Origin of the sequence: Paraburkholderia sp. SIMBA_027, assembly GCF_046535315.1 — a bacterium.
Lineage (GTDB): Bacteria > Pseudomonadota > Gammaproteobacteria > Burkholderiales > Burkholderiaceae > Paraburkholderia > Paraburkholderia tropica.
The window spans coordinates 1-57,671 of the sequence record NZ_JAWRWY010000005.1 but is presented as its reverse complement, the minus strand read 5'-3'; the positions used below and the strand labels follow the sequence as shown (position 1 = coordinate 57,671).

48 protein-coding genes, 1 tRNA gene and 2 pseudogenes (1 of these 51 running past the window's edge) are annotated in these 57,671 nt (G+C 65.2%); 16 read left to right on the top strand and 35 right to left on the bottom strand.

Features of this window, described 5'->3' with window-relative positions; translation table 11 throughout:
• The 4 genes from SB764_RS10645 to SB764_RS10630 form a co-directional block, all read right to left on the bottom strand.
• Positions 1-2,442, bottom strand: the 5' portion of a protein-coding gene (locus SB764_RS10645; protein ID WP_110329529.1) for a ribonucleoside-diphosphate reductase subunit alpha. It extends 555 nt beyond the left edge of the window; only the first 2,442 of its 2,997 coding nucleotides appear in the window; its start codon is at positions 2,440-2,442; its stop codon lies off the left edge, out of view.
• 575 nt (positions 2,443-3,017) lie between these two features.
• The gene (ampD, locus tag SB764_RS10640) at positions 3,018-3,632 is read right to left on the bottom strand and encodes a 1,6-anhydro-N-acetylmuramyl-L-alanine amidase AmpD (protein ID WP_176081915.1); all 615 of its coding nucleotides are present in this window, start codon (positions 3,630-3,632) and stop codon (positions 3,018-3,020) included.
• A complete protein-coding gene (locus tag SB764_RS10635) occupies positions 3,629-3,991 on the bottom strand; it encodes a PP0621 family protein (RefSeq protein ID WP_110329528.1) in 363 nt (120 codons plus the stop codon). The genes ampD and SB764_RS10635 overlap by 4 nt, the downstream gene beginning before the upstream one ends.
• A gap of 118 nt (positions 3,992-4,109) precedes the next feature.
• Positions 4,110-5,048, bottom strand: coding sequence for an inner membrane protein YpjD (locus SB764_RS10630; RefSeq protein WP_065060401.1), 939 nt, complete (start codon positions 5,046-5,048; stop codon positions 4,110-4,112).
• Between the two features lie 126 nt (positions 5,049-5,174).
• Between SB764_RS10630 and ffh the strand changes: the two genes are divergently transcribed.
• Both ffh and SB764_RS10620 read left to right on the top strand, forming a co-directional pair.
• A complete protein-coding gene (gene ffh / locus SB764_RS10625) occupies positions 5,175-6,542 on the top strand; it encodes a signal recognition particle protein (RefSeq protein ID WP_065060402.1) in 1,368 nt (455 codons plus the stop codon).
• A gap of 157 nt (positions 6,543-6,699) precedes the next feature.
• A complete protein-coding gene (locus tag SB764_RS10620; protein ID WP_065060403.1) occupies positions 6,700-7,251 on the top strand; it encodes a hypoxanthine-guanine phosphoribosyltransferase in 552 nt (183 codons plus the stop codon).
• A gap of 76 nt (positions 7,252-7,327) precedes the next feature.
• Here the strand turns inward: SB764_RS10620 and SB764_RS10615 are convergent, their stop codons facing one another.
• Together SB764_RS10615 and SB764_RS10610 are read right to left on the bottom strand one after the other, a co-directional pair.
• Positions 7,328-7,927 carry a MarC family protein gene (locus SB764_RS10615; protein ID WP_065060404.1) on the bottom strand — a complete coding sequence of 200 codons (600 nt, stop codon included), beginning with the start codon at positions 7,925-7,927 and terminating at the stop codon, positions 7,328-7,330.
• A 41-nt stretch (positions 7,928-7,968) separates the two neighbouring features.
• A complete protein-coding gene (locus SB764_RS10610; protein WP_321905996.1) occupies positions 7,969-9,723 on the bottom strand; it encodes a proline--tRNA ligase in 1,755 nt (584 codons plus the stop codon).
• Positions 9,724-9,973: 250 nt separating this feature from the next.
• On the opposite strand from SB764_RS10610, the gene SB764_RS10605 reads away from it, so the two are divergent.
• Both SB764_RS10605 and SB764_RS10600 read left to right on the top strand, forming a co-directional pair.
• On the top strand, positions 9,974-10,657 hold the full coding sequence (locus SB764_RS10605; protein ID WP_065060406.1) for an RNA pyrophosphohydrolase: 684 nt from the start codon (positions 9,974-9,976) through the stop codon (positions 10,655-10,657).
• Positions 10,658-10,816: 159 nt separating this feature from the next.
• Positions 10,817-11,380, top strand: coding sequence for a CNP1-like family protein (locus SB764_RS10600; protein ID WP_410863514.1), 564 nt, complete (start codon positions 10,817-10,819; stop codon positions 11,378-11,380).
• A 91-nt stretch (positions 11,381-11,471) separates the two neighbouring features.
• On the opposite strand, the gene proB is transcribed toward SB764_RS10600, so the two are convergent.
• From proB to rplU, 4 genes are all read right to left on the bottom strand, one after another.
• Positions 11,472-12,590: a glutamate 5-kinase gene (proB, locus tag SB764_RS10595; protein WP_065060408.1), complete on the bottom strand. Its 1,119-nt coding sequence runs from the start codon at positions 12,588-12,590 to the stop codon at positions 11,472-11,474.
• 102 nt (positions 12,591-12,692) lie between these two features.
• Complete coding sequence (gene cgtA / locus SB764_RS10590; RefSeq protein WP_110329526.1) at positions 12,693-13,802, bottom strand: Obg family GTPase CgtA; 1,110 nt, start codon at positions 13,800-13,802, stop codon at positions 12,693-12,695.
• Between the two features lie 233 nt (positions 13,803-14,035).
• On the bottom strand, positions 14,036-14,299 hold the full coding sequence (gene rpmA / locus SB764_RS10585) for a 50S ribosomal protein L27 (RefSeq protein WP_065060410.1): 264 nt from the start codon (positions 14,297-14,299) through the stop codon (positions 14,036-14,038).
• A 26-nt stretch (positions 14,300-14,325) separates the two neighbouring features.
• On the bottom strand, positions 14,326-14,637 hold the full coding sequence (gene rplU, locus SB764_RS10580; RefSeq protein ID WP_065060411.1) for a 50S ribosomal protein L21: 312 nt from the start codon (positions 14,635-14,637) through the stop codon (positions 14,326-14,328).
• A 317-nt stretch (positions 14,638-14,954) separates the two neighbouring features.
• Between rplU and SB764_RS10575 the strand changes: the two genes are divergently transcribed.
• The 9 genes from SB764_RS10575 (at position 14,955) to SB764_RS10535 (ending at position 23,174) form a co-directional block, all read left to right on the top strand.
• Positions 14,955-15,947: a polyprenyl synthetase family protein gene (locus SB764_RS10575; RefSeq protein WP_065060412.1), complete on the top strand. Its 993-nt coding sequence runs from the start codon at positions 14,955-14,957 to the stop codon at positions 15,945-15,947.
• 40 nt (positions 15,948-15,987) lie between these two features.
• Positions 15,988-16,064: transfer RNA gene (locus SB764_RS10570), tRNA-Pro, on the top strand.
• 207 nt (positions 16,065-16,271) lie between these two features.
• Positions 16,272-17,600, top strand: coding sequence for an HlyC/CorC family transporter (locus SB764_RS10565; RefSeq protein ID WP_065060413.1), 1,329 nt, complete (start codon positions 16,272-16,274; stop codon positions 17,598-17,600).
• A gap of 88 nt (positions 17,601-17,688) precedes the next feature.
• Positions 17,689-19,014 (top strand): GspE/PulE family protein, encoded by a 1,326-nt coding sequence (locus SB764_RS10560; RefSeq protein WP_183717296.1) that lies wholly within the window; start codon positions 17,689-17,691, stop codon positions 19,012-19,014.
• Positions 19,011-20,231 (top strand): type II secretion system F family protein, encoded by a 1,221-nt coding sequence (locus SB764_RS10555; protein WP_410863511.1) that lies wholly within the window; start codon positions 19,011-19,013, stop codon positions 20,229-20,231. The genes SB764_RS10560 and SB764_RS10555 overlap by 4 nt, the downstream gene beginning before the upstream one ends.
• Before the next feature lie 29 nt (positions 20,232-20,260).
• Positions 20,261-21,193 (top strand): prepilin peptidase, encoded by a 933-nt coding sequence (locus SB764_RS10550; protein WP_410863509.1) that lies wholly within the window; start codon positions 20,261-20,263, stop codon positions 21,191-21,193.
• Between the two features lie 21 nt (positions 21,194-21,214).
• The gene (gene coaE, locus SB764_RS10545; RefSeq protein ID WP_322008181.1) at positions 21,215-21,865 is read left to right on the top strand and encodes a dephospho-CoA kinase; all 651 of its coding nucleotides are present in this window, start codon (positions 21,215-21,217) and stop codon (positions 21,863-21,865) included.
• 282 nt (positions 21,866-22,147) lie between these two features.
• Positions 22,148-22,903 carry a cell division protein ZapD gene (gene zapD, locus SB764_RS10540; RefSeq protein ID WP_027817983.1) on the top strand — a complete coding sequence of 252 codons (756 nt, stop codon included), beginning with the start codon at positions 22,148-22,150 and terminating at the stop codon, positions 22,901-22,903.
• 73 nt (positions 22,904-22,976) lie between these two features.
• The gene (locus SB764_RS10535; RefSeq protein WP_027817984.1) at positions 22,977-23,174 is read left to right on the top strand and encodes a DNA gyrase inhibitor YacG; all 198 of its coding nucleotides are present in this window, start codon (positions 22,977-22,979) and stop codon (positions 23,172-23,174) included.
• Between the two features lie 87 nt (positions 23,175-23,261).
• On the opposite strand, the gene SB764_RS10530 is transcribed toward SB764_RS10535, so the two are convergent.
• From SB764_RS10530 to secA, 4 genes are all read right to left on the bottom strand, one after another.
• Positions 23,262-23,690, bottom strand: coding sequence for an NUDIX domain-containing protein (locus SB764_RS10530; RefSeq protein WP_065060417.1), 429 nt, complete (start codon positions 23,688-23,690; stop codon positions 23,262-23,264).
• The gene (locus SB764_RS10525) at positions 23,687-24,559 is read right to left on the bottom strand and encodes an ATP-binding protein (RefSeq protein WP_074987367.1); all 873 of its coding nucleotides are present in this window, start codon (positions 24,557-24,559) and stop codon (positions 23,687-23,689) included. Before SB764_RS10525 ends, SB764_RS10530 begins: the two co-directional genes overlap by 4 nt.
• Before the next feature lie 32 nt (positions 24,560-24,591).
• Positions 24,592-25,833, bottom strand: coding sequence for a bifunctional glutamate N-acetyltransferase/amino-acid acetyltransferase ArgJ (gene argJ / locus SB764_RS10520; RefSeq protein ID WP_074987366.1), 1,242 nt, complete (start codon positions 25,831-25,833; stop codon positions 24,592-24,594).
• Between the two features lie 179 nt (positions 25,834-26,012).
• A complete protein-coding gene (gene secA, locus SB764_RS10515; protein WP_065060443.1) occupies positions 26,013-28,814 on the bottom strand; it encodes a preprotein translocase subunit SecA in 2,802 nt (933 codons plus the stop codon).
• Positions 28,815-29,155: 341 nt separating this feature from the next.
• Between secA and SB764_RS10510 the strand changes: the two genes are divergently transcribed.
• On the top strand, positions 29,156-29,683 hold the full coding sequence (locus tag SB764_RS10510; RefSeq protein ID WP_065060420.1) for a DciA family protein: 528 nt from the start codon (positions 29,156-29,158) through the stop codon (positions 29,681-29,683).
• A gap of 123 nt (positions 29,684-29,806) precedes the next feature.
• Here SB764_RS10510 and lpxC read toward each other — a convergent pair whose 3' ends face one another.
• The 19 genes and pseudogenes from lpxC to SB764_RS10415 all read right to left on the bottom strand — a co-directional run.
• A complete protein-coding gene (lpxC, locus tag SB764_RS10505) occupies positions 29,807-30,724 on the bottom strand; it encodes a UDP-3-O-acyl-N-acetylglucosamine deacetylase (protein WP_065060421.1) in 918 nt (305 codons plus the stop codon).
• A gap of 265 nt (positions 30,725-30,989) precedes the next feature.
• Positions 30,990-31,499, bottom strand: a complete 510-nt coding sequence (locus SB764_RS10500; protein WP_065060422.1) for a peroxiredoxin — start codon at positions 31,497-31,499, stop codon at positions 30,990-30,992.
• Positions 31,500-31,835: 336 nt separating this feature from the next.
• On the bottom strand, positions 31,836-33,029 hold the full coding sequence (gene ftsZ / locus SB764_RS10495; protein ID WP_065060423.1) for a cell division protein FtsZ: 1,194 nt from the start codon (positions 33,027-33,029) through the stop codon (positions 31,836-31,838).
• A 154-nt stretch (positions 33,030-33,183) separates the two neighbouring features.
• Positions 33,184-34,416, bottom strand: a complete 1,233-nt coding sequence (ftsA, locus tag SB764_RS10490) for a cell division protein FtsA (RefSeq protein ID WP_065060424.1) — start codon at positions 34,414-34,416, stop codon at positions 33,184-33,186.
• Positions 34,417-34,443: 27 nt separating this feature from the next.
• Complete coding sequence (locus tag SB764_RS10485) at positions 34,444-35,199, bottom strand: cell division protein FtsQ/DivIB (protein WP_065060425.1); 756 nt, start codon at positions 35,197-35,199, stop codon at positions 34,444-34,446.
• A gap of 60 nt (positions 35,200-35,259) precedes the next feature.
• A complete protein-coding gene (locus SB764_RS10480; protein ID WP_065060444.1) occupies positions 35,260-36,222 on the bottom strand; it encodes a D-alanine--D-alanine ligase in 963 nt (320 codons plus the stop codon).
• 5 nt (positions 36,223-36,227) lie between these two features.
• Entirely contained in the window at positions 36,228-37,622 is a 1,395-nt protein-coding gene (gene murC / locus SB764_RS10475; RefSeq protein ID WP_065060426.1) for a UDP-N-acetylmuramate--L-alanine ligase, read from the bottom strand.
• Positions 37,619-38,722 (bottom strand): undecaprenyldiphospho-muramoylpentapeptide beta-N-acetylglucosaminyltransferase, encoded by a 1,104-nt coding sequence (murG, locus tag SB764_RS10470; RefSeq protein ID WP_065060427.1) that lies wholly within the window; start codon positions 38,720-38,722, stop codon positions 37,619-37,621. Before murG ends, murC begins: the two co-directional genes overlap by 4 nt.
• Positions 38,719-40,002 (bottom strand): putative lipid II flippase FtsW, encoded by a 1,284-nt coding sequence (ftsW, locus tag SB764_RS10465; RefSeq protein WP_074987363.1) that lies wholly within the window; start codon positions 40,000-40,002, stop codon positions 38,719-38,721. The genes murG and ftsW overlap by 4 nt, the downstream gene beginning before the upstream one ends.
• On the bottom strand, positions 39,999-41,528 hold the full coding sequence (murD, locus tag SB764_RS10460) for a UDP-N-acetylmuramoyl-L-alanine--D-glutamate ligase (RefSeq protein ID WP_410863504.1): 1,530 nt from the start codon (positions 41,526-41,528) through the stop codon (positions 39,999-40,001). The genes ftsW and murD overlap by 4 nt, the downstream gene beginning before the upstream one ends.
• A gap of 82 nt (positions 41,529-41,610) precedes the next feature.
• A complete protein-coding gene (gene mraY, locus SB764_RS10455; RefSeq protein ID WP_065060430.1) occupies positions 41,611-42,780 on the bottom strand; it encodes a phospho-N-acetylmuramoyl-pentapeptide-transferase in 1,170 nt (389 codons plus the stop codon).
• A 20-nt stretch (positions 42,781-42,800) separates the two neighbouring features.
• Positions 42,801-44,216: a UDP-N-acetylmuramoyl-tripeptide--D-alanyl-D-alanine ligase gene (locus tag SB764_RS10450; protein WP_074987361.1), complete on the bottom strand. Its 1,416-nt coding sequence runs from the start codon at positions 44,214-44,216 to the stop codon at positions 42,801-42,803.
• Positions 44,213-45,778, bottom strand: a complete 1,566-nt coding sequence (locus tag SB764_RS10445) for a UDP-N-acetylmuramoyl-L-alanyl-D-glutamate--2,6-diaminopimelate ligase (protein ID WP_410863502.1) — start codon at positions 45,776-45,778, stop codon at positions 44,213-44,215. Before SB764_RS10445 ends, SB764_RS10450 begins: the two co-directional genes overlap by 4 nt.
• On the bottom strand, positions 45,775-47,664 hold the full coding sequence (locus tag SB764_RS10440) for a peptidoglycan D,D-transpeptidase FtsI family protein (RefSeq protein ID WP_065060433.1): 1,890 nt from the start codon (positions 47,662-47,664) through the stop codon (positions 45,775-45,777). The genes SB764_RS10445 and SB764_RS10440 overlap by 4 nt, the downstream gene beginning before the upstream one ends.
• Positions 47,661-48,014: a cell division protein FtsL gene (gene ftsL, locus SB764_RS10435; RefSeq protein WP_065060434.1), complete on the bottom strand. Its 354-nt coding sequence runs from the start codon at positions 48,012-48,014 to the stop codon at positions 47,661-47,663. The genes SB764_RS10440 and ftsL overlap by 4 nt, the downstream gene beginning before the upstream one ends.
• Positions 48,011-48,964, bottom strand: a complete 954-nt coding sequence (rsmH, locus tag SB764_RS10430) for a 16S rRNA (cytosine(1402)-N(4))-methyltransferase RsmH (RefSeq protein WP_065060435.1) — start codon at positions 48,962-48,964, stop codon at positions 48,011-48,013. Before rsmH ends, ftsL begins: the two co-directional genes overlap by 4 nt.
• A gap of 17 nt (positions 48,965-48,981) precedes the next feature.
• Positions 48,982-49,410 carry a division/cell wall cluster transcriptional repressor MraZ gene (gene mraZ, locus SB764_RS10425; protein ID WP_027818006.1) on the bottom strand — a complete coding sequence of 143 codons (429 nt, stop codon included), beginning with the start codon at positions 49,408-49,410 and terminating at the stop codon, positions 48,982-48,984.
• 389 nt (positions 49,411-49,799) lie between these two features.
• Positions 49,800-50,327, bottom strand: a pseudogene (gene coq7, locus SB764_RS10420) (2-polyprenyl-3-methyl-6-methoxy-1,4-benzoquinone monooxygenase); the annotation flags it as partial.
• A 102-nt stretch (positions 50,328-50,429) separates the two neighbouring features.
• Positions 50,430-50,513, bottom strand: a pseudogene (locus tag SB764_RS10415) (demethoxyubiquinone hydroxylase family protein); the annotation flags it as partial.
• 395 nt (positions 50,514-50,908) lie between these two features.
• Between SB764_RS10415 and SB764_RS10410 the strand changes: the two are divergent.
• The gene (locus tag SB764_RS10410; RefSeq protein ID WP_410863499.1) at positions 50,909-52,111 is read left to right on the top strand and encodes a porin; all 1,203 of its coding nucleotides are present in this window, start codon (positions 50,909-50,911) and stop codon (positions 52,109-52,111) included.
• A gap of 121 nt (positions 52,112-52,232) precedes the next feature.
• Here SB764_RS10410 and SB764_RS10405 read toward each other — a convergent pair whose 3' ends face one another.
• Both SB764_RS10405 and SB764_RS10400 read right to left on the bottom strand, forming a co-directional pair.
• A complete protein-coding gene (locus tag SB764_RS10405) occupies positions 52,233-53,912 on the bottom strand; it encodes a long-chain fatty acid--CoA ligase (protein WP_074987359.1) in 1,680 nt (559 codons plus the stop codon).
• Positions 53,913-54,036: 124 nt separating this feature from the next.
• Positions 54,037-56,115: a molybdopterin-dependent oxidoreductase gene (locus SB764_RS10400; protein WP_410863497.1), complete on the bottom strand. Its 2,079-nt coding sequence runs from the start codon at positions 56,113-56,115 to the stop codon at positions 54,037-54,039.
• Between the two features lie 169 nt (positions 56,116-56,284).
• Between SB764_RS10400 and SB764_RS10395 the strand changes: the two genes are divergently transcribed.
• Positions 56,285-57,478 (top strand): M20 aminoacylase family protein, encoded by a 1,194-nt coding sequence (locus SB764_RS10395; protein WP_065060440.1) that lies wholly within the window; start codon positions 56,285-56,287, stop codon positions 57,476-57,478.
• Positions 57,479-57,671: the final 193 nt, after the last annotated feature.

The window sequence follows — 57,671 nt, the reverse complement described above, 5'->3', positions numbered from 1 at the left end:
ACGCACGAGGTAGTCGTTCACCACCGTGAATTCGCCCGAGAGGTTCGACTTCACGTAGAGGTTCTGGAACGTCGGCTCGATACACGGCGACACGCCGATGATGTTCGAGATCGTCGCGGTCGGCGCGATCGCGATGCAGTTCGAATTGCGCATGCCGTGCGTCGCGATGCGCTCGCGCAGCGACGTCCAGTCCATCGATTCGCTCGTGTCGACTTCGACGTAACCGCCGCGTGCTTCCTCGAGCAGCTTGAGCGTGTCTTGCGGGAGGATGCCGCGATCCCACAGCGAGCCGCGGTAGGTCGAGTAGCGGCCGCGCTCGGCTGCCAGCTCCGTCGACGCCCAGTACGCGTAGTAGCAGACGGCTTCCATCGAGCGGTCGGCGAACTCCACGGCTTCCTGGGAAGCAAACGGCGTGCGCAGAACGTGCAGGCAGTCCTGGAAGCCCATGATGCCCATGCCCACCGGACGGTGCTTCAGGTTCGAGTTGCGCGCCTTCGACACCGCGTAGTAGTTGATGTCGATGACGTTGTCGAGCATGCGCATTGCGACGCTGATGGTGCGCTTGAGCTTCTCGTGGTCGAGCGCGAACGTGCCGTCGGCCTGTTCGATCATGTGCGCGACGAGGTTCACCGAGCCCAGGTTACAGACGGCGATTTCGCTGTCGCTGGTGTTCAGCGTGATTTCCGTGCACAGGTTCGACGAGTGGACGACGCCCACGTGCTGCTGCGGCGAGCGGACGTTGCACGGATCCTTGAACGTGATCCACGGGTGGCCCGTTTCAAACAGCATGCCCAGCATCTTGCGCCACAGTTGCGCAGCCGGCAGCTTCTTGAACAGCTTGATCTCGCCGCGTGCGGCCTTCTCTTCGTAAGCGACGTAAGCCTTTTCGAATTCCGCGCCGAACAGGTCGTGCAGATCCGGGCAGGTCGACGGCGAGAACAGCGTCCAGTCACCGCCTTCCATCACGCGCTTCATGAACAGATCGGGAATCCAGTTCGCCGTGTTCATGTCGTGGGTGCGGCGGCGATCGTCGCCGGTGTTCTTGCGCAGCTCGAGGAATTCTTCGATGTCCAGGTGCCACGATTCCAGGTACGCGCAGACCGCGCCCTTGCGCTTGCCGCCCTGGTTCACCGCGACAGCCGTGTCGTTCACGACCTTCAGGAACGGGACCACGCCTTGCGACTTGCCGTTCGTGCCCTTGATGTGCGAACCGAGTGCACGCACGCGCGTCCAGTCGTTGCCCAGACCGCCCGCGAACTTCGAGAGCAGCGCGTTGTCCTTCAGCGCTTCGTAGATGCCGTCGAGGTCGTCGGCGACCGTCGTCAGGTAGCACGACGAGAGCTGCGAGCGGTGCGTGCCCGAGTTGAACAGCGTCGGCGTCGACGACATGAAGTCGAACGACGAGAGCACGTTGTAGAACTCGATCGCGCGCGCTTCACGGTCGATCTCGTTGAGCGACAGGCCCATCGCGACGCGCATGAAGAATGCCTGCGGCATTTCGATGCGCGTGCCGTGCACGTGCAGGAAGTAGCGGTCGTACAGCGTCTGCAGGCCGAGGTAGCCGAACTGCAGATCGCGGTTCGCGTTCAGCGCATTGCCCAGACGCTTGAGGTCGAACTGCTGGAGCTTGTCGTCGAGCAGGCCGGCTTCGACGCCGCGCTTGATGAACTGCGGGAAGTAGTCGGCGTAACGCACGGCCATTTCGGCTTGCGTGACTTCTTCTTCCAGAATTTCGCGACGGATCGTGTGCAGCAGAATGCGCGACGTGACCTGGCTGTACGCCGGGTCCTTTTCGATCATCGTGCGTGCGGCCAGGATGGCGGAGTCGTAGACCTGCGTCATCGGCACGCCGTCGTACAGGTTCTTCACCGTTTCCGCGACGATCGGGTCGGCGTTCACGGCGTCGCCCAGACCTTCGCAGGACGAGACGATCAGCGCGCGCAGTGCGTGCATGTCGAGCGGACGCGTCACGCCGTTGTCGGTGACGTTGATGCCAGGCGCTGCGGGCGCTGCCGTTTCCGGCGCGTGCGCGCGTTCCTGGTTGCGCTTCTCGCGATACAGCACGTAGGCGCGCGCGACGTTGTGCTCGCCGCCGCGCATCAGCGCGAGTTCGACCTGATCCTGAATGTCTTCGATGTGGAACGTGCCGCCGTTCGGGCGGCTGCGCACCAGCGCGCGCACCACGTTCTGCGTGAGCTGTTCGACGAGTTCGCGAACACGCGCCGACGCCGCGCCCTGCCCGCCATTGACGGCCAGGAACGCCTTGGTCATCGCGATGGCGATCTTCGACGGCTCGAAGCCCACGACACTGCCGTTACGGCGAATGATCTTGTGGTCGGCGAACTGCGTCGCGCTGACCTGGCCGTCCTGCGGCTGACCACCCAGCGTGTGCGCGGCGGGCGCGCCTTCATACCGGGTCGAGACGTTATCGGTCGTTTGCATGTGCAAAGCTCCTGGTCCTGGAAATATGCGAAGGATTTCGCGAATTAATACGGGCGCCGCGCCCCCGTGTGCGCGGACGAATGGGCGGAGACAAAAAGCCAGCCTGGCGAGGCTGCCGGATGCGGCAATGCTGATGAACCACACAGCGTGACGGTCTTCATCGTGGATGCCGCGATCATTGGCTGTACCTTTTCTCTCGATTACAGCCGGTGCGCCGGTTCTCGCCCGACTGCACCGCACAAAGTTCTTTTCCTATGCCGCTAATGCGTGCGGCGCCGTGCTCGGAGAGCGGGGCGCCGCGGAACAACACAACATATGGTGTAAAGCCGTGCTTCGGGTACGAAGTATAGTGGAACTTGCCGGACGTGCAACGGCTAAATTTCACGGCGGGTGTATTGACAAAGGAGGCTCTGGCGCGAAGCCCAGACGGCGCGGGCATTCGGGCCAAACGCAAGTTTCTCCGCGCCAGAAAGTCCGTACGCGACGCAGCGGTTAGCGCATCGCCGGCACTTCCTGGTTAGTTGCGCTTTGGTGCGTCAAGACGACGCTGCGATGCCCGTGACGCCGGTAACACGTCAGGTCCGCGCGTGCAGATAGGGAAAGAACGTGTCGCCCAGTTGCGTCTCGCGCTGCAAACGCGCCCAGTCGAAATGCGGACCGGGGTCGGTCTTGCGGCCCGGCGCGATGTCCGAGTGCCCGGCGAGCGCGTCGATCGGATAGCGCGCCGCGATCGCGCGCACGAGCGGCGCGAGCGTGGCGTATTGCGCGGGTTCGAACGGCTGCGTATCGCTGCCTTCGAGTTCGATGCCGATAGAAAAGTCGTTGCAACGCTCGCGGCCGAAGAAGCTGGAGAGGCCCGCGTGCCACGCGCGCTCGTCGCACGAAACGAATTGCTCGAGCGTGCCGTTACGATGAATCACGAAATGCGCCGAGACCCGCACGCCGCGCAGATACGTATCGAAGTACGGATGCGCATCGCAATCGAGGCGATTGAGGAACAGGTCGGCGATCTCGGGACCGCCGAACGTGTCGGGCGGCAGACTGATGTTGTGCACGACGATGAGCGTCGGCGTCGCGCCGTCCGGACGCGCTTCGAAATTCGGCGACGCCAGGCGCTGCGCGCCATCGGCCCAACCTTGCGCATCGATCGAGAACACAGACGAAGCCGCAGACTGCGCGTGACGACTCATCGCGCCGCGCGGTCCTGGCCGGACTTGCGCGCATCGTAGACACGCGCGTGTTCGGCGCTGCAGAACGACTGCGCGCCCACATTCACCGACTCGCTGCGCGGCGCGTGCACGCCGCACTCGGCGCAACGCACCATCGGCTCGGGCAACGCGCCCTGGCCGTTCCCACGCCTGGCACCCGCGGCGCCAGCGGCACCGTTCGAACCTTGCGCGCCGTTCGTGCCTTGCGTGCCGAACGGACCCGTCTGACGCGGATCGGCGCCCGTCCGTGACTGCGGCGATTGCGTCTGCGCACGGCGCAGCGCCTTGACGAACCACTGCCCGACGACGAACAGCAGAATCAGAAGAAAAATCTGTCTCATGGAATCAGTCTGGTTTCAGTGCGCCGCTCCGTGCACGACCCGCGTGCAATAACGGACAGGCGCGGCAACGAAAACACAACGGAACACATCGAAGCGCATTGAAGCACCTCGGCCGCGATCAAACGACCGGCCGATGCAGCAGCACCTCGAACACAAAACGGCTGCCCACATACGCGAGCAACAGCGCGACGAACGACGCGATCACCCAGCGCAGCGCCGAGCGTCCGCGCCAGCCGGAAATCTTGCGCGCGGTGAGCAGCGCGCCGAACATCAGCCACGACAGGAACGCGAACACCGTCTTGTGATCGAGCGACAGCGGACGGTCGATCAACTGCTCGCTGAACACGATGCCCGAAACGAGCGTGGCCGTGAGCAGCACGAAGCCCGCGCCGATCAGACGGAACAGCAGCTTCTCCATTGTGAGCAGCGGCGGCAGCGTCTCGATCCAGTTCGACAGCCAGCCGCCGCCTTTGTTGCCGGCGTTGCGCTGGAAGCCCGCGCCCTTGAGCGCGTGCAGACGACGCTCGACGGCGAGCATCAGCACGGCGTGCAGCGCGGCGATCGCGAACAGCCCGTAAGCGACGTTGGCGATGACGAAATGCAGCTTGAACATCGGCGCCGCGGCGTAAGGCAGCACGCGCACGCCGCCGAACACGAGCGGCAGGATGGCGGCGACGGCCGCGAGCGGCAGCAGCAACAGACGCAGGCCGTCGAGCGCGAAGAAAAAGCTCTCGATCCAGTAGATCACCGCGCCGAGCCAGAACATCGCCGACAACGCAAACGCGAAGCCGAAGATCATCTCGTGGGCGGGGAAGATCGTCATGTGCAGCAGCACGCCGTGCGCCGCGAGCGCGACGAACAGCAGCGAGCGCGACAGCGCGCCGAAGCTGCGCGGGCGCGCGCCCGGTTCGCCGGCGTCGCGCGGGCCGAGCGCGACCGGAACCGGCGGCACGCTGCCGAGGAGCGGCGGCGCGCCGGCGCGCCGCAGTGCATGCCAGTCGGCGGCACACAATCCGCCGTACAGGAGCACGGTGAGGGCATACAGTACAATATCCATGTTCGAAGTTTACTATAGGCCCCCTTTCCACGACGCAGCGTAACAAAGCGGCGACGGAACCCGGCAATTTGCCGCATTCCCGTGCCACGCGCGACGTTCGGGAGCCGCACTGCTCACCGCCTCCCCATGCTCGACAATCTTACTCAACGGATGGCGCGCGTCGTCAAGACGCTGCGCGGCGAAGCCCGGCTGACCGAAGCCAATACGCAGGACATGCTGCGCGAGGTGCGTCTCGCGCTGCTGGAAGCGGACGTGGCGCTGCCCGTCGTGCGCGAATTCATCGCCAAGGTGAAGGAAAAGGCGCTCGGCGAGGAAGTGATCAGCAGCCTGTCGCCGGGCCAGGCGCTCGTCGGCGTGGTGCAGCGCGAGCTGACCGCCGTGATCGGCGGCGACTACGAAGGCAAGGCCGCCGAGCTGAACCTGAATGTCACGCCGCCCGCCGTCATCCTCATGGCCGGCTTGCAGGGCGCGGGTAAAACCACCACGACCGGCAAGCTCGCCAAGCTGCTGCGCGAGAAGTACAAAAAGAAGGTCCTGACCGTTTCGTGCGACGTTTACCGCCCCGCTGCTATCGCGCAGCTGAAGACGGTGACGGAACAGGTCGGCGCCGACTTCTTCCCCTCGCAGCCGGATCAGAAGCCCGTCGAGATCGCCGCTGCCGCGGTCGACTGGGCCAAGCGCCATTATCACGACGTGCTGCTCGTCGACACGGCCGGCCGCCTCGGTATCGACGAGGCGATGATGAACGAGATCAGCGCACTGCACAGCTCGCTCAAGCCCGCTGAAACGCTGTTCGTGGTCGACGCCATGCTCGGTCAGGACGCGGTCAACACCGCGAAGGCGTTCAACGACGCCCTGCCGCTCACCGGCGTCGTGCTCACCAAGCTCGACGGCGACTCGCGCGGCGGCGCGGCGCTTTCCGTGCGTCACATCACCGGCAAGCCGATCAAGTTCGTCGGCGTCGCGGAAAAGCTCGACGGCCTGGAAGTGTTCCACCCCGACCGCATGGCCAACCGTATTCTCGGCATGGGCGACATTCTCGCCCTCGTCGAGGAAGCGCAGCGCGGCGTGGACGTGCAAGCCGCGCAGAAGCTCGCCGACAAGGTCAAGAAGGGCGGCGACTTCGACCTGAACGATTTCCGCGCGCAGCTTTCGCAGATGAAGAAGATGGGCGGCCTGTCGTCGCTCATGGACAAGCTGCCCGCGCAATTCCAGCAGGCCGCGTCGGGCGCCGACATGGGCGTCGCCGAAAAGCAGATGCGCCGCATGGAAGGCATCATCAATTCGATGACCGCGCAGGAACGCGCCAAGCCGGATCTGATCAAGGCCACGCGCAAGCGCCGCATCGCTGCGGGCGCGGGCGTGCAGGTTCAGGAAGTCAATCGCCTGCTGAACCAGTACGACCAGATGCGCACCATGATGAAGAAGTTGAAGGGCGGCAATCTGCAGAAGATGATGCGCGGCATGAAGGGCATGATGCCCGGCATGCGCTGATCGAATCGACCTGATTGGCGGGCCGCGCGGCGCATTGCGCGTGCGGCCCAACACGACGCGGCGCGCGAGCTGGACATGGTAGCGCGGGTTTTTGCTGTAGCGCGCGCCGTCGTTATTTTCCACACTGAATAGCTACAGCCACTGCCCCGCCAGAGTCATGAATCGCGAAGAAGCCCTCCATATTTTCCGCCACTCCGAAGAGATCGTTTCGGAGAGCGATGTCAATGCGTCGATCGGCCGGATGGCCGAAGCCATTCGCGCCGATATCAGCGAGGACTTCCCGCTCGTGCTGTCGGTGATGGGCGGCGCGGCCGTATTCACCGGCATGCTGCTGCCGCACCTCGACTTCCCGCTCGAATTCGACTACATCCACCTCACCCGCTACCGCAACGCCATCAAGGGCAGCGCGGAAATGCAGTGGCGCGTGGCGCCGCGCGAGTCGGTGAAGGACCGCGTCGTGATCGTGCTCGACGACATCCTCGATGAAGGCGAGACCATGGCCGCGATCCGCGACCGCATCATGGACATGGGCGCGAAGCGTTTCCTCTCGGCCGTGCTGTGCGAGAAGATCATTCCGAAGGCCAAGCCGCTGCATCCGGACTACTGCGGCTTTTCGGTGCCGGACCGCTACGTGTTCGGCTGCGGCATGGACGCCAAGGGTTACTGGCGCAATCTGCCGACGATTCGCGCGCTGACCGAAGGCGCGTAAGTCCGGCACGAGCCGATAAAAAAAGCCGCTTCGAACGAAGCGGCTTTTTTGTTTGCGTCGACGCCTGCGCGCGGCGTCAGAGGTGATGCACGAACGCGGCGATGCCCGCGAGAATCATCTCCACCGAAATCGCCACGAGCACGAGGCCCATCAGGCGCTCGAAGGCCGTCACCACGCGCTCGCCGAGCAATTGCTGGATGCGCTCGGCGAGCACCAGCACGATCGCGCAGATCGCCATCGTCACGATCAGCGCGCCGATCCACTCGAACAGTTTGCCCGGCGCCTGCGACGTGAGCAGCATGACCGTGGCGAGCGCCGACGGTCCCGCGAGCGCGGGAATCGCAAGCGGCACGATGAGCGGCTCGCCGCCCTTGTCGCCCGCGCCGAACGGACCGCCCGGATGCGGAAAGATCATGCGCAGCGCGATCAGGAACAGCACGATGCCGCCGCCGATGCGCAGCGACGTGTCCGTGAGCCCCATCATGCGCAGGAAGCCGTTGCCGGCCACCATGAACACAAGCAGGATCACGAACGCGATCGCGACTTCGCGCAGGATCACGATCGCCCGGCGCTCCCGCGCCACACCGCGCAGACAGCCGATGAAGAGCGGAATGTTGCCGAGCGGATCGGTGATCAGCAGCAGCAGGACCGTCGCGGACAGGAAACTGTATTCCACGCTCGCGGCGCTCCTTTAGCCGAGACGAGAAACGGCGCGCATCACACTGCCAGCGCGGCGGCGATCTTCTGCGCCACCGTCTGCGCGGCTTCTTCGGCCGGCAGCAGCGTCGCTTCGGTGTCGCGGCGGCCTTGATACTCGATCTTGCCGTCCTTCAGACCACGATCGCCGATCACGAGACGATGCGGCACGCCGATCAGTTCCCAGTCGGCGAACATCACGCCCGGACGCTCGCCGCGGTCGTCGAGAATCACGTCCACGCCTGCCGCGACCAGCTCGTTGTAGACGCGCTCGGCGTGCTCGCGCACGAGTTCGCTGCGGTCCAGGCCCATCGGGCACACGACCACCTGGAACGGAGCGATCGATTCCGGCCAGATGATGCCCTTGTCGTCGAAGTTCTGCTCGATCGCGGCGCCCAGGATACGCGTGATGCCGATGCCGTAGCAGCCCATCTGCATCGGCGCGGGCTTGCCGTTTTCGGCGAGGTACGTGGCGCTCATCGCTTCCGAGTACTTGGTGCCGAGCTGGAACACGTGGCCCACTTCGATGCCGCGGCAGATGTCGAGCACGCCCTTGCCGTCCGGCGACGGATCGCCCTTCTGCACGTTGCGGATGTCGGCGACGACCGGCTCCGGCAGATCGCGGCCCCAGTTCACGCCCGTGGTGTGGAAGTCCACTTCGTTCGAACCCACGACGAAGTCGCTCATGTTCGCGACCGTCGAGTCGGCGACCACCTTCACGGGCTTCTTCGTGTTGAGCGGACCGAGGTAGCCCGGCGGCGTGCCGAACCACTCGACGATCTCGGCTTCGGTCGCGAAGCGGAAACCCTTCAGGCCTTCGAGCTTGCCGACCTTGATCTCGTTGAGCGAGTGGTCGCCGCGCAGCATCAGCAGCCAGATGGTGGGTTCGGTGGGTTCGGTGGGTTCGGCGCCTTCGTTGTCCGTGGCCAGCACGATCGACTTGATGGTGCGTTCGAGCGGGATGCCGAGCAGTTCGGCCACGGCCTCGCACTTCGCCGCGCCGGGCGTCGAGGTCTTCGTGAGCGCTTCGCTTGCCGCGGCGCGCGAGGCGATCAGCGGCAGCGCGTCGGTGGCTTCGACGTTCGCGGCGAATTCCGAGCTCGGGCAGTAGGCGATGTCGTCTTCGCCGGTTTCCGCGATCACGTGGAATTCGTGCGAGCCGCTGCCGCCGATCGAGCCGTTGTCGGCCACGACCGCGCGGAAATCGAGACCGAGGCGCGTGAAGATGCGCACGTAGGCGTCGTACATCTTCTGGTACGAGAGCTTCAGGCCGTCGACGTCCTTATCGAACGAGTACGCGTCCTTCATGATGAATTCGCGGCCGCGCATCACGCCGAAGCGGGGACGGATTTCGTCGCGGAACTTCGTCTGCACCTGGTAGAAGTTCACCGGCAGCTGGCGATAGCTCTTGATCTGATTGCGCGCGATGTCGGTGACGACTTCCTCGTGCGTCGGCCCCATCACGAAATCGCTCTGCTTGCGATCCTTGAAGCGCAGCAGTTCTGGCCCGTATTGTTCCCAGCGACCCGATTCCTGCCACAGTTCGGCCGGCTGCACCGCCGGCATCAGCAGTTCGATGGCGCCCGCGCGGTTCATTTCCTCGCGCACGATCTGCTCGACCTTGCGGATCGAGCGCAGACCAATCGGCAGATAGTTGTAGATGCCGCCCGCGACGCGACGGATCATGCCCGCGCGGACCATCAACTTGTGGCTGACGATTTCGGCGTCAGCCGGCGCTTCCTTCAGGGTGCCGATAAAGAAACGGGAGGCTTTCATTCAGATTTTCCAAAAGCGGCGGCCAGTGCGGACCGCCCGAAGAGAGACCAACGGTGGAGTTCAGGAAACCGCCATTATGACAACACGCCGTGCGCCGCACCGATGACGCCCGCCAGGTCCGGCGCCGATCGCGCCGCCGGGCGCTTTTGCGCATACGCGGCAAATCGGTCCGATATTCTGGCCGTCGGGTGCGTGAGGACCGTTATCTGTTTATAATCAAAGCAATTTTAAAGGATTCGAAGGTGGTTGTATGCTGGATCGTGAGGGGTTTCGCCCGAACGTCGGCATCATCCTCTTGAACGCGCGAAACGAGGTGTTTTGGGGCAAGCGGGTTCGCGAACATTCCTGGCAGTTTCCGCAAGGGGGCATCAAGTATGGTGAAACCCCCATGCAGGCAATGTTTCGGGAGTTGCACGAAGAAACCGGTTTGCATCCGGAGCACGTCAAGATCGTCGGTCGCACGCGCGACTGGTTGCGTTATGAGGTGCCGGACAAGTTCATCAAGCGCGAAGTGCGCGGCCATTATCGCGGTCAGAAACAGATCTGGTTTCTGCTGCGCATGGTCGGGCGCGACTGCGATATCTGCCTGCGGGCAACGGAGCATCCCGAGTTCGATGCGTGGCGCTGGAACGAGTACTGGGTGCCGCTCGAAGCGGTCATCGAGTTCAAGCGCGACGTCTATCAACTGGCGCTGACCGAGCTTTCGCGTTTTCTGCGGCGGCCTGCGGCGCCGCGTGTGGAACGCAGCGCCGGCTCGCACGGGCATGGGCACGAGGTGCGCTATCCGCGCATCGTGACGTCGGCGCACGCCCAGGCGGTGCAGATCGAACCCGCGTTCATCGAGGGCGAGGTGGTCGAAGTGCGCACGGTGCTGGAAAGCGACTGCGGTACGGCGGGGAGTATGATCGAGCCTGCGCCGGACGAGCACGAGTAACACGAGTCAGCCAGGTTACGTCTCGTGGCGGCGCACTGAACGCCCGGAGCGGCCTCGTCCGCGCTGCGTATGCGAATACGCGGCGCGACCTCGGCCGGTCCGCATTCGCGGCGCCGCGCATTCGTGCGCCCAGCGCCGGAGCATCGAAGGAAAACCAATTTGAAACGAATTGCTCTTGCCGCAGCGTGCGCTGCGGCCTCAAGTAGCGTCCTGCTGGCCGGTTGCGGCAGTTCCGCCCCCACCAACAAGGACGACAGCGCGTTCACGTATCTGCTCGACCGCAAAGGCACCTGGCAGGAGAACAAGGTCGAAAGCCTGCCGGCGCTGCCGCAGGCAGGCACGCAGTTGCTGCCGTTCGACGTGTCGAACAACACGCAGCTCAAATTCGCCGTCGATCCGGCCTCGCTCAGCGTGGGCAGCGACGGCGTGGTGCGCTACGCCATCGTCATCACGAGCCCGGGCGGCGCGCGCAACATCAACTACGAAGGCATTCGCTGCGACACCTACGAGTGGCGCCTCTACGCGAGCCTGAACGCCGACCACAACGGCTGGGATCAGACCGTTGCGAACGACTGGTCGCGCATCGAGAATGGCACGCTCAACGCGTATCACTCGGCGCTGTATCAGGACTACTTCTGCGCGAACAAGATGCCGATCGGCAAGGCCTCGACCATCATCGAGAACATCCGCTTCGGCCGCACGCAGTCGACGCTCGTGCGCTGATCGCGCGCCTCGTCAAACGGCGGCACAAAGAAAAAGCCGCAACGGTCGACGACCGCTGCGGCTTTTTTTGCGTCCTGACGTAGCCCGGCGCTCAGACCAGCACGAGATTGTCGCGATGGATCAGTTCGGGTTCGAGCATGTAGCCCAGCACGCTTTCGATCTCGGTGCTCGCATGGCGCTGGATGAGCTTGGTCTCAGCGCTGCTGTAGTTCGTGAGCCCGCGTGCGACCTCGCGGCCTTCGCCGTTCAGACACGCGATGACCTCGCCGCGCGCGAACGCACCTTGCACATCGGTCACGCCGATGGGCAGCAGGCTCTTGCCGTCGGCAGTGAGCTTCTGCGTCGCGCCGTCGTCGATCACCACATGGCCGCGCACCTGCAGGTGGTCGGCCATCCATTGCTTGCGTGCGGCCATGCGCGCAGTACGTGCGATGAGTTGCGTGCCGATCGCCTCGCCCGCGGCGAGCCGCACCAGCACCTGTTCCTCGCGACCGCTCGCGATCACCGTGTTCGCGCCGCTGTGCGCCGCGCGCTTGGCCGCCAGGATCTTGGTGAGCATGCCGCCTCGGCCGATGCTCGACCCCGCGCCGCCCGCCATCGCTTCGAGTTCGGGCTTGCCTGCGTCGGCTTCCTGCACGAGCGTGGCAGTCGGGTCCTTGCGCGGATCGGCCGTATAGAGACCGCTCTGATCGGTGAGGATGACGAGGGCGTCGCCTTCGATCAGGTTCGCCACGAGCGCGCCCAGCGTGTCGTTGTCGCCGAACTTGATTTCGTCGGTGACCACGGTGTCGTTCTCGTTGATGATCGGCACCACGCCCAGACGCAGCAGCGTGAGCAGCGTGGAACGCGCGTTCAGATAGCGCTCGCGGTCGGCGAGGTCGGCGTGCGTGAGCAGGATCTGCGCCGTGCGGATGTCGTGTTCGGAGAAACGGCTTTCGTAGACCTGCGCGAGCCCCATCTGCCCGACCGCCGCCGCTGCCTGCAGTTCGTCGATCTCACGCGGTCGCTTGCTCCAGCCGAGGCGTTGCATGCCCTCGGCAATCGCGCCCGAACTGACGAGCACGACTTCCTTGCCCTGCGCGCGCAGGGCCGCGATCTGCGCGGCCCAACGGCCGATGGCCGCATGATCGAGCCCACGGCCGTCGTTGGTGACGAGGCTCGAACCGACTTTCACTACCAGACGCCGGGAATCGGCGATGACGGAACGCATGCTGCGCGGTCTCCCAATTGACTTGATGACGCGTGAAGCAGCCGGCGCGGGTTGCGCGCCGGCGTGAACTGCGATGCTGCTGATACTGCGAACGACCGCGAATTACTCCTGCGGCTGCCCGGCTTCGGGCGCACCGCCCTCGCCGCCGCGGAAGCGCACGTCGGAGGCGAGATCTTCCGCTTCCTCGGCGCGACGCGCATCCGAATGCTCGGAGACGTAGTCGTAGATCGCGTAGCAAAGATTCTCGCAGCCCTGCCCCGTGAGTGCCGAAATCTCGAACACCGGGCCCTTCCACTCAAAACGCTCCACGAAGTCGGCGATGCGCGCAGCGCGCTCGTCTTCCGGCACCATGTCGAGCTTGTTGAGCACGAGCCAGCGCGGCTTGTCGTACAGCGTTTCGTCGTACTTGCGCAGTTCCTCGACGATGGCCTTCGCCTCCGCAACCGGGTCGACGCCCTCGTCGAACGGCGCCATGTCGACAAGATGCAGCAGCAGGTTCGTGCGCTGCAGATGGCGCAGGAACTGGTGACCGAGGCCCGCGCCTTCTGCCGCGCCTTCGATCAGGCCCGGAATGTCGGCGATCACGAAGCTCTTGCTCGGACCCACGCGCACCACGCCGAGGTTCGGCGCGAGCGTGGTGAAGGGGTAGTCGGCGATCTTCGGCTTCGCATTCGAGACCGAGGAAATGAACGTGGACTTGCCCGCGTTCGGCATGCCGAGCAGGCCGACGTCGGCCAGCACCTTCAGCTCGAGCTTGAGCATGCGGCGCTCGCCGGGCTTGCCGTCGGTCTTCTGACGCGGCGCGCGGTTCGTGGACGACTTGAAATGCAGGTTGCCGAGGCCGCCCGCGCCGCCCTTCGCGACCATGACGCGCTGGTCGTGCTCGGTGAGGTCGGCGATCAGCTCGCCCGTGTCCATGTCGCTGATTACCGTGCCGACCGGCATGCGCAGCGTGATGTCGTCGCCGCCCTTGCCGTAGCAGTCGGCGCCGCGGCCGTTTTCGCCGTTGCGCGCGAGGTGCTTCTTCGTATAGCGGTAGTCGATCAGCGTATTGATATTGCGATCGCCGACGGCGTAGACGCTGCCGCCTCGCCCGCCGTCGCCGCCGTCCGGCCCGCCGAACGGGACGAACTTCTCGCGCCGCATCGACGCGCTGCCATCGCCCCCATCGCCGGCGATGACTTCGATCTTCGCTTCGTCAATGAACTTCATGCGTTACTCCGTCCCGTACTCGGTGAGTGTCGTTATTTTGCCAACGTATTGTGCGCGCCGTCGCCGTACTTGCCCACCTGGCCGAATGGCCAGTGCAAACCGACAGGCGCCGGTCACGTCCGCCATGGGCGGATTGGCGATCTGGATCGGAACCCAGATAAATCAACAGATAAACAAAAGGCCCCGCAAACTTCGCGGGGCCTTCCTTGCGTCGATTGCGAGCGGACTAGAACTTAGGCCGCTGCCGGAACGACGTTGACCGTGTGCTTGTTCGCAGCGCCCTTGGTCGTGAACGCGACGTGGCCGTCGACCAGCGCGAAGAGCGTGTGGTCCTTGCCAATGCCGACGTTCAGGCCCGGGTGCATACGCGTACCGCGCTGGCGAACGATGATGCCGCCTGCGAGGATAGCCTGGCCGCCGAACACCTTAACGCCAAGTCGTTTCGACTCTGAGTCGCGGCCGTTACGTGACGACCCGCCTGCCTTTTTGTGTGCCATTTATTTGCTCCTTAACCGTCGTGCGCTTACGCGTTGATCGCGTCGATGCGCAGTTCGGTGTAGTTCTGGCGGTGGCCGCCATGCTTCTGGTAGTGCTTACGGCGACGCATCTTGAAGATGGTCACTTTTGCGTGACGACCTTGCGACACGACGGTGGCCTTGACGACAGCCCCACTGACCAGCGGCGTACCGAACTTAATCGATTCGCCTTCGCCCACTGCGAGAACCTGGTCGAGCGTGATTTCTGCGTCAATGTCAGCCGGTATCTGTTCTACTTTAAGTTTTTCGCCAACAGCAACCTTGTACTGCTTGCCGCCGGTTTTTATGACCGCGTACATTGAGAACCTCACTCTAAAATATCTTTTCAGACGCACTGCGCGCCCGAAACCCTAGATTATACATAGAGTTAGCTGCACGGTCAAAAGGTTTGACGCACGCATTGACAGGCCGCCGGAAACCCGCGTGAGCCGCTCCAGCCTTGTCTGAGCGCCGTTTGCGACAGCCGCCGGCCTCGCCCGGGCGTGCCGCCGCGCGCGGACCGAATAGAGGGAAGCATCGACGAAAGCGCGGTCAAATCCCTGGCCGGACGGCAGGGGAGCGTCCGGCATCTTGCCGATTCGCCTTATAATCCGCGGCACTACCCCTATTTGCCATCATGTCGTCCACTGCCACCCCCTCCCCCAGCGCAGCCACCCTGCTTGCCCCCATTGCCAGCGACATGGAGCAGGTAAACCGTGTCATCCGGCAGAGTCTGGCGTCCGAGGTGATGCTGATCAACCAGATCTCCGAGTACATCATCAGTGCGGGCGGCAAGCGGCTGCGTCCGGCGCTGCTGCTGCTCGTGGCCGGCGCGCTCGGCGACCGCGGTCCGCAGCGGCATACGCTCGCGGCAGTGGTCGAGTTCATCCACACGGCCACGCTGCTGCACGACGACGTAGTCGACGAATCGGACCTGCGGCGCGGCCGCCAGACGGCCAATGCGCTGTTCGGCAACGCGGCGAGCGTGCTGGTTGGCGACTATCTGTATTCGCGCTCGTTCGAGATGATGGTGGGCGTGGGCAAGATGCGCGTGATGGAAATCCTCTCGCAGGCCACCACGATCATTTCCGAAGGGGAAGTACTGCAACTCCTGAACATGCATGATGCCGACGTGGACACCACGCGCTACATGCAGGTGATCCGCTACAAGACGGCGAAGCTGTTCGAAGCGGCGGCGCAACTGGGCGCGGTGCTCTCGGGCGCCGACGCGCGTACGGAAGAAGCGGCAGCGGAATATGGTCGGCGCATCGGCACGGCATTCCAGATCATGGACGACTGGCTCGACTACACGGGCACGCCCGAATCGATGGGCAAGAACGCCGGCGACGACTTGCGCGAAGGCAAACCCACCCTGCCGCTGATCTGGCTGATCGAACACGGCACCGCGGCGGAAGCGGCACTCGCGCGCGAAGCCATCGAGCAAGGCGGCACCACGCGCTTCGACGAAATCTTCGCGGCCATCACGCGCTCGGGCGCGCTCGACCACACGCTGCAATGCGCGAAAGCAGAGGCTCAAGCAGCCGCAGATGCAATTTCGTCATTTCCCTCTTCCAATTACAAAGATAGCCTGCTAGAATTATGTTCTTACTCGACGACGCGCCAGTCTTGAACAAGACAAAGCAGCTCAGAGAGTTCTGGCAGTAAAAATTCGGGGTGTAGCTTAGCCTGGTAGAGCGCTACGTTCGGGACGTAGAGGCCGGAGGTTCGAATCCTCTCACCCCGACCAGAATTTCAAAAAAAACCGCACACAACGTTGTGCGGTTTTTTTTCGTCCATACATCGTGCATGGTCGCATCGCGCCTGACTGCCGCGTCCAGCGCGGGCCGTCTTATCCCGATGGCCAACGTGGCATCCAGCGCCCGCCCCGTGCGACTTTGGCGCGCGCACCCTCTGTTATAGTTTCCCTCATCCGCTCCCCTCACTGTCTCCAAGCGTGGACCACCTTCCCTTATGGGCGCAGATTTGCGCCGTTTTCGTCCTGCTCATCTGCTCCAGCTTCTTCTCCATCTCCGAAACGGCGATGATGGCGCTCAACCGCCATCGGCTCAAATACCTCGCGAACCACGGCGCACTCGGCGCGAAGACCACCCAGAAGCTGCTCGCGCGCACTGACCTGCTGCTCTCGGTCATCCTGATCGGCAACAATCTGTTCAACACGATCATTCCGGTGCTCACCACCTCGATCGCGCTGCACACATTCGGCCACGACAATCTGGTGCTCTCGGTGGCGACCGGCATGGTCGCGTTTCTCATCATCGTGTTCGCGGAAATCACGCCGAAGATCGTCGGCGCCACCTTTCCCGAGAAGATCGCGCTGCCCGCGAGCCTGCTGATTGCACCGCTCATGCGCGTGACCAAGCCGCTGATCTGGTTCGTGAACGGCTTCGCGAACACCATCCTGCGCGTGCTGCACATCAACACGCACAAAGCGCGCGACCAGCGTCTCTCGACCGAGGAACTGCGCACCATCGTGCTCGAGTCGGGCAGTTTCATGCCGACCAAACACCGCAGCATCCTGCTGAATCTGTTCGATCTCGAAAACATCACCGTCGACGACGTGATGATTCCGCGCCGGCGCATCGAAGCGCTCGACTACGACGCGCCGCTCGAAGACATCCTGCATCAGCTCGAAACCTGCTATCACAACAAGCTGATCGTCTATCAAGGCGACATCGATCGCGTGCTCGGCGTGCTGCACGTGCGCAAGACGCTCGCCGCGCTGCATAACCAGGATTTCGAGCGCGAGACGCTGCGCGAACTGCTCACCGAACCGTACTTCGTGCCCACCGGCACCGCCGTGTTCCAGCAACTTCAGTACTTCCAGGAAAGCCGTCATCGCATCGCGCTAGTCGTAAACGAGTACGGCGAACTCGAAGGACTCGTCACGCCGGAAGACATCATCGAGGAGCTGATCGGCGAGTTCACCACGACCATGCCGCGCAGCGGCACCGGACGCGGCGGCTGGAACGACGAAGGCGAGTGCATCGTGCCGGGCAGCATGCCGCTGCGCGAACTCAACCGCTGGCTGCAGATCAAGCTGCCGACGGACGGCCCGAAGACGCTCAACGGCCTGATCCTCGAAATGCTCGAGGAGATTCCCGACGGCGACGTGTGCCTGCAGATCGGCGACATCAAACTCGAAGTGCTGCGCAGCGACGACCAGTCGGTGCGCACCGTCAAGCTCTTCAAGCCCGGCGCCAAATCCGGCAAGGGCCTCGCGAGCACGCTTGGCAAGGCGAAGAAGCTCCTGCCCGGCCACTAGACGTTAGCCGTTTGGCCGAGTGGCGCGCGCAGCCGCGCCAGCCGATCATGAAGCCGTCACGCTCACGGCGGCTTCGGGCCGGCTCTCGATGTTTTCCATTCCTCATCGTTCGCGCAGTTCTAACGGTTCGCACGCACTGGCCGCCGAGGGCCTATCCAACGGCGGCGGTGCCGGCGGCAACGCGCGCGCGTCGCTGAACACACCGTCGCCGGCCGCCTCGCTCGACGACGCCCCAGCCGTACGTCTGCTCGCCGACACGCTGCGCGAAGCCGCGCGGCGCAACGCCTCCGACCTGCATGTCGAGCCGCTCGAACAGGGCTGGCGCATTCGCGTACGCATCGACGGCGTGCTGCACGAGATCGCCAGACCGCCCGTGCATCTGCGCGACGCGTTCGTCACGCGGGTGAAAGTGCTCGCGCGCATGGACATCGCCGAGCGGCGCATTCCCCAGGATGGCAGGCTGCGGCTCGCTCCGCTTGCGCAACACGCGTCGGCCGAAGACTATCGCGTGAATTCGCTGCCCACGCTGCACGGTGAAAAACTCGTGCTGCGGCGGCTCGAAGCGCTGCCCGCCGATCTCTCGCTCGCCGCGCTCGGCCTCGACGACACACAGCAGCACACGCTCGGCGCGGCCATCGCCGCACCGCACGGGCTCGTGCTGGTCACGGGTCCCACAGGCAGCGGGAAAACGCTGTCGCTCTACTGCTTCCTGCAACGGCTGAACGACGCTTCGCGCAATCTCTGCTCGGTGGAAGATCCCGCAGAAATTCAGCTCGCGGGCATCAATCAGGTCAACGTGCGCGAGAAAGCCGGGCTCACGTTCGCACTCGCGTTGCGCGCGTTGCTGCGTCAGGACCCGGACGTCATCATGATCGGCGAGATTCGCGACGAGGAGACCGCCAGCGTCGCCGTGAAAGCGGCACAAACCGGCCACCTCGTGCTGTCCACGCTGCACACGAACGACGCGCCCGCCGCGGTCGCACGACTGATCGACATCGGCGTGGAACCGTACAACCTCGCCGCCGCGCTGCGCCTCGTCACCGCGCAGCGACTCGTGCGGCGGCTGTGTCCGCAATGCCGCGTGCCGTCGAACGAGTCCGAGGCGGCGTTGCGCGCGGCCGGTCTCGAAGTCGATGCACGCGCATCGAGTTTGTCATCGCCTTCATCCATATTCGCGGCGCGCGGTTGCGAGGCGTGCCACGGCATCGGTTATCGCGGGCGAGTGGGCATACACGAAGTCATGCCGGTGAGCGCGTCCATGCGCGAGATGATTGTGGGGAAGCGCAGCGCGCACGAGATCGCCCATCAGGCGCGCGCAGAAAGCGTCGCCACCTTGCGCGACGCCGCGCTCGCACGCGTGCGCGACGGCACCACGAGTCTCGCCGAAGCGCTGGCCGCCACGGATACGCCATGAACGCCCGCCACGCCGTGTCGTCAGCAACGGATTCGCGCTTCGCCTGGCGCGGACTCGATGCAAACGGATCGCCCCGGCGCGGCGCGTTGATCGCGTTCGACGCACCCGCCGTGCGTCTCAAGCTCAAGCACGACCGCATCACCGCGACCGCCATTGTGCGGCGCGGCCCCGCGCCGCAGCCGCGCGCGAATCATGCCGACGTCACGCGCTTCACGCGTCAGCTCGCGAGTCTGCTGCGCGCGGGCTTGCCGCTCGCGGGCGCGCTCGACTTGCTCGCCCAATCACCGGGGCCGCACGGCATGCCGCGCATCGCCGCCGCGCTCACGCGCGACATTCTCGCGGGCACGCGTTTCGCCGATTCGCTTGCGCGGCATCCGGCGCGTTTCGGCCAACTGTATTGCCAGCTCGTCGCCGTGGGCGAAGCGTCGGGAGCGCTCGCGGCTGTGCTCGCGCGCATCGCCGACGACCGCGAACGCGGCGCGGCGCAACGCGCGAAAGTGCGCGCGGCGCTCACCTATCCCGTCGCCGTGCTGCTGTTCGCCATCGCCATCACCGCCGCGCTGCTGATCTGGGTCGTGCCGACGTTCAAGCAGATCTTCGACGGTTTCGGCGCCGCGCTGCCCGCACCCACGCAGTTCGTGCTGATGCTTTCGGCCGCCGCCGCGCGCTGGAGCTTACCGGCTGCGGCGTGTGCCTGCGCAGGCGTATTCGGCGCACATGCGCTGTTGCGGCGCTCCGAAGACGCGCGTCTCGCGTACGGTCGCGTCGCGCTCGCGGTGCCGTTCGTCGGCGCGCTGCTCACTACGTTGTGCGCGGCGCGCTGGAGCCGCGCGCTCGGCACCCTGCTCGCCGCCGGCACGCCGCTCGCCGACGCCTTCGACTCCCTCACGCACGCAAGCGGCAATGCCTTCTTCGACCACGCGAGCGCCGGCATCAGCGCGCGGCTGCGTCACGGCGAACGGCTCGCCGCCGCGATGCGCGCGGCGGGCTGCTTTCCGCTCGACGTGATCCAGCCGGTCGCGGTCGCCGAAGAGTCGGGCGCGCTCGACGCCATGCTGCTCGACGTCGCCGCGCTCGCCGACCGTCAGGTGGACGAAAGAATCGCGCTCGTCGCGAGCCTGTGCGAACCGCTCGTGATCGTCGTGCTCGGCGCGCTGGTCGGCGGCCTCGTCGTCGCGATGTATCTTCCCATCATTCAACTGGGCAACGTGGTGTAGCATCGCTGCCAGATTACGATTCCCCGCTCATGCCCGTCTCCCCTGCTTCCGCCGATGCAGCGTCGTCCGCGCTGCCCTTCACCGCCGCCCTCGCGCTGTTGCCGCCGGGCGTGCTGACGGGCTTCGCGATCGTCATCGGCCTCGTTGTCGGCAGTTTCCTGAATGTCGTGATCCACCGTTTGCCGATCATGCTCGAGCGCGCCTGGCGCGCCGACGCGGCCGACGCACTCGGCCATGCCGAACCCTCCGGCGAACTGTTCGCCGACGACGGTCTGCCCGCGCGCTACAACCTCTGGCTGCCGCGCAGCGCGTGCCCGCATTGCGGCCACGTCCTGCGCGCATGGGAAAACATTCCGCTCGTCAGTTGGCTCGCATTGCGTGGGCGCTGTTCGCATTGTCACGCGCGTGTGAGCGCTCGCTATCCGGCCATCGAGATCGCCAGCGCCGCGTGTGCCGCCGCGGCGCTGCTCGCCTTCGGGCCCTCGGGCAAGGCGCTTGCAGCGTTCGTGCTGTGCGCGTCGCTGATCGCCATGAGCGCCATCGACCTGGAACATCAGTTGCTGCCCGACGCGCTCACGCTGCCGCTCGTCTGGGCCGGACTGCTCGTCAATCTCGCGGAGACCTTCACCGATCTGCACGCCGCCGTGATCGGCGCGGTCGCCGGTTATCTCGCGCTCTGGTGCGTCTACTGGCTGTTCCGGCTGCTGCGCGGCGTCGAAGGCATGGGGCACGGCGACTTTAAACTGCTCGCGGCGCTCGGCGCATGGCTCGGCTGGAGCGCGCTGCCGCAGATCGTCGTGATCGCGGCGGTAGCCGGCGCGATCGTCGGCCTCGTTGCCACGGCGAGCGGGCGTATGCGTTTCGAGGAACCGCTGCCGTTCGGCCCTTATCTCGCGGCGGGCGCGCTCGTCACGTTGTTCGCGGGCACGCCGCTGTACGCCGCTTTCGCCTGGGGGATCTGATCGATGACCATAACGGGCGCAATGACTGGCACAACATCGGGCGCAACGCGCGAGCCTTTCACGCTCGGACTGACGGGCGGCATCGGCAGCGGCAAGTCCACGGTCGCCGACCTGTTTGCGGCGCGCGGCGTGCCGCTCGTCGATACCGACGTGATCGCGCATCGCATCACCGCGCCGGGCGGTCTCGCCATGGCGCCGATCGCCGCGCAATTCGGCCCCGAATTCGTCGCCGCCGATGGCTCGATGGATCGCGCACGCATGCGCGCCCTCGTATTCAGCGACGAAACCGCGCGCAAGCGCCTCGAAGCCATCACGCATCCGCTGATCCGCGCGGAAACGGAGCGCGAGACGCGCGAGGCGAACGGACCGTATGTGATCGTGGTCGTGCCGCTCCTCGTCGAATCGGGCGCGTGGAAATCGCGCGTCGCGCGCGTACTCGTCGTGGATTGCAGCGTGGAAACGCAAATCGGGCGCGTGATGCGCCGCAACGGCTTCAGCCGCGAACAGGTGCAGGCGATCATCGCGCGCCAGGCCACGCGCGAAGCGCGCCTCGCGGCCGCCGACGATGTGATCGTCAACGACGGCGCCAAGCTCGAGGCGCTCGCGCAGGACGTCGAAATACTGCATCAGCGCTATCTCTCGCTTGCGGGTGCGCAAAACGCCGCGCGATAGCAGACACGCCGATTAAAAGCGCGCCGCAACAAAGCGCAAGAGTGCTTCTGGCGCGCTCGAATGCGCTCGAATGCGTTTAAATGCGTTTAAATGCGTTTGAGCGTGCGTGAATAGCGGCTCGAATACAGTTCAAGCGCAGTTCAAACACCGCGCGACACATCCCTGGCACGCAGCCGGAATAGCGCGTGAAGCAATCGCGGGCCGCATGCGATTGCGACAGCAGTCCCACGGCATTAGAATGTCCTGCAAATCCTTCACCGACCACGCCCGAGGCGAGCGCGCTTGATTCTTTACGAGTATCCCTTCAACGAGCGAATCCGGACGCTGCTGCGCCTTGAGGACCTGTTCGAGCGCTTCACGTTTTTCCTGACGCAGGAAGACCCGAGGGAACATCACGTCGCGCTCACGACGCTGTTCGAAATCGCGGAAGTCGCAGGCCGCGCCGACCTCAAATCGGACCTGATGAAGGAACTCGAGCGACAGCGTCAAACGCTCGCTCCGTTCCGCGGCAATCCCGGCATCGAACAGAACGCGCTCGAATCCGTCCTCGGCGAAATCGAGCAGACGCTCGCGGGCCTCACGCAGATGCAGGGCAAGACCGGCCAGCATCTCGCGGACAACGAATGGCTCACGAGCATTCGCAGCCGCGCGATCATTCCGGGCGGCACCTGCAAATTCGACCTGCCGTCGTACTACGCGTGGCAACAACTGCACGCCGACCAGCGCCGCCAGGACATCGCCAAATGGGTCACGCCGCTGCTGCCGCTGCGCGACGCGGCGAGCATCGTGCTGCGTCTCGCGCGCGAATCGGGCCAGGCGTCGAAGGTCATGGCCATGCAGGGCAGCTATCAGCAGATGCTCTCGGGCCGCACGTATCAACTGATGCAGGTGCGCGTGGCGCCGGATTTGCGCGTGATCCCCGAAGCGAGCGCCAACAAATATATGCTGTGGGTGCGCTTCACGGTGCAGGACGGCGATCTGCGTCCGCGCGCCGTCGATCAGGACGTGCCGTTCCAGCTCACGCTCTGCAGCCTGTAAAGCGCGGCCAGGGCCAGCCACTTGCCAACCGCGCCGCCCGACGGCGGCGCACAGCTACTGAACGTTCGACCGAATGACCACTGTCGTGAAATGTCCGACCTGCGGCAAAGATGTCCGCTGGGTGCCGGAAAACCGCTTCCGCCCTTTCTGCTCCGAACGCTGCAAGCAGATGGATCTGGGCGCGTGGGCCGCCGAAAAGTACCGGATCGGCGGCAATGAAGAAGACACGCCGCCGGACGACGAAGCGCCGCCCACGGATACGCGTCAATAAGCGCGCCCCGTCCGGTCCCGCCCGAATGAAAAAAAGCCGCAGTGCTCGTCGCACAGCGGCTTTTGTCTTTACGGCGTCGCGCTCAGCTTACTCCGCCGCGAGCCACTCCAGCACCGGAATGGTGGCGGGCAGCAGCGGCTCGACGCTGGCCGGCAGCGACTGCCAGACGAACGCCTGACCTTCGCGGCCATGCGGCTCGCCGGTCCACTCGGTGACCTTGCAGAAGTAGAGCCGCACGTAGGCATGCGGATAATCGTGTTCGAGCGTATGCCAGCGATGGCACGCCTTCACGTCGATACCCAGTTCCTCGTGCAGTTCGCGCGCCAGCGCGGCTTCGACCGACTCGCCCTTTTCCAGCTTACCGCCCGGGAATTCCCAGTAGCCCGCATAAGGCTTGCCCTCGGGACGCTGCGCCAGCAGATAGCGCCCGTCCGGCTGCACCAGCACGCCCACGGCCACCTCGGTGACAGGGCGCGCCGGCGGATTCTGCGCGCCGTCCTTGCCTTGCTCGCTCATGCCTCTTGCGCCTTCTTGCCCGACCAGTCGCGCGCGAATTGCCACGCCACACGGCCCGAGCGCGAACCGCGCTCCAGCGCCCAGACGAGCGCGTCGCCGCGCGCCGACTCCACTTCGGCGTCGCTGCATTCGAAGTGACGCAGCCAGTGGCCGACGATCGTCAGATAGTCGTCCTGCTTGAACGGATAGAAGCTGACCCACAGCCCGAAACGCTCCGACAGCGAAATTTTCTCCTCCACCACTTCACCCGGATGAATCTCACCGTCGGGCATGTGCTTGTAGGTCTCGTTGTCGCTCATGTACTCGGGCAGCAGATGGCGGCGGTTCGAGGTCGCGTAGATCAGCACGTTGTCCGACTGCGCGGCGACCGAACCGTCGAGCGCCACCTTGAGCGCCTTGTAGCCCGATTCGCCGTCTTCGAACGAGAGATCGTCGCAGAACACGATGAAGCGCTCGGGACGCGTCGAGATCAGATCGACGATGTCGCCGAGGTCGTGCAGGTCGTCCTTGTCGACTTCGATCAGGCGCAGGCCGTCCTGCGCGTAGGCGTTCAGGCAGGCCTTGATCAGCGACGACTTGCCGGTGCCGCGCGCGCCCGTCAGCAGCACGTTGTTCGCGGGTTTCTTCTGCACGAACTGGCGCGTGTTGCGGTCGATGAGGTCCTTCTGGCGGTCGATGTTCTGCAGGTCGTCGAGCGCGATCGTCGAGATCGCCGGCACGGGCTGCAGGAAGCCGCGGCCCTGGCGCTTGCGCCAGCGGAACGCAACCGCCGAGTTCCAGTCGACTTCGGGCGTCGCCGGCGGCAGCACGGCTTCGAGGCGGCCGAGCAGCGCTTCGGCGCGGGTCAGAAACTGTTCGAGCTTGTCCATTGCGTGGTGCGTAAAGTGATCGGAAACGGAGATCAGGAACGGTAATCGGCGTTGATGCTCACGTAGTCGTGCGAGAGGTCGCAGGTCCAGACCGTGGCTTCGGCGTTACCGCGGCCGAGCACCACGCGGATCAGAATTTCGCTCTTCTTCATGACGCGCTGGCCGTCTTCTTCCTGGTAGTCCGGATTGCGGCCGCCCGCCTTCGCGACGAGCACGTCGTCGAGATAGAGGTCGATCTTGCCGACGTCGAGATCCGTCACGCCCGCGTAGCCGATCGCGGCCAGGATGCGGCCGAGGTTGGGGTCCGAGGCGTAGAACGCCGTCTTCACGAGCGGCGAGTGGCCGATTGCGTAGGCGATCTGGCGGCATTCGGCGACGTCCTTGCCGCCTTCCACCTGGATCGTCATGAACTTGGTCGCGCCTTCGCCGTCGCGCACGATCAGTTGCGAGAGCGTCTGCGAGACTTCCGTGACGGCGTCGCGCAGCGCGGCGTACGCGGGCGAGTCCGTCGACGTGATCGCGGGCAGGCTCGATTGGCCCGAGGCGATCAGGATGAACGAGTCGTTGGTCGAGGTGTCGCCGTCGATCGTGACGCAGTTGAACGAGCGGTCGGCCACGTACTTCACGAGTTCGTCGAGCACCGGCTGCGCGACGTTCGCGTCGAACGCGAGGAAGCCGAGCATGGTCGCCATGTTCGGCTTGATCATGCCCGCGCCCTTGCTGATGCCCGTGAAGGTGATCGTGTGGCCGTCGACGTCGATCTGGCGCGACACGGCCTTCGGCAGCGTGTCGGTCGTCATGATCGCCTGGGCGGCGTCGTACCAGTTGTCGGCCTTGCGGTTCGCGAGCGCGGCGGGCAGACCGGCCACGAGGCGGTCGATCGGCAGCGGTTCGAGAATCACACCGGTCGAGAACGGCAGCACTTGCGACGGCTCGATGCCCGCCAGCTTCGCGAGCGCGTCGCAGGTTGCGCGCGTGTTCGCCATGCCCGGCTCGCCCGTGCCCGCGTTCGCGTTGCCCGTGTTGATCACGAGCGCGCGGATCCCCTTGCCGCCCGCGCGCACGTTCGCGAGATGCTCGCGGCACACCGTGACCGGCGCGGCGCAGAAGCGGTTGAGCGTGAACACGCCCGACACGCTCGCGCTTTCATCGACGGAAATCACCAGCAAGTCCTTGCGGTTGGGCTTGCGGATATGCGCTTCGGCCCAGCCGAGCGTCACGCCGGCGACCGGATGAAGTTGGGCAGGATCGATCGAGGGGAAATTGACAGCCATGAGGGCGACCTGTCGAAAAGGCAATGCCGGCCGCGGCGCCTGAAGGCCGGGCCGGCATCGGGAATTCATAACGCAAGGCCCGCCTTGACGAGCGGGCCACCGGAATCAACGCGCAAGCACGTCATGAAGCAGGCGGCGCGCCCGTCGTGCAACTCGCGCGACGGGTGCGCCACGCCGCATCACGCGATCTTGCCGTGGCACTGCTTGTACTTCTTGCCGCTGCCGCACGGGCACGGGTCGTTGCGGCCGACCTTCGGCACGCCGTCCGCGCCGAGCAGCGCTTCGTGGCTCATGGCCGCGCCGACCATCGCCGCGGCGGCGTCCGCCGCGACCGGAGCGGCTGCCGGCACGCCTTCGCCCGCTTCCGCGAATTCGGCATGACGGAACTCGACGTTCTCCAGATGGCCGCCCTGCTCTTCCATCTGCTCGGCGGCGTCTTCGAGTTGCTCCTGCGACTGGATCTGCACGTTCATCACGATGCGCGTGACTTCCGTCTTCACGGCGTCGAGCATCGCAGCGAACAGTTCGAACGCTTCGCGCTTGTATTCCTGCTTCGGGTTCTTCTGCGCATAGCCGCGCAGATGGATGCCCTGACGCAGATGGTCGAGCGCCGCGAGGTGCTCGCGCCAGCTGCGGTCGAGCGTCTGCAGCATGACCGAGCGCTCGAACCCGCTGAACGATTCGCGGCCCACGAGCGCGACCTTCTGCTCGTACGCTTCGTCGGCGGCAGCCAGCACGGCTTCGAGAATCTCGTCCGCATCGATCGACGACGACTCGTTGATCATTTCCTGGATCGCGAGGTCGAGCTGCCATTCGTTGCGCAGCACTTCCTCGAGCTCGGGTACGTCCCACTGCTCTTCGATGCTGCCCGCCGGCACGAACTGACGCACGATCTCGGTGATCACGCCATGTCGCATCGCGCCGATGGTTTCGGTGATGTCGTGCGCTTCGAGCAGTTCGTTGCGCTGCTGGTAGATCACCTTGCGCTGGTCGTTCGAGACGTCGTCGTATTCGAGCAGCTGCTTGCGGATGTCGAAGTTGCGCGCTTCGACCTTGCGCTGCGCCGACTCGATCGAGCGCGTGACGATGCCTGCCTCGATCGCCTCGCCTTCCGGCATCTTCAGGCGGTCCATGATCGCGCGCACGCGGTCGCCCGCGAAAATGCGCAGCAGCGGATCTTCGAGCGAGAGATAGAAGCGCGACGAACCCGGATCGCCCTGACGGCCCGCACGGCCGCGCAGCTGGTTGTCGATACGGCGCGACTCGTGACGCTCGGTGCCGATGATGTGCAGACCGCCCGCGGCCTTCACCTGATCGTGCAGCGTCTGCCATTCGTCGTGCAGCTGCTGGATGCGGCGCGCCTTTTCGTCGGCCGGAATCGCCTCGTCGGCCTCGATGAACGCTGCCTGCTTCTCGGCATTGCCGCCCAGCACGATGTCGGTGCCGCGGCCTGCCATGTTGGTGGCGATGGTGATGCGCTTCGGACGGCCGGCTTCGGCGACGATCGCGGCTTCACGGCCGTGCTGCTTGGCGTTGAGCACGTCGTGCGGCAGACCCGCCTGCGTGAGCAGATGCGAGAGCAGTTCCGAGTTTTCGATCGAGGTCGTGCCGACCAGCACCGGCTGGCCACGCTCGTAGCATTCGCGGATGTCGCGAATCACGGCGTCGTAGCGCTCCTTGGCCGTCTTGTAGATCTGATCCTGCTTGTCGATCCGCTTCGGCACGCGGTTGGTCGGCACCACGACCGTTTCGAGACCGTAGATCTCGTTGAATTCGTACGCTTCGGTGTCCGCCGTACCCGTCATGCCCGAGAGCTTGGCGTACATGCGGAAGTAGTTCTGGAACGTGATCGACGCGAGCGTCTGGTTCTCGCTCTGGATCTTGACGTGTTCCTTCGCTTCGACGGCCTGATGCAGCCCGTCCGACCAGCGGCGGCCGGCCATCAGACGGCCCGTGAATTCGTCGACGATCACGACTTCGCCGTTCTGCACGACGTAGTGCTGATCCTTGAAGAACAGCGTGTGCGCGCGCAGCGCGGCGTACACGTGGTGCATCAGCGTGATGTTCTGCGGCGCATAGAGGCTTTCGCCCTCGCCGATCAGGCCCCACTCGGCGAGCATGCGCTCGGCCTTTTCGTGGCCCGATTCCGTGAGGAACACCTGACGCGCCTTTTCGTCGAGCGTGTAGTCGCCCGGCTTTTCGACGCCCGTGCCGTCGGCCTTCTCTTCGCCGATCTGGCGTTCGAGCAGCGGCGGCAGCGCGTTCATGCGCACGTAGAGTTCGGTGTGATCTTCGGCCTGACCCGAGATGATCAGCGGTGTACGCGCTTCGTCGATCAGGATCGAGTCCACTTCGTCGACCACGGCGAAATTCAGCGCACGCTGCACGCGCGCTTCGGTCTCGTAGACCATGTTGTCGCGCAGGTAGTCGAAGCCGAACTCGTTGTTCGTACCGTAGGTGATGTCGGCGTTATAGGCTTCCTGCTTCATGCCGTGATCCATCTGCGACAGATTGATGCCGACAGAAAGACCGAGGAAGTTATAGAGACGCGCCATCCACTCGGCGTCGCGCTGGGCGAGGTAGTCGTTCACCGTGACGACGTGCACGCCGCGGCCCGAGAGCGCATTGAGGTACACCGGCAGCGTGGCGACGAGCGTCTTGCCCTCGCCCGTGCGCATTTCGGCGATCTTGCCGTAGTGCAGTACCATGCCGCCGATCAGCTGCACGTCGAAGTGACGCATCTTCAGCACGCGCTTGCTGGCCTCGCGGCAGACGGCGAACGCTTCGGGCAGGAGTTCGTCGAGCGACGTGCCCTTGGCGACGCGCTCCCGGAATTCGGTGGTCTTGGCGCGCAGTTGCTCGTCGGTGTACTGCTCGATCGTCGGTTCGAGCGCGTTGATCGCCGCGACCGTCTTCTGATATTGCTTGATCAGGCGCTGATTGCGGCTGCCAAAGATTTTCTGTAAGAAACCGGTGGTCATCGGATCGGTGTCTGCGTCGCGGCTTCGGCCGGGATTCCTGCGCGGCTCGTGTGCGCCCGGATTGCGCCAGGTTTGCATACGACTCGCGCCACGCACCCGGATCGGAAAGACCTCGGCGGCTTAAGCCCAAATTGGTGGATTCGAATCGGGCATTTTAGCACGCACCCTTGACACCGCCTGTGTCGGCTCAGTGATCGGTGCAGCCGCCCTGCCCGCGCTGGCGCGCGCCCGCAGCGGCGCGCGACGCGTGGCGGCCACTCCACGAGACGCGTGGAGGGAAAGCGCGCAAGCTACAATCACGACATTGCCGCGCAACCCGCGCGCGCTCCCATTCCTGCCACATGAGCCGTTTCTCGCCGATTTCAAGGCCTGGCGCCCCGCGCGCGACCGGCGCTGCACGCAGCCCCGGCGGATCGCGCAAGTCCGGCGCGCCGCGTGCGCCGCAGCTGCTCACCGAAGTGCTGAGCCGCACCGACGCGTTCGCGCCGCTGCGTGCGGGCGTCGAGCAGATCGCGGCGATCCAGCGCGATCTGGGCGCGCTGCTGCCCGATTACCTCGCGACGAGCATCGAACCCGGCTTTATCAAGGACGGCAAGCTCGCGCTGTTCGCCGCGCATAACGCGCTCGCGGCGCGCCTGCGCCATCTGGAGCCGCGACTCGTCGCCGACCTGCAGGCGCGCGGCTGGCCGATCGACGGCGTGCGCATCCGCGTGCGTCCGCAAGCGGTGAAGGAGCCGCCGCAGCCGAAGCAGGCGCGCATGACGCCGGTCGGCGCCGCCGCGCTCGCCACGCTCAGCGAGACGCTGCCGCCCTCGCCGCTGCAGGAAGCGCTCGCGAAGATGGCGGCGCGGCATCTCCGGCGGCGCTAGACGCCAGGCGCTCCGCGACGCGTCGCCGCAGGCACGCAATATCGGCGTGAAAAACAAAAAGGGTGGCATATCGCCACCCTTTTTCATATCTGCACAATCTGCGCCGAATATCAGCGCCGAAATTCAGGCAAACGCCGTCTGCGCCTCGTAACCGAAGCCGCGCGGCGCCTTCTGCGTGTCGTCGAACGTGACGATCTCGTAGGCGTCTTCGTGTGCCAGCAGTTCGCGCAGCAGCGCGTTGTTCAGGCCGTGACCCGACTTGTACGCGTCGTACGCCGCCAGCAGCGGATGACCGACCACGTACAGATCGCCGATCGCGTCGAGCATCTTGTGCTTCACGAATTCGTCGTCGTAGCGCAGGCCGTCGTTGTTCAGGATGCGGTATTCGTCGAGCACGATGGCGTTGTCCATGCTGCCGCCGCGCGCGAGGCCCAGCTCACGCATCATTTCGACTTCGTGCGCGAAGCCGAACGTGCGTGCACGCGCGATTTCACGCACGTACGAAGTGTTCGCGAAGTCGACTTCGAGCGCCTGACCGGTCTTGTCGACGGCCGGGTGGCGGAAGTCGATGGTGAACTTGAGCTTGAAGCCGAAGAACGGGTCGAGACGCGCGAACTTGTCGCCGTCGCGCACTTCCACGGTCTTCTTCACCTTGATGAACTTCTTCGGTGCGTTCTGCTCTTCGATGCCCGCCGACTGGATCAGGAACACGAACGACGAAGCGCTGCCGTCCATGATCGGAATCTCTTCAGCCGTGACGTCGACGTAGAGATTGTCGATCCCAAGACCCGCGCAGGCCGACATCAGATGCTCGACCGTCGAAACGCGCGCGCCGTCTTTCTGCAGCACGGAGGCAAGGCGCGTGTCGCCGATCGACATCGCCGAAGCGGGGATGTCGACGGGGGTCGGCAAATCCACGCGCGAAAACACGATGCCCGTGTCCGGCGCCGCCGGGCGGAGCGTCAGGTCGACCTTGCGGCCCGAATGAAGGCCGATGCCGACCGTCTTCACGATCGATTTGATGGTTCGCTGCTTCAACATAGTGTTCTACTCATTGAAAATCCCAATCGGGATTTTTTAACTCATAGCCCGAATTATACTCCAAGTATGCAGAAACCGTCGTCGTCCCGGGCGTGACAATCTGTTTCCCGTTGTTACTCTGACGGGAGCTGTCGGGATGGACGACGGGCCGATGACCGGAACGGAGGCGTTCCCGGCCATCGGCCCGCACGGCTTGAGGTAATCGCCCGTCACATTTACGGTGCCGGCCCGTTGCGCAAGGGCAACGCTGGGACGGCGAACGCGTTCATGCGGGGCTCAGCGCAGCCAGGATGCTCGCGGCATCGCTGACTTCGAATTTGCCGGGCGCTTCGACGTTCAGCGTCTTGACCACGCCGTCGTCGATCACCATGGCGTAGCGCTGGGACCGAATGCCCATGCCACGCGCCGACAAATCCTGCTCCAGACCGAGCGCACGGGTGAACGCCGCGCTGCCGTCGGCCATCATGCGTACCTTGCCCGAGGTCCGCTGATCGCGCCCCCACGCGCCCATCACGAACGCGTCGTTGACGGACACACACCAGATTTCGTCGACGCCCGCCGCGCGCAGCGCGTCGAACTGTTCGACATAACCCGGTACGTGCTTCGCCGAGCAGGTGGGCGTGAAAGCGCCGGGCAATCCGAAGATCACCACGCGCTTGCCCGCCGTCTGCTCGCGCACGCCGAAGCTGTTAGGCCCCAGCGTGCAGCCCGCGCGCTCGTCTTCGATGAACTCGAAGAGGGTCGCATCGGGCAGCGTTTCACCCTGTTTGATCATGACTCGTCCTTCACATCGATGCGCAAGGCACGTCGGCACGCTGCATCGGGCCATCATACGCCCGGTCGCGATGGACCGAAAAAACCGCCGGCGCCCGCTTCGCGCATGTGAAATGCGTGCTGGCGACGCGCCTGGCAACGTCGGCCGGAATCCGGGCAACTTCGCACGGTGCGTCGAAACGCAGCGGGCAAGCGTCCCAGCCGGGCATCCACAGGGATGCGGCGTTGCGCGTTCTTTCCCGTCTTCTCACGACATGCAGCCTGCCTGACCGTCCGCGGGCGGGGCGCAAGCCAATGCGCCACGCCGCAGCCGGATCTGAGCAGTGCGCAGTCCGCCTTAGTCCGCCTGCTTGCGCAGGAACGCCGGGATGTCGTACGTGTCGACGCCCTTTTCCTGCAGCGCCTGCACGTGCGAAGCCGCGGTGTCGCGCGACGTGCGCCACACAGCCGGCGTGTCGAGCGCGCCGTAGTCGGCGGTGTTGGGCGGCGGTGCGTACGAATGCGGCGCGGCGGCAACCGGATGGTTGTCCGTGCCCGTGCGCAGCAGCGTCATCGGCGCGGCTTGCTGCTTCGATGCGGCAGCGCGGCCGAGGCCCGTTGCCACCACCGTCACGCGCAGCGCGTCGCCCATCGCGTCGTCGTACACGGCACCGAAGATCACCGTGGCGTCTTCCGCCGCGTAGCTCTTGATGGTGTTCATGACTTCACGCGTTTCCGACAGACGCAGCGAACGGCTCGACGTGATGTTGACCAGCACGCCACGCGCGCCCGACAGATCGACGCCTTCGAGCAGCGGGCTTGCGACCGCCTGTTCCGCGGCCAGACGCGCGCGATCGACGCCGGCCACCGTGGCCGTGCCCATCATCGCCTTGCCCTGCTCGCCCATCACCGTCTTCACGTCTTCAAAGTCGACGTTCACCAGACCGTCGACGTTGATGATTTCGGCGATGCCCGCAACTGCGTTGTTCAGAACGTCGTCCGCGCACTGGAAGCACTTGTCCATCTCGGCGTCATCGCCCATCACGTCGAACAGCTTGTCGTTCAGGACGACGATCAGCGAGTCGACGTGATCCTCCAGTTGCTGCGAGCCGGCTTCCGCCACGCGCATGCGCTTGCCACCTTCGAATTCAAACGGCTTGCTCACGACACCGACCGTGAGAATGCCCATTTCCTTGGCGATCTGCGCGACCACGGGCGCTGCACCCGTACCCGTGCCGCCGCCCATGCCGGCGGTGATGAACACCATGTGCGCGCCGCGCAGTGCGTCGGCGATGCGTTCGCGTGCTTCTTCAGCGGCGGCGCGGCCCATTTCCGGCTTCGCACCCGCGCCCAGACCCGTGCTGCCCAGCTGGATCACGGCCGGCGCGCGCGAACGCGAGAGCGCCTGGGCGTCCGTGTTCATCACGATGAAGTCGACGCCTTGCACGCCGCGGTTGATCATGTGCTGAACGGCATTGCCGCCAGCGCCACCGACGCCCACCACCTTGATGATGGTGCCGTTGGTTTCCGTTTCCAGCATCTGGAATTCCATGTTGCCTCCGTCAAGAAAAAGATTCCGCTCCTCGGCAGTTATTCAGGGAGAGTCGGGCAACCCTCCACTGCGCGCCAGCCGCCGTCACCAGCGCTATCGGTCTCTGCTTTAACCCTTGTTGCTGCGTTAGCTGCTTCAACCTGTCGGCGCGGTATCAGAAGTTGCCGAGGAACCAGTCCTTCATACGCGTGAAGACCTGGCCCATCGATCCCGACTGCACCGCTACCTTGCGGCCGCGCATACGCTGCGCGCGGCCTTCCGCCAGCAGTCCCATCGCCGTCGAATAGCGCGGATTGCGCACGACGTCGGCGAGACCGCCCGCGTACTCCGGCACGCCAATGCGCACCGGCTTCAAAAAGATGTCTTCGCCCAGCTCGACCATGCCCGGCATCATCGCCGCGCCGCCCGTGAGGACGACGCCCGAGCTCAGCAGTTCTTCGTAACCCGACTCGCGCACGACCTGCTGCACGAGCGAGAACAGTTCTTCGACGCGCGGCTCGATCACGGCCGCCAGCGCCTGGCGCGACAGCGTGCGCGGACCGCGCTCGCCCAGACCCGGCACTTCGATCATCTCGTCCGGATCGGCGAGCGCCTGCTTCGCGATGCCGTAGCTCACCTTGATGTCTTCCGCGTCCGGCGTGGGCGTGCGCAGCGCCATCGCGATGTCGCTCGTCACCTGGTCGCCGGCGATCGGAATCACCGCCGTGTGACGGATCGCGCCTTCGCTGAAGATCGCGATGTCCGTCGTGCCGCCGCCCACGTCCACCAGCACCACGCCGAGTTCCTTCTCGTCGTCGGTGAGCACCGCCAGCGACGACGCCAGCGGTTGCAGGATCAGGTCGTTCACTTCGAGGCCGCAGCGGCGCACGCACTTCACGATGTTCTGCGCCGCGCTCACCGCGCCCGTGACGATATGCACCTTCACTTCGAGGCGGATGCCGCTCATGCCGATCGGCTCGCGCACATCTTCCTGACCGTCGATGATGAATTCCTGCGTGAGGATATGCAGCACCTGCTGATCGGTCGGGATGTTGATCGCCTTCGCGGTTTCGATCACGCGCGCCACATCGGTCTGCGTGACTTCCTTCTCCTTGATGGCGACCATGCCGCTCGAGTTGAAGCTGCGGATATGGCTGCCTGCGATGCCGGTGAACACATTAGTGATCTTGCAGTCGGCCATGAGTTCCGCTTCTTCGAGCGCACGCTGGATAGACTGCACCGTGGCCTCGATGTTCACCACCACGCCCTTCTTGAGACCTTTCGATTCGCTCTGGCCGAGGCCGATCACCTCGTAGTGGCCTTCGCCCTTCAATTCGGCGACGACGGCCACCACCTTCGACGTCCCGATGTCGAGGCTGACCAGCAGATCCTTATAGTCTTTACTCATATCGTGCTCGTTGCGTGTGATGTGCTGTTACTTCTTGCCGGGGCCCGGCGTGTCGTTGATGAACCGCATGCCGGCGGCCCGAATCGCGAAACCGTTCGGATAGCGCAAGTCCGCATACTCGATGTCTTTCCCCCAGCGTTGCGTGACCGCCGACCACGCGGCGATGAGGCGATGCGCGCGCTCGCCGAGCGTGTCGGCGTTGCGCTCGCGGCCCAGCTCCACTTCCATGCCGTTCGACAGCTTCACTGTCCACGCGTAGCGCGACGACAGCGTGACTTCGTCGGGCTCGATGCCAAGCGGCGCGAACCACTTCTGCAAATCGCGATAGCGCGCGACCACTTCGGGTGCGGTGCCGTCGGGACCGTCGAACGCGGGCAGATCTTCGTCGAGCTCGCCCTGGTTCGCGGTGAACAGTTCGCCGTCGGTGCTCACGAGCTGATCGCTGCCCCACGTGCCGAGCGGCTTGTACTCCTCGAGCGACACCGCCAGCGCATTCGGCCAGACGCGGCGCACGCTCGCATGGCGCACCCACGGCATCTGCTCGAACGCGGCGCGCGCGGTATCGAGATCGACGGTGAAGAAGTTGCCCTTGAGCCGGCCGACCACGCTCGCGCGCACCGTCGGCGCGTTGATGTGCTCGGTGTCGCCCTCGATGCGGATCTCGCGCAGCGCGAAGTTCGGACGCTGCACGAGCCAGTAGCAGCCAGCCGCCAGAAGCGCGAGCGCGAGCAGCGCGTGCAACGCGTTGGCGGCAAGGTTGAGCTGGCGTACGTTATTCCACATGTCGAGATTGTCGATTCAATGCACGGACTGCAATTCGTCGGTCAGAGATTAATTAAGGGTTCAATCTTTCAGCGTGAGTGCCAGCACGCGCACCACGAGCTCCGGATACTCGATGCCCACCGAACGCGCGGCCTTCGGCGGCAGCGAGTGATCGGTCATGCCGGGCGCCGTGTTCACTTCGAGGAAATACGGGTTGCCTGCGCGGTCCATCATGAAGTCGGCGCGGCCCCAGTCGGTGCAGCCGAGCACGTCGAACGCGCGGCGCGCGAGCTTCTTCAGTTCCGCTTCCTTCTCCGGCGCGACGCCGCACGGGATCAGATACTGCGTCGTGTCGAGGATGTACTTCGCGTCGTAGTCGTAGAACTCGCCGGCCGGCACGATCTTGATGATCGGCAGATCGAGGTCGCCCGCGATGCACGCGGTGTACTCGCCGCCGCCTTCGATGCTCTTTTCCACCAGCACGATCTTGTCGTGCTTCGCGGCTTCCTCGAGCGCCGGCACGAGTTCGGCGGCCTGCTTCACCTTGATGACGGCCACGCTCGAGCCTTCGCTCGCGGGCTTCACGAACAGCGGCAGACCGAGCTTCGCGACGATCTGCGGCGCGCGCGCCGCGAAGTCGTCGCCGCGCAGCACGGCTTCGAACGCCGGCGTGGGAATGCCCAGTTGCTGCCACACGAGCTTGCTGCGGAATTTGTCGAGACCGAGCGCCGAACCGAGCACGCCCGTGCCCGTATAACGAATGCCGTAGAAGTCGAGCGCGCCCTGGATCTGGCCGTTCTCGCCGTAGCCGCCATGCAGCGCGTTGAACGCGCGCACGAAACCTTCTTCCTTGAGCGCCGACAGCGGACGCTCGGACGGATCGAACGCATGCGCGTCGATGCCGGCGCTTTGCAGCGCCTGCAGCACGAGCGAGCCCGACTTGAGCGACACCTCGCGCTCGGCGGACACGCCGCCGAGCAGCACGGCCACCTTGCCAAACTGCTTCGGGTCGATCTTCTCGTATTGGGTATCGATACTGCTCATGTCGCTCACGCCTTTTGTTCCTGTTGCGCGATCCGGCCCGGCACGCCGCCGATCGAACCCGCGCCCATCGTAATCACCACATCGCCGTCGCGGACCACTGCGGCCAGCGCGTCCGGCATCTCATCCACCGTTTCGATAAACACCGGCTCGACCTTGCCCGCCACGCGGATCGCGCGCGCGAGCGCCCGGCCGTCGGCCGCGACGATCGGCGCTTCGCCGGCCGCGTAGACGTCGGTGAGCACGAGCGCGTCGGTCGTCGACAGCACGCGCACGAAGTCTTCGAAGCAATCGCGCGTACGCGTGTAGCGGTGCGGCTGGAACGCCAGCACGAGACGGCGGCCCGGAAACGCGCCGCGCGCGGCCGCAATTGTCGCCGCCATTTCGACCGGATGGTGGCCGTAGTCGTCGATCAACGTGTAAGTACCGCCGCCGTTGACCGGAATTTCGCCGTAGCGCTGAAAACGACGGCCCACGCCGTTGAATTCGGCCAGCGCGCTCTGGATGTACTCATCCTTCACTTCGAGCTCGGTCGCGATCGCAATGGCCGCGAGCGCGTTTTGCACGTTGTGATCGCCCGGCAGGTTCAGCACGATGTCGAGCGACGGCGCATCTTCGCGCATCGCCGTGAAATACATCTTGCCGTCGCGCGGCACCACGTTCACCGCGCGCACCTGGGCGTCCGGCGCGAAGCCGTAACGGATGATCGGCTTCGAGACGAACGGCAGAATTTCCTTCACGCTCGGGTCGTCGACGCACAGCACCGCGATGCCGTAGAACGGCAGGCGATGCGTGAATTCGATGAACGCCTGCTTCAGGCGCGCGAAGTCGTGCCCGTAGGTGTCCATGTGATCGGCGTCGATGTTCGTGATGACTTCGATCACCGGGAAGAGATTCAGGAAGGAGGCGTCCGACTCGTCGGCTTCCGCGACGATGAAGTCGCCCGTGCCCAGACGCGCATTCGCGCCCGCGCTGTTCAGACGGCCGCCGATCACGAAGGTCGGGTCGAGCCCGCCCGCCGCCAGCACGCTCGCGACCAGCGAGGTGGTCGTGGTCTTGCCGTGCGTGCCCGCGATCGCGATGCCCTGCTTGAGGCGCATGAGTTCCGCGAGCATCACGGCGCGCGGCACGATGGGAATGCGGCGATGGCGCGCGGCCAGCACTTCGGGGTTGTCGCTGCGCACGGCCGTGGAGACGACCACGGCGTTGGCGCCTTCGATGTTCTCTGCGTCGTGGCCGATCGCGATGCGCGCGCCGAGCGCGGCGAGGCGGTCGGTGACCGCGTTCTTCGCGAGGTCCGAGCCGCTCACGTGATAGCCGAGGTTGACGAGCACTTCGGCGATGCCGCTCATGCCCGCGCCGCCGATGCCGACGAAATGGATGTGTTTGACGATGTGTTTCATTGCTTTCCTCCCGCGCTTACGCCCGCCACGGCCGCGCAGATGCGCGCGACCTGATCGGCGGCGTCGGGTTTCGCGAGCGCGCGAGCGCGCTCTGCCATTTCCGCCAGCGATTCTCTGGTTTGTTGCTTGAGCCAATCCGCGAGCGCCTCTGCCGAGAGCTCGCGCTGCTGCACCACGCGCGCCGCGCCCTGCTCCGCGAGGAACGCCGCGTTGGTGGTCTGGTGGTCGTCGACCGCGTAGGGGAACGGCACGAACAGCGCCGCCACGCCCACCGCCGCGATCTCGGCCACGGTCATCGCGCCCGAGCGGCAGATCACGAGATCCGCGCGCTCATAGGCGCTGGCCATGTCGTCGATGAACGGCACGAGTTGCGCCGCTTCGCCCGGCTCGATACCGGCGTCGAGATAGTTCTGACGCAGCGCGTCGATATGCTTCGCGCCCGCCTGATGCACGACCTGCGGACGCTCGCCCGGCGCGAGCATCGACAGCGCGCGCGGCACGACTTCGTTGAGCGCCGCCGCGCCGAGACTGCCGCCCACGACGAGCACGCGCAGCGGACCGCTGCGCTGCGCGTAACGGTCCTTCGGCTGCACGACGTGTTCGAGTTCCTCGCGGATCGGATTGCCGGTCCACTCGGCGTGCGGCAGCGCGCCGGGGAACGCCACGAGCACGCGCTTCGCGAGTTTCGCGAGCACCTTGTTCGCGAGGCCCGCGATGGAGTTCTGTTCGTGCAGCACGAGCGGACGGCCCGAGAGCGCGCTCATCACGCCCGCCGGGAACGTGATGTAGCCGCCCATGCCGAGCACGACGTCGGGCTTCACGCGGCGCAGCGCCGCGAGACTTTGCGTGCAGGCGCGCAGCAGGTTCAGCGGCAGCATCAGCTTGGTCTTGATGCCCTTGCCGCGCACGCCGCCGAAACGCACGTATTCCATCGTGATGCCGTGCTTCGGCACGAGCGTCGCTTCCATGCCCGCGGGGTTGCCGAGCCACACCACGCGCCAGCCCCACTGCTCCATGCGATGCGCGACGGCGAGCCCCGGGAACACGTGTCCCCCGGTGCCGCCGGCCATCACCATGAGCGTGCGCGTTGCTGCGGTCATACCTTGCCTCCGCGCATCAAAACCCGGTTCTCGTAATCGACGCGCAGCAGCAGCGCCACCGCGATGCAGTTCAGCAAAATGCCCGAACCGCCGTAGCTCACGAGCGGCAGCGTGAGACCCTTGGTCGGCAGCAAGCCGAGGTTCACGCCCATGTTGATGAAGGCCTGCGCGCCGAACCACACGCCGAGCCCCTTCGCGACCAGACCGGCGAAGGTGCGGTCGAGCGCGAGCGCCTGGCGGCCGATCTCGAACGAGCGCCGCACGATCCAGTAGAACAGCAGGATCACGACCAGCACGCCGACGAAACCGAGTTCCTCGCCGATCACGGCGAGAATGAAGTCGGTGTGCGCTTCGGGCAGATAGTTGAGCTTTTCGACGCTGCCGCCGAGGCCCACGCCGAACCATTCGCCGCGGCCGAACGCGATCAGCGAGTGCGTGAGCTGATACGCCTTGCCCTGCGCGTAACGGTCGTCCCACGGATCGAGGTACGCGAAGATCCGCTCGCGACGCCACGGCGACGCCCACACGAGCAGCGTGAAGGTGCCGACCGCCGTGGCCACGAGGCCGCCGAACAGCTTGCCGTTCACGCCGCCGAGGAACAGCACGCCCATCGCGATCGCCGCGATCACCATGAACGCGCCCATGTCCGGCTCGAGCAGCAGCAGCGCGCCCACCACGCCCACGGCGAACGCCATCGGCAAGAAGCCCTTGGCGAAACTGTGCATGTATTCCTGCTTGCGCACCGTGTAGTTCGCGGCGTAGATCGTCACCGCGAGCTTCATGATTTCCGACGGCTGCATGTTGGTGATGCCGAGCGGAATCCAGCGGCGCGCGCCGTTCACGCCCTTGCCGATGTGCGGAATCAGCACCACGACGAGCATGCCCAGCGCGATCAGAAAGAGCTTGGGCGCGTAACGCTCCCAGACGGAAACCGGAATGCGGAACGCGATCAGCGCCGCGACCGTGGCGACCACGAGCGACACGATGTGACGCGCGAGAAACGCCCAGTCGCGGTACGACGCGTACTTCGGCGAATCGGGCATGGCGATCGAGGCCGAATAGACCATCACCACGCCGAGACCGAGCAGCGCGATCACGGCCCACAGCAGCGAGTGGTCGTAGTCGAGCATGCGCGAGCGCGCCGGACGCACGCCGTTGACGACGCTCGAAATGCCGCTCGTGCGCGCGCCGTTGGCGCCGCCTGCGCCGCGCGCGCCGTCCGTTGCACCGCCGCTCGCTTCGCGCGACAGCCGCCCGCCGAATCGTTCGGACCAGCTCATATCATCGTCCCCCGTTCAGCGGCAATGGCTTCCACGGTGTCGTGGAACACGGCCGCGCGATGCGCGTAGCCCTTGAACATGTCGAAGCTCGCGCACGCCGGCGAGAGCAGCACGACGTCGCCCGGTTCGGCGAGCGTCGTGGCCGCACGCGTGGCGTCTTCGAGCGTGGCGTGGTCGCTGAGCGCGACGCCGGTGTTTTCCAGCGCGGCGCGAATCTTGGGCGCGTCGCGGCCGATCAGCATGACCGCGCGGCACCAGCGCTCCACGGGCGCGGCCAGCGGGTCGAAGTCCTGGCCCTTGCCGTCGCCGCCCGCGATCAGCACCGCGCGTTGCGCGAGGCCGTCGAGCGCCGCGACCGTCGCGCCGACGTTGGTGCCCTTGCTGTCGTCGACGAAATCGATGCCGTCGATCGAGGCGATCAGTTCGACGCGATGCGGCTCGCCGCGATATTCACGCAGACCGTGCAGCAGACGCGCGGGCGCGAGGTCGATCGCACGGGCAAGCGCGAACGCCGCGAGCGCATTCGCCGCGTTGTGCAGACCGCGGATGCGCAGCGCGTCGGCGGGCATCAGACGCTTCATCGCGAGATTCACGGGCGCCGCTTCCTGCTGCTTGCGGCGGCGCGGCGAAACCGGTTCGTCGCTCGCGTCGAGATCGTGCGCCTGGACGAGCCAGAACATGCCGTTCTCGCGCTGCACGCCGAGGTCGCCCGCGCGTTGCGGTTCGTTCACGCCGAAGGTCACGACCTTCGCTTCGCCGACCTGCTCCGCGTTCGCGAGCGACATCACGCGCGCGTCCTCGCGGTTCAGCACGCGCGTGGTCTGCGCGCCGAAGATGCGGCCCTTCGCAGCCGCGTAGGCGTCGAGCCCGCCGTGCCAGTCGAGGTGGTCCTGCGTGATGTTGAGGATCGCGGCCGCGTCGGGCGCAAACGTATGCGCCGTTTCCAGCTGGAAGCTCGAAAGTTCGAGCACCCACACATCCGGCAGCGCGGTGTTGTCGATTGCCTCGGTGAGCTTGTCGAGCATCGCCGGGCTGATGTTGCCCGCCACCGCGACCGTCTTGCCCGCGCGTTCGCACAGCAGGCCGGTGAGGCTCGTGGTGGTGGTCTTGCCGTTCGTGCCGGTGATCGCCAGCACCTTCGGGTGATAGCCGCTTTCGCCGAGATGGCGCAGCGCCTGCGCGAACAGTTCGAGTTCGCCCCACACGTCGATACCGCGTTCGCGCGCGGCGGCGATCAGCGGCACGAGGTCTTCCGCCAGCGGCGACAGGCCCGGGCTGATGGCGACCAGCTCCACGCCGTCGAGCAGCGCGGGCGTGAACGGTCCGCCGACGAAGTCGGTCTCGAGATTGCGCGCGGCGAGTTCGGGCGCGAGCGTGGCGAGTCCCGGCGGCGTTTCACGCGTGTCGGCAAGACGCAGGCGGCAACCATGCCGCACGCACCAGCGCGCCATCGCGAGACCCGATTCGCCAAGTCCCAGCACGAGCACCATCGGCTTTTGCCGATCCCGAAACTTCTCGCCAAACATTGCTTGCTTTCCTAAGTGACCTAAAGGACCAACCCGAGGACCAACCCGATGACCAAAGACTGTTGCTTCGCGCGGCTGCGGATCAGCGCAGCTTGAGCGTCGACAGACCGATCAGACACAGCATCAGCGTAATGACCCAGAAGCGCACGACCACTTGCGTCTCTTTCCAGCCGGACAGCTCGAAATGGTGATGCAGCGGCGCCATCTTGAAGATGCGGCGGCCTTCGCCATAACGCTTCTTCGTGTATTTGAACCAGGTGACCTGCAACATCACGGAGAGCGTTTCCGCGACGAAAATGCCGCCCATGATGAAGAGCACGATTTCCTGACGCACGATCACCGCCACCGTGCCGAGCGCGCCGCCGAGCGCGAGCGCGCCCACATCGCCCATGAACACCTGCGCGGGATACGTGTTGAACCAGAGGAACGCGAGCCCTGCCCCGCCCATCGCCGAGCAGAAGATCAGCAGTTCGCCCGCGCCCGCGATGTGCGGGAACAGCAGGTATTTCGAGTAGACCGAGCTGCCCATCACGTAGGCGAACACGCCGAGCGACGCGCCCACGAGCACGACCGGCATGATCACGAGGCCGTCGAGGCCGTCGGTCAGATTCACGGCGTTGCTCGCGCCGACGATCACGAAATACGTGAGTGCGATGAAGCCCCACACGCCGAGCGGATAGCTGATCGACTTGAGGAACGGCAGCAACAGGTCGGCGCGCGCGGGCAAGCCCATGGAGAGGCCGCTGCGCACCCACGCCATGAAGAGGTCGAACACGCGCACGTTGCTCGCTTCGGACACGCTGAACGCGAGATACACCGCCGCGAACAGGCCGATCACCGACTGCCAGAAATACTTCTCGCGCGAGGACATGCCGCGCGGATCCTTGTAGACGACCTTGCGATAGTCGTCGACCCAGCCGATCGCGCCGAAGCCGAACGTCACCAGCATCACGATCCAGATGAAGCGGTTCGTGAGATCGCCCCACAGCAGCGTGGACACCGCAATGCCGATGAGAATCAGCACGCCGCCCATCGTGGGCGTGCCCGACTTCACGAGGTGAGTCTGCGGGCCGTCCTTGCGCACCGCCTGACCGACCTTCATGGCCGTGAGCTTGCGGATCACGTACGGTCCGAAGAACAAACCAATACCCATTGCGGTGATGGTCGCCATCACCGCACGGAACGTCAGATAACTGAACACGCGCAAGAAGCTTGCGTCATTCTGCAGCCATTGCGCCAGCGCCAGTAGCATGCCTTGTATTCCTTCGTATTTCAGTGCGCGCCGGACGCTGCGTCCGGTGCAGGGGTTTGCGGATTCGTGAGTGCGGCCACCACGCGCTCCATCTGCATGAAGCGCGAGCCTTTCACGAGGATCGTGGCGCCCGGGCCGTAGCCCGCGCCAGCGAGTGCGCTCACGAGCGCGTTCGCGTCGGCGGCGTGCAGCGCGCCTGCGCCGAATGCCGCCGTGATGTCGCGCGCCGCGTCGCCGAGCGTATAAAGCGCATCGATGCCGCGCTCTTTCGCGTAAGCGCCCACCTCGCGGTGGAACGCCGGGCCGTCGTCGCCGACTTCGCCCATGTCGCCGAGCACGAGCACACGCGGCGCGGCCTGCGCCGCCAGCACGTCGATGGCCGCGCGCACGGAATCGGGATTCGCGTTGTAGGTGTCGTCGATCACGACGGCGCCCGCGAGTTCGCCGAGCGCCGCGCGCTTGACCTGCAGGCGGCCCTTCACAGGCTCGAACGCTTCGAGGCCGCGCTGAATCGCGTCGAACGACACGCCCGCCGCGAGCGCCGCCGCCGTAGCGGCGAGTGCGTTGTGCGCGTTGTGCGCGCCGAGCACCTGCAATTCCACTTCGAGATGGCCGTCGGGCGTCGCGATCGCGAGCCGCGACGCATTCACCAGCTTGCCTGTGACCGCGGCATCGACCGCGCGTTCATCGGTATGCAGCGCGAAATCGAGAATTTTCGAGCCGGTGGCCGCCACGCGCCAGATGCCTGCGTAAGCGTCGTCGGCGGGAAACACGGCCGTGCCTTCGGGCTTGAGCGCGTGAATCACGCTCGCGTGCTCGAGCGCGACGGCTTCCACCGTCGCCATGAACTCCTGATGCTCGCGCTGCGCGTTGTTCACCACGGCGACGGTCGGCTCCGCGAATTTCGCGAGCAACTCGGTTTCGCCCGGATGATTCATGCCCAGCTCGACCACCGCCAGCTTGTGCGAGGCGTTCAGACGCAGCAGCGTGAGCGGCACGCCGATGTCGTTGTTCAGATTGCCCGCGGTCGCGAGACGCGCTTCGGCGCCGACGGCCGCTGCGAAGATCGACGCGATCATTTCCTTGACCGTGGTCTTGCCGTTGCTGCCCGTGACCGCGACGAGCGGCAGCGTGAAGCGACGCCGCCAGCCGAGTGCGAGCGCGCCCAGCGCCGTGCGCGTATCGTCCACGCGCAGCGCCGGAATGCGCCAGTCGCCGGGGCTGCGCGACACGAGCGCCGCGCTCACGTGACGGCCAGCCACTTCGGGCAGGAAGTCGTGCGCGTCGAAGCGGTCGCCCTTGAGTGCGACGAAAAGATCGCCGGGACCGGTCGTGCGGCTGTCGGTCGAGATGCGCGCAAACGTGGCGTTCTCGTCGCCGAGAACACTCGCACCGGGAATCAGCGCTGCCGCTTCGCGCAGGGAAAGCATTGTCATTCACCGCCTCCGCGCCCATGCCGATCGGAAGTCGGTCGGGCTGCGAGCGCAAGGCGCGCGTGGTCCTGGTCGGAGAACGCGCGCTTCTTGCCCATGATTTCCTGAGTTGCCTCGTGCCCCTTGCCGGCCAGCACGATGACGTCTTCCTTCGCCGCGCCGCGCACCGCCTGCAGGATCGCGCTCGCGCGGTCCTCGATGCGGCGCGCCTTCGCGGCCTCGCGCATGCCACCGACGATCTGGTCGATGATCGCCGTGGGCGATTCGCTGCGCGGGTTGTCGCTCGTCACCACGACCTGATCGGCGAGACGCTCGGCGATCGCGCCCATCAGCGGACGCTTGGTGGAGTCGCGGTCGCCGCCGCAGCCGAACATGCAGATCAGCTGGCCGCCGCGCGCCGCGGCGATCGGGCGCAGCGCGTCGAGCGTCTTTTCGAGCGCGTCGGGCGTGTGCGCGTAGTCGATCACCACGAGCGGCTCGTCGTGATCGGTGCGGCCGCCGAGACGCTCCATGCGGCCGTTCACCGGCTGCAGCTTCGCGATTTCGTTGAGCGCCGCGAGAAGCGGCACGTTCGCCGCCAGCAGCGCGCCGAGCACGCCGAGCAGATTGCTGACGTTGAAGAGACCGAGCGTCTGCACTTCGACGTTCGCTTCGCCCCAGTCCGACGTTTCCAGATGGAACGCGGTGCCCGTGGCGGTCGCGCGCACGTTCGTGGCGCGCAGCCAGGCGTCGGCGGCCGGCGCATCGGCGGCGGGCGTTTCCACGCCGTACGCGATCGTGCGCGCCGTGCCGCGCGTGGCGGCGATCAGGCGGCGGCCCGCTGCGTCGTCGGCGTTGATGACCGCCGCGCGCAGACCAGGCCACGCGAACAGACGCGCCTTCGCGGCTTCATACGCCTCGAAGGTGCGGTGATAGTCGAGATGATCCTGCGTCAGATTCGTGAACACGGCGATGTCGAAGGACGTGCCGTTCACGCGCCCCTGATGCAACGCGTGCGACGACACTTCCATCGCAACCGCCTTCGCACCCGATTGCTGCAGTTGCGCGAGCGAGCGCTGCAGTTGCGGCGCGTCGGGCGTCGTGAAACCGGTGTGCACGAGCTGGCCGACAAAGCCGCTGCCGAGCGTGCCGACGATCGCGCACTTCTGGCCGATGGCCGTGAGCGCCGAAGCGATCCACTGGCTGCACGAAGTCTTGCCGTTCGTGCCGGTCACGCCGACCACGAGCATCGCGTCACTCGGATCGCCATACCAGCCGCTCGCGATCTCGCCCGCGACCACGTCGAGCTGCGGCACGGCGAGCGCGTTTTGCGCCTGCGAGAAGTCGAACGTGCCTGCATAGCCTTCCGGCTGATAGACGACCGCCGCCGCGCCGCGCGCAAGCGCGCTTTCGATGTGCGGACGGTTGTCCGCGCCTTCGACGGCGTAGGCGAGGAACACGTCGCCCGGCTGGAGCGAACGCGTGTCGGCGTGCAGATTGGCGGCGGGCGCGATGCGCGCGCGCAGCCAGGCGAGCGCGTCCGCGATCTGCCGGTGCGCGGGATGCTGATTGCGCGTGGCGCTCATCGGACGACTCCGGGACGGTTTTTCGCGTTGTCGGCGACGGTCATGTGATGCGCGCCGACAGGGGTTTTCAGGACAGGCGCCGCACTCGCGACGCGCTTCGTGGGACCGGCGGGCGCGTTCGCGGCGGCCGGCGCGGAGGCGCTATCATCCGAGACCACGAGCTGCTTGACCGGCATATCCGGCGGGACGTTGAGCGAGCGCAAGGTGTCGCCGACGATGCCCGAGAACACCGGCCCCGACACCGCGCCGCCGAAGTGGCTGCCCGCCGTCGGCTCGTCGACCGTCACCGCCACCACGATGCGCGGGTTCGGCATCGGCGCCATGCCGACGAACGACGCGCGGTACTTCGAATGGTCGTAGCCGTGCGGGCCGTGCTTGTACGCCGTGCCGGACTTGCCGCCCACGCGATAGCCAGGCACCGCCGCGTCGGGCGAGGTGCCGTCCTTCGACACCACGCTTTCGAGCATCGTGCGCACTTCGCGCGCGGTGGTGGGCGCAAACACCTGCGTGCCGACCACGGGCTGGTCGTCGCCGGGATGACGGAAGATCGACACCGGCAGAATCTGGCCGTCGTGCGCGATGGCCGTGTACGCGCGCGCAAGCTGGAACAGCGACACCGAGAGGCCATAACCGTACGACATGGTGGCCTGCTCGATGCGGCGCCAGCTTTTCCACGGACGCAGCCGGCCCGGCGCCGCGCCGGGGAACCCGACCTTCGGCGCTTGCCCGAGACCGATGCTGGTGTACATGTTCCACATTTCTTCGGGCCGGAGCGTCATCGCGATCTTGGTCGCGCCGATGTTCGACGACTTCTGGATCACGCCGCCCACCGTCAGCACGCCGAAACCGGCGTCGTCGGTGATGGTCGCGCCGTCGAGCGTGAAGTGGCCCGCACCCGTATCCACCAGTGTAGTCGGCGAGACGCGGTGCAGATCGAGGGCCAGCGACACCGTGAACGGCTTCATGATCGAGCCCGGCTCGAACACGTCGGTGAGAATGCGGTTGCGCAACTGCTCGCCCGTGAGGTGCGAGCGGTCGTTCGGGTTGTACGTGGGGTAATTCACGAGCGCGAGCACTTCGCCCGTGCGCACGTCCACCACCATCGCCGCGCCGGCCTTGGCCTTGAACTTCTCCACCGCCGCCTTCAGGTTCGAATAGGCGATGTATTGAATCTTGCTGTCGATCGACAGTTCGACGTCCGTACCATCGTGGGGCACGACCGTTTCGTCGACGTCTTCGACGATGTGGCCCATCCGGTCCTTGATGACGTGACGAATGCCGGGCATGCCGGCAAGAATTTTCTGATCGGACAGCTCGACGCCTTCCTGCCCTTCGTCTTCCACATTGGTGAAGCCGATCAGGTGGGCCGTGACGTCGCCTTCCGGATAAAAACGTTTGTATTCGTTGCGTTGATAAATGCCGGGGATGTCGAGCGCCGTAATCTGCTGCGCGATGTCGAGCGGCACCTGGCGCTTCACATAGACGAAAGTCTTGTCTTCGGAAAGCTTCTTGCGCAGTTCCTGCTGCGTCATGCCGAGCAGTTTGCCGAGCTGCGCGAGCTTGTCGGCGCCGAGGTCGTCGGGCACGGCTTCGGGAATCGCCCAGATCGCGCGCACGGGCAGACTCGTGGCGAGCACGAGGCCGTTGCGGTCGAGAATCTTGCCGCGCGTGGCGGGCAGTTCGATGGTGCGCTGATAGCGGCTTTCGCCCTGCTTCTGATAGAAGGCGTTGCCCGGTCCCTGGATCCAGAACGCGCGCGCGGCGAGCGCGACGAACGCCATGAACAGCATGAAGACGACGAGCTTCGAGCGCCACATCGGCAGGCGCACGGAGAGAATGGGATTCGCGGTGAAGGCGACGCTCTTGCGGCTGTTGCCCTTTTTCATCGCGCGCCTCCGCGACGGTTGGCCGCCGCCGCGCCCTGCGCCGGCGCGGACGTGGGCACGGGCGCGTCCACAGCGGTGGCCGCGCCCGGTGCGAGCGTCAGGTATTGCGTGCGTCCGGTCGTCACGGGCTGCATCTTGAGCGAATCGGTAGCGATCTGTTCGACGCGCGACGTTCTGGACAGCGCGCTCTGCTGATACTGAAGTTGCGCGTAGTCCTGCTGGAGCTGACGCTCCTGCGACTGCGCGCGTTGCAACTGAATGAAGATCTGACGCTGCTGATTGGTGGCGTTGACGACCGACAACGCGCAACCCATGACGACGATCAGCAGGAAGATGTTCAGGCGGTTCATGGCGTGACGCGCTCCGCGATGCGCATCACGGCCGAGCGGGCGCGCGGATTCGCGGCGACTTCCTCGTCGCTCGCGAACACGCGGCCGAGCAGCTTCAACGGCGGGCTGGGCAGGTCGACGGCGCGGATCGGCAAGCGGCGATCGATCGCGGGCGCGGTGGCGTGCGCCTGCATGAACCGCTTCACGATTCGGTCTTCCAGCGAATGGAAGCTGATGACCACGAGCCGCCCTCCCTGCTCCAGCAACGCCAGCGCTGCTTCTAGAACGACCTGCAGCTCCGCAAGCTCTTGATTGACGTGAATCCGTATAGCTTGAAAGGTGCGGGTTGCCGGGTCCTTACCCTTCTCACGGGTTTTGACGGCGTTAGCCACGATTTGGGCAAGCTCGCCCGTGCTGTCGAGAGGCCCGAGACGGTCGGACTCTGCCCGGCGAGCAACAAGCGCCTTTGCAATCTGAAAAGCAAACCGTTCTTCCCCATAATCTCGAATCACCTCCGTCAGTTCCTGCAACGTGGCCCGCGCGAGCCAGTCAGCGGCGGACTCGCCGCGCGTCGGGTCCATCCGCATGTCGAGCGGACCATTGGCGCGGAAACTGAAACCGCGCTCCGGGTCGTCGATTTGCGGCGACGACACGCCCAGGTCCAGCAAAATCCCCGACACACGCCCTACCCCGCGCTCCGCCATCGCGTCGCGCAGTGAAGCAAAACTCTCGTGCACGATCGAGAACCGCGCGTCGCCGACCTGTTCGGCCGTGGCGATCGCCAGCGGGTCCTTGTCGAACGCGATCAGGCGCCCGGCTTCGGAAAGCCGGCCGAGAACCGCGCGACTGTGCCCGCCGCGACCGAACGTGCCGTCCACATAGACGCCGTCCGCGCGCGTCACGAGCGCATCGACCGCTTCATCGAGCAGCACCGTGCGATGCTGCAATCCTTGTCCCATCGCAGATGCCATAGCGTTTTAAACCGCGATCAGAACGTGAAATTCTTCAAGGCGTCGGGCATGCCTTGGGCCATCGCCGCCTGTTCCTTCGCGGCGTAGGTTTGCGCATCCCACAACTCAAAATGACTACCCATGCCGAGCAGCATGACTTCCTTTTCCATACCAGCTGCGAGACGTAATTCGGGAGAGACGAGCACGCGACCCGCGCTGTCGAGGTCGACGTCGGACGCATTACCGAGAAAAATGCGGCGCCACCAGTGGGCGTCCATCGGCAATGCGGCGACTTTCGCGCGGAAGACTTCCCATTCAGGGCGCGGAAATAGCAACAGGCAGCCGTCCGGGTGCTTGGTGATCGTCACCCGGCCTTCTGCCTGTTGTTGCAGCGCGTCCCGATAGCGAGACGGAATCGACATCCGTCCTTTCGCATCGAGTGTCAGCGCCGACGCCCCCTGGAACAATTTGCTCCCCCTCACGCGGCGCCGATCGCCGCCCGTCTAAATCTCAGGAAATTTACCCGAATACGTATCTGGAATCACACAAAAATACACTTTCTCACACTGTCTCCCACTTTAGAGGAAGGCCCAACGAGGGTCAAGGTGGCTGGCGCGTTTTTTGACGAAATTTATCCGCTAGAACAAGGACTTAGCGGCACTTGTTCAAGTCAGGCGCAAAGCCAAAAACCGTTATGAATGAATGAGCTAACGCAGGTTGTGAAGGTGATACGTGAAATAGGCGGTGAAAATCGCGGTGGTGCGGGGCGTTGGCGGGGATTAAAGCGAAAGGCTAAATGCGCTAAAGGGGCGGTAATCGCGCGGGCGGGCGTCTCCCACCTGCCCGCGCAAAATCACTAGATGTAGTAGGCCGTGCGCGTCATGACTTTCGACGCGGCGCGCATGAGCGAGCGCATCGGCAGCGGCAATTCGATGCCGCCGAGGTCGGTGGCCGAGCGCGCGTGGGCGATCTCGTCGGTGCGCATCTGTTCGACGATGGCGCGCGATTCGAGGTCGGCGGGCGGCAAGGCGTCGAGGTGGCTGTCCAGGTGATGTTCGACCTGGCGTTCGGTTTCGGCCATGAAGCCGAGACTGACCCGGTCGCCCAGACGGCCCGCCGCGAAGCCGATCGCGAGCGCGCCCGCGTACCAGAGCGGATTGAGCAGGCTCGGACGCGAATCGAGCGCTTCCAGACGGCGCGCGGTCCAGGCGAGGTGATCCTCCTCTTCCTGCGCGGCGTGCTCGAAGGCGGCCTTCAGCGACGGCGAGCGCGTGGCGATCTTCTGCGCCTGATAAAGCGCCTGCGCGCAAACTTCGCCCACGTGATTCACGCGCATGAGGCCCGCCGCGTGCGAACGCTCGGCGGCCGTGAGCTCGCCGGGCGCGGTGCCGACCGCCGCCACGCCAGCGACTTCGGATTCGTCGCCGGCCGCGAGTGCGACGTCTTGCGCGCGCGTGCGCGCCGCGGCCGATTCGGGGGAAGGCTGAGGGATGGGCCGCGACATGCGCGACACGCCAGTGATCGAGCGCAGGCCCCGATCGAATTCGGTAATCAACTCGTCAAGCGTCATCCAACCTCCCTCCTCGCGCACTGCAAACAGCACGGCAAAAGCACAGCCAAAACACGACCCCGAGCGCCGACGACCTGGCGCGAAATGCGTCTGATAAGCATCTCGCATTCGCCGACCGACCGGCCGTTAAAAAAGCACTACAGGAACTCTCGCCGCGCCGTCAATCAGGGGCAGCGCCGATACCCGGCGCATATTCTAGACCATGTTGTGTAAACGAAACAGGTACTTAGGAGCGTCCTGCCTTTTCCTTTGTCACCCCTAACCCTTTTGTTACATTACGTGCAACTTCTCGCGAAGTTAGACACGCAAGGCCACAGCACGACACATCGCACTACATAAGAATCGGCCTTGTAAAAAGACGCATAAAAGATTCGCAAAATACTGGAGATCATTCAATGAAGAAGTCGCTTCTCGCGCTTGCTGCGCTGGGCGCGTTCGCGGGCGTTGCTCACGCACAGAGCAGTGTCACGCTGTACGGCATCATCGACGAAGGTTTCAACATCAACACGAACTCGGGCGGCAAGCACCTGTACAACCTCTCGAGCGGCGTGCTGCAGGGCAGCCGTTTCGGCCTGCGCGGCGCTGAGGATCTGGGCGGCGGTCTGAAGGCGGTCTTCGTGCTCGAAAACGGTTTCGACGTGAACAACGGCAAGCTCGGTCAAGGCGGCCTGATGTTCGGTCGTCAAGCCTACGTCGGCCTGAGCAACACGCAGATCGGCACGGTCACGCTGGGTCGTCAGTACGACTCCGTCGTCGACTACGTCGGTCCGCTCGAAGCGGGCGACCAGTGGGGTGGCTACATCGCGGCTCACCCGGGCGACATCGACAACTTCAACAACGCGTACCGCACCAACAACACGATCAAGTTCACCAGCGCGAACTACGCTGGCCTGACGTTTGGCGGCACGTACAGCTTCGGCGGCACGGCGGGCGACTTCACCCACAACCAGATCTGGTCGCTGGGCGCAGGCTACAACAACGGCCCGCTGGCCCTCGGCCTCGCCTATTTGAACGCGCGCACGCCGGCAGCCTCGGGCGGCCTCTTCAACAACGGCGGCACGATCGCTGCGAACACGGGCGCCGCGGCTTCGGGCTACGCCGTGAGCTCGCCGGTCTACGCGGGCTTCGCTTCGGCCAACACGTACCAGGTGATCGGTGCGGGCGGCGCGTACACGTTCGGCGCAGCAACGTTCGGCCTGACGTATTCGAACATCCGCTTCGCGAACCTCGGCTCGTCGTACTCGAACGCAGCGATCGCCGGTTACCGCGGCCAGTCGGCGACGTTCAACAACGCCGAAGTGAACTTCAAGTACCAGCTCACGCCGGCTCTGCTGGTTGGCGCGGCGTACGACTACACGCGCGGCGCGTCGATCAACGGCGCTTCGCGTGCCCAGTACCACCAGGGCGCAGTCGGCGTCGACTACTTCCTGTCGAAGCGCACCGACGTCTACGTGATCGGCGTGTACCAGCATGCGCTGGGCGAAACGCTGAACTACGCAGGTCAGGTGGTCGACGCGACGGCTGGCATCAACGGCCTGTCGGGTTCGTCGAACCAGAACCAGTTCACGGCCCGCGTCGGCATCCGTCACAAGTTCTAAGAAGAACAGCCGTAGTAGTCTCGAAGGCGCCCGCGGGCGCCTTTTTTCTTTGATGCGGCGCATAAAAAAAGCCCGCCCTTTCGGGCAGGCTTTTTTCACGAACGCTGCGAGCGCCGCGCTGTTACGACACGCGCGTGTCCCGCAATTCGCGACGCAGGATCTTGCCGACGTTGCTCTTCGGCAGATCGTTGCGGAACTCGATGAGCTTCGGACGCTTGTAGCCCGTGAGCTGCGTCTTGCAGTAGTCGAACACGTCCTTGTCGGTGAGCGCCGGATCCTTCTTGACGATATAGAGCTTCACCGCTTCGCCCGAATGCTGATCGGGCACGCCCACGGCCGCCACCTCGAACACGCCCGGCAGCTTCGCGACCACGTCCTCGACTTCGTTCGGATAGACATTGAAGCCCGACACCAGAATCATGTCCTTCTTGCGGTCGACGAGCTTGATATAGCCACGCGTATTCATCACGCCGACGTCGCCCGACTTGAAGTAGCCGTCGGCAGTCATGACCTTCGCCGTTTCTTCCGGACGCTGCCAGTAACCCGCCATCACCTGCGGTCCGCGAATGCAGATCTCGCCCGCTTCGCCGATCGGCAGTTCGTTGCCGTCGTCGTCGCGAATCGAGATTTCGGTGGACGGCAGCGGCAGCCCGATCGTGCCCGTGTACTCGGTGGCCGTGGTCGGGTTGCAGGTCACGCTCGGCGATGTTTCGGACAACCCATAACCTTCGACAATCGGCGTTTGCGTGCGCTCGTACCAGCGCTTCGCAACCGCTTCCTGCACCGCCATGCCGCCGCCGTTCGCGACCAGCAGATGCGAGAAGTCGAGCTTGTCGAAATCGGGATGATTGAGAATCGCGTTATAGAGCGTGTTGACCGCCGGGAACGTCGTAATCGAATAGCCGTGCAGTTCCTTGATCATGCCCGCGATGTCGCGCGGATTCGGAATCAGGATCGCGAGGCCGCCCGTGCGCATCGTCAGCAAGCCGCAGACGGTGAGCGCGAACACGTGATAGAGCGGCAGCGCCGCGACCGTGACCGGCTGCACGCCGGCCGGCAGACGCGCGAGCGCAGGCTCGGTCCACGCCGCCGACTGCAGGACGTTGGCGATCAGATTGCGGTGCAGCAGCGTCGCGCCCTTCGATACGCCGGTCGTGCCGCCCGTGTATTGAAGGAAGGCGACGTCGTCGGGCTTCTGCTCGACGGGCTTGAAGCTCTGGCGCGCGCCGGCCGCGAGCGCGGCCTTGAACGGCACGTGACCGGGCAGACTCCACGCGGGCACCATCTTCTTCACGCGGCGCACGACGAAATTGACGATGAAGCCTTTCGCCGCGCCGAGCAGATCGCCCATCGACGCGACCACGACGTGCTTCACGCGCGTTTGCGCGATCACGGCCTGGAGCGTGTTGGCGAAGTTCTCGAGGATGATGATCGCTTCGGCGCCGCTGTCCTTGAGCTGATGCTCGAGCTCGCGCGGCGTGTAAAGCGGATTGACGTTCACGACCACGTAGCCCGCGCGCAGGATCGCGGCGAGCGCGACCGGATATTGCAGCACGTTGGGCATCATGATGGCGATGCGCGCGCCGGGCGCGATGCCGCGCGACTGGAACCAGGCGGCGAGCCGCTTCGACAGCTCGTCGAGCTGTCCGTAGGTGATGGCCTTGCCCATGCAGGCGAACGCGGGCTTCGCGCGATTCGCGTTGAAACTCTCCGTGAGCAGCGCCGTGATGGACGCGTATTGGCTCGCGTCGATCTCGGCGGGCACGCCCGGCGGGTACGATTTCAGCCAGACCTTTTCCATGCGGCGTCTCCTCCTCTATATTTTCGAATGGTCGTGCTAAAAAATGGATCGTAGCACGGCGACCGTGTTTTTCTTACGGGAATCAGCGAGTTAGAAAGCGCCCTCCAACCCTTTCGGCCAGGGTTTACGCGCGCTCGACTTCGACGAGGCAGTCGTAGAACGTCGCCGAATTGCCGAGGTCGGTAAGCGCCTGGCTCGTCACCTCGTTGGCGTTGCGACCGTCGGGCGCGAGCTTCTTCCACCAGATCGACAAGCCGACCACGAGACCTTCGCGCGCGCGTTCGGACACGCGTGCGCGCGCACGCATCGAGCCGCGATCGTTGAAGACGCGAACCTGATCGCCGTCGACGATATTGCGCAGGGCGGCGTCGGCGGGATTGAGATCGATGTGCGGTTCGCCTTCGGTGGCGCGCAGGCTCTCGACGTTCACGAAGGTGCTGTTGAGGAAATTGCGCGCGGGCGGCGAGATCATCGCCAGCGGATAACGCGCCGCGAGTTCGGGCGCGCCGTCGGCCGACTCGTGCGGCGGCAGATAGTCGGGCAGCGGATCGAGGCCCGCTTGCGCGAGCGCTTCGCTGTAGAACTCGCACTTGCCCGTCGGCGTGCGGAAGCCGCCGTGCGCGAACGGCGCATCGGCAATATTCAGCTTGATCCACGCGTTCTGCTTGAGCGTGTCCCAGTTCGCGCCGTCGAAGGCCGGATCGCGCCAGTCGAATGCACGCGACGCCACCTCTTCGTCACTCTCGAACAGCGCGGGCTCGGTCAGGCCCATCGCGCGCGCAATCGAGCGGAAAATTTCCGTGTTCGGACGCGCCTCGCCCACCGGCGCGATTGCAGGCAGATTCGCCATCACGTGCGTGTGGCCGTAGGACTTATGCACGTCGAGGTGTTCGAGCTGCGTGGTCGCGGGCAGCAACAGATCGGCGTAATCGGCGGTATCGGTCTGGAACTGTTCGAGCACGATCGTGAACAGGTCGTCGCGCGCGAAGCCGGTCGCCACCTTCGCGGAGTCCGGCGCGACGGCAACGGGATTCGAGTTGTAGACCACGACCGCTTCGATCTTCGGACCGAACGCGGTGTCGCCCGCATGCGTGAGCGCGTCGCCGATCTGGTTCATGTTGACGATGCGCGGCTGATGCTTCGGCCAACCCGGGATCAGGTCGGGACGCTGCAGCGCGTGAGCATCGACCGGCGCCCAACCCGACGACGACAGCAGCACGCCGCCGGAACGCTCGCGCCACGCACCGGTGAGCGCGGGCAGACAGGCGATCGCACGCACCGCGTTGCCGCCGCCGCGTACGCGTTGCAGACCGTAGTTCATGCGGATCGCGACCTTGCGTGTCGACGCATAAAGGCGCGCGAGATCGACGATGGTCTGTTCCTCGATGCCGCAAATCTGCGCGACGCGGGCGGGCGTGTAAGTCAGCGCGCGCGCTTTCAGGGGCTCGTAGCCGTGCGTGTACGCGGCGATGTAGTCGTGATCGAGCCGGTCTTCGGTGATCAACACGTGCATCATGCCGAGCGCGAGTGCGCCGTCGGTGCCGGGCTTCAGCGCGATGTGCTGATGACACTTCTCGGCGGTCAGCGAGCGGTACGGGTCGATCGCGATCAGCTTCGCGCCGTTGCGCTTCGCTTCCTGCGCGCGGGTCCAGAAGTGCAGATTCGACGCGATCGGATTCGCGCCCCAGATCAGGATGACTTCGCTTTCCGCGAAGTGCTCGGTGAGCATGCCGAGGCTCGAGCCATACGTGTAGCGCAGGCCCGCCGCGCCGGCCGCCGCGCAGATCGCGCGATCGAGCCGCGACGCACCGAGCTTGTGGAAGAAGCGTTGCGCGATGCTGTCGCCTTGCACGAGCCCCATCGTGCCCGCATAGCTGTACGGCAGGATCGCCTCAGGCGCGCGCTGCGCGATCTCGCCGAGCCGCTCGGCCGCGATGGCGCAGGCCTCGTCCCAGGTAATCGGCTCGAAACGCCCCTCTCCCTTGGCGCCGACGCGCTTCATTGGCTGCGTCAGACGCTTCGGATGGTGCACGCGTTCGGCGTAGCGCGTGACCTTCGTGCAGAGCACGCCTTGCGTCGGCGCGTGATCGGGGTCGCCGCTCACCTTGATCGCCTTGCCGTTCTCGACGGTCACGCGCATCGCGCAGGTGTCGGGGCAGTCGTGGGGACAGACGGCGCGGGCAAAGTCGGCTCGGGCGTTCATGAGAGATTCCGTGGGTGCGGCAAGGTGTCAGTACTGCGATTTTATTATGCGCAGCGCACCCAACCGCCATGCGCCGGGGGCTGGAGCGCGAAAAAAAAGCTTCGGCGTAGAATGGTTCGTCTAGACCCGGCCTGATCGCCGGGCGCCCACTTTTTGAGCACTGCCCGCCATGAAACTGATCCCGGAAATCCAGGCCGCCCAAGGCGAAATCCAGGGCTTACGACGAACGATCCATGCCCATCCGGAACTGCGCTACGAAGAAAGCCAGACCGCCGATCTCGTGGCGTCGAAACTGGCCGAATGGGGTATCGAGGTGCATCGCGGTCTGGGCAAGACGGGCGTGGTCGGCGTGCTCAAACGCGGCAACGGCGCACGCTCGATCGGCCTGCGCGCCGATATGGATGCGCTGCCGATTCAGGAACTGAACACCTTCGATCATCGCTCGCGCAACGACGGCAAGATGCACGCGTGCGGCCACGACGGACATACGGCCATGCTGCTGGGCGCCGCGCAATATCTCGCCCGGCATGGCACATTCGACGGCACCATTGTCTTCATCTTTCAGCCCGCCGAGGAAGGCGGCGCGGGCGCGAAGGCGATGATCGACGACGGTCTTTTCACGCGCTTTCCCGTCGATGCCGTATTCGGCATTCATAACTGGCCTGGCATGCCCGCTGGTGTCTTCGGCGTGACCGAAGGGCCGATCATGGCGTCGAGCAACGAATTCCGAATCGAAATCAAAGGCGTGGGCTCGCATGCCGCCCTGCCGCACAACGGGCGCGATCCGGTGTTCACCGCAGTGCAGATCGCCAACGGGCTGCAAAGCATCATCACGCGCAACAAGAAGCCGCTGGATACCGCTGTGCTGTCGATCACGCAGATTCATGCGGGCGATGCCGTGAACGTGGTGCCGAATACGGCGTGGATTGCGGGCACGGTGCGCACCTTCACGACGGAAACGCTTGATCTGATCGAGTCGAGACTGCGCAAGATCGCCGAGAGCACGGCCGATGCGTACGACTGCTCGGTCGAGATCACATTCCATCGCAATTATCCGCCCACCGTGAACAGCAGCGCGGAAACGCAATTTGCCGCCGAGGTGATGCGCGAGGTGGTGGGCGCGGCTCGCGTCGACGCGAGCGTGGAGCCGACGATGGGCGCCGAAGACTTCTCGTTCATGCTGCTGGAAAAGCCGGGCTGCTATGCGTTTCTCGGTAACGGCGACGGTGGACATCGCGAGTCTGGACACGGCGCAGGTCCGTGCATGCTGCACAACGCGAGCTATGACTTCAACGACCAGTTGCTGCCGGTCGGATCGTCGTATTGGGTGCAATTGGCGACGAAATTTCTCGCGCAGAAGTAGTTCTTCTGCGTAGTTTGCTGTGTCGTGTGGAAACAAAAAAGCCGCCCTTGAGGCGGCTTTTTTCTGCCCAGGGTACGCGTATTTCCCACGCCCAAGCGCCAGAACCCCGGCTCTCTTTCTGGAGAAGCCGGGGTTCTGGACGTACTGCATAAGAAGCCTGACGATTACCTACTTTCACACGGGCAATCCGCAC

Bases quoted from the DNA above. Each gene is read 5' to 3' on its own strand.
- SB764_RS10535 (WP_027817984.1), top strand. From the start codon at position 22,977: ATGACCACTGTCGTGAAATGTCCGACCTGCGGCAAAGATGTCCGCTGG.
- SB764_RS10560 (WP_183717296.1), top strand. From the start codon at position 17,689: ATGTTTTCCATTCCTCATCGTTCGCGCAGTTCTAACGGTTCGCACGCA.
- SB764_RS10485 (WP_065060425.1), bottom strand. From the start codon at position 35,199: ATGTGGAATAACGTACGCCAGCTCAACCTTGCCGCCAACGCGTTGCAC.
- coaE (WP_322008181.1), top strand. From the start codon at position 21,215: ATGACTGGCACAACATCGGGCGCAACGCGCGAGCCTTTCACGCTCGGA.
- SB764_RS10575 (WP_065060412.1), top strand. From the start codon at position 14,955: ATGTCGTCCACTGCCACCCCCTCCCCCAGCGCAGCCACCCTGCTTGCC.
- SB764_RS10610 (WP_321905996.1), bottom strand. From the start codon at position 9,723: ATGAAAGCCTCCCGTTTCTTTATCGGCACCCTGAAGGAAGCGCCGGCT.
- lpxC (WP_065060421.1), bottom strand. From the start codon at position 30,724: ATGTTGAAGCAGCGAACCATCAAATCGATCGTGAAGACGGTCGGCATC.
- SB764_RS10510 (WP_065060420.1), top strand. From the start codon at position 29,156: ATGAGCCGTTTCTCGCCGATTTCAAGGCCTGGCGCCCCGCGCGCGACC.
- SB764_RS10525 (WP_074987367.1), bottom strand. From the start codon at position 24,559: ATGGACAAGCTCGAACAGTTTCTGACCCGCGCCGAAGCGCTGCTCGGC.
- SB764_RS10530 (WP_065060417.1), bottom strand. From the start codon at position 23,690: ATGAGCGAGCAAGGCAAGGACGGCGCGCAGAATCCGCCGGCGCGCCCT.
- argJ (WP_074987366.1), bottom strand. From the start codon at position 25,833: ATGGCTGTCAATTTCCCCTCGATCGATCCTGCCCAACTTCATCCGGTC.
- ftsA (WP_065060424.1), bottom strand. From the start codon at position 34,416: ATGAGTAAAGACTATAAGGATCTGCTGGTCAGCCTCGACATCGGGACG.
- SB764_RS10550 (WP_410863509.1), top strand. From the start codon at position 20,261: ATGCCCGTCTCCCCTGCTTCCGCCGATGCAGCGTCGTCCGCGCTGCCC.
- proB (WP_065060408.1), bottom strand. From the start codon at position 12,590: ATGCGTTCCGTCATCGCCGATTCCCGGCGTCTGGTAGTGAAAGTCGGT.
- rplU (WP_065060411.1), bottom strand. From the start codon at position 14,637: ATGTACGCGGTCATAAAAACCGGCGGCAAGCAGTACAAGGTTGCTGTT.
- SB764_RS10410 (WP_410863499.1), top strand. From the start codon at position 50,909: ATGAAGAAGTCGCTTCTCGCGCTTGCTGCGCTGGGCGCGTTCGCGGGC.
- SB764_RS10445 (WP_410863502.1), bottom strand. From the start codon at position 45,778: ATGAGCGCCACGCGCAATCAGCATCCCGCGCACCGGCAGATCGCGGAC.
- ftsW (WP_074987363.1), bottom strand. From the start codon at position 40,002: ATGAGCTGGTCCGAACGATTCGGCGGGCGGCTGTCGCGCGAAGCGAGC.
- SB764_RS10450 (WP_074987361.1), bottom strand. From the start codon at position 44,216: ATGACAATGCTTTCCCTGCGCGAAGCGGCAGCGCTGATTCCCGGTGCG.
- SB764_RS10405 (WP_074987359.1), bottom strand. From the start codon at position 53,912: ATGGAAAAGGTCTGGCTGAAATCGTACCCGCCGGGCGTGCCCGCCGAG.
- murG (WP_065060427.1), bottom strand. From the start codon at position 38,722: ATGACCGCAGCAACGCGCACGCTCATGGTGATGGCCGGCGGCACCGGG.
- secA (WP_065060443.1), bottom strand. From the start codon at position 28,814: ATGACCACCGGTTTCTTACAGAAAATCTTTGGCAGCCGCAATCAGCGC.
- SB764_RS10605 (WP_065060406.1), top strand. From the start codon at position 9,974: ATGCTGGATCGTGAGGGGTTTCGCCCGAACGTCGGCATCATCCTCTTG.
- SB764_RS10555 (WP_410863511.1), top strand. From the start codon at position 19,011: ATGAACGCCCGCCACGCCGTGTCGTCAGCAACGGATTCGCGCTTCGCC.
- SB764_RS10480 (WP_065060444.1), bottom strand. From the start codon at position 36,222: ATGAGCAGTATCGATACCCAATACGAGAAGATCGACCCGAAGCAGTTT.
- rsmH (WP_065060435.1), bottom strand. From the start codon at position 48,964: ATGGCATCTGCGATGGGACAAGGATTGCAGCATCGCACGGTGCTGCTC.
- SB764_RS10500 (WP_065060422.1), bottom strand. From the start codon at position 31,499: ATGATCAAACAGGGTGAAACGCTGCCCGATGCGACCCTCTTCGAGTTC.
- SB764_RS10395 (WP_065060440.1), top strand. From the start codon at position 56,285: ATGAAACTGATCCCGGAAATCCAGGCCGCCCAAGGCGAAATCCAGGGC.
- SB764_RS10635 (WP_110329528.1), bottom strand. From the start codon at position 3,991: ATGAGACAGATTTTTCTTCTGATTCTGCTGTTCGTCGTCGGGCAGTGG.
- ampD (WP_176081915.1), bottom strand. From the start codon at position 3,632: ATGAGTCGTCACGCGCAGTCTGCGGCTTCGTCTGTGTTCTCGATCGAT.
- SB764_RS10400 (WP_410863497.1), bottom strand. From the start codon at position 56,115: ATGAACGCCCGAGCCGACTTTGCCCGCGCCGTCTGTCCCCACGACTGC.
- cgtA (WP_110329526.1), bottom strand. From the start codon at position 13,802: ATGAAGTTCATTGACGAAGCGAAGATCGAAGTCATCGCCGGCGATGGG.
- ftsL (WP_065060434.1), bottom strand. From the start codon at position 48,014: ATGAACCGCCTGAACATCTTCCTGCTGATCGTCGTCATGGGTTGCGCG.
- ffh (WP_065060402.1), top strand. From the start codon at position 5,175: ATGCTCGACAATCTTACTCAACGGATGGCGCGCGTCGTCAAGACGCTG.
- SB764_RS10440 (WP_065060433.1), bottom strand. From the start codon at position 47,664: ATGAAAAAGGGCAACAGCCGCAAGAGCGTCGCCTTCACCGCGAATCCC.
- SB764_RS10620 (WP_065060403.1), top strand. From the start codon at position 6,700: ATGAATCGCGAAGAAGCCCTCCATATTTTCCGCCACTCCGAAGAGATC.
- ftsZ (WP_065060423.1), bottom strand. From the start codon at position 33,029: ATGGAATTCCAGATGCTGGAAACGGAAACCAACGGCACCATCATCAAG.
- rpmA (WP_065060410.1), bottom strand. From the start codon at position 14,299: ATGGCACACAAAAAGGCAGGCGGGTCGTCACGTAACGGCCGCGACTCA.
- mraY (WP_065060430.1), bottom strand. From the start codon at position 42,780: ATGCTACTGGCGCTGGCGCAATGGCTGCAGAATGACGCAAGCTTCTTG.
- murD (WP_410863504.1), bottom strand. From the start codon at position 41,528: ATGTTTGGCGAGAAGTTTCGGGATCGGCAAAAGCCGATGGTGCTCGTG.
- murC (WP_065060426.1), bottom strand. From the start codon at position 37,622: ATGAAACACATCGTCAAACACATCCATTTCGTCGGCATCGGCGGCGCG.
- SB764_RS10630 (WP_065060401.1), bottom strand. From the start codon at position 5,048: ATGGATATTGTACTGTATGCCCTCACCGTGCTCCTGTACGGCGGATTG.